Here is a 54093-nt window from a genome sequence, read left to right on the forward strand (position 1 = left end):
TGAGCTTGCAAGGTGTCTAGAGAATCCGGGGCGATTCACTTGGTACGTCTGTCCATGCTCACAATGGCAGGCGTCTACACGGACCTTTCGCTGGTGCTGACGGCTATCTATTTGTTGCCAGCCTTGGTCATTGGGCTTTGGATAGGCGGTCACATCAACCTTAGAATGTCTCGCGACGCCTTCACCAGACTGATTAACCTCATCATCTTGGTGAGTGGCATTACGCTTGTTTATCGAGCTTATTTGGGCAGTATTGAACTGTAAGTCTCACGGGGTGAAATCCCCGGCCAGGCACTCGGACTCTACACTCAGTTTTAGGCGTTTTAATCCTCACCAGTGGTTGTTTTCCGAAATACCTTGCAGGCCTTGATCTGTAAGGCTTTCAGAGGATTACCAGAATCTCCAAATCTAACTTCGGTCAACCTGGCCGGTGACCGATTTGAACCCGTATCTAACGGCCGGGCGAAAACCATTCGACATCGACCACAGCGGACATCTTCAATCAACGCAAAACGGACTGTAGGAGTCAGGTAGTTGGGCGGCTCTTGATCCATAAGCCAAATTGCTTCATCACCTCAACGACAGGCTCCAGGCGCCGGCCATCCTCTGTGAGTTCGTACTCCACCTTTACGGGCACTGTGGGATATACCGTGCGCTTAACAAGGCCGGCTTCTTCCAGGGCGCGCAGATCAAGCGTGAGCATCCGTTGCGATATCGCGGGGATATCGCGCCGCAAAACATTGAAGCGCTTCGGGCCATCAAGCAAATACGAAACCAGTAGTAGGCGCCAACGACCGCCCAACAAGCGCATCGCCTCTTCTACCGAGCAACCCGATATGTTGTCTTTCATGGTGAGGAAATCTCAAAGTTAATTAAGGTATATATTTTGTACCTACACCACAAAATAGTGCCTTCTTCCCATTTTATACCACGACTTTAAAATGCGCGGAGCTGCTTCCTCCGACTGGAAGCGAACATCTCCGCCACTTTCTGGAGTTCATAGATGAAGCTGTATTACATGCCAGCCGCATGCTCCCTCTCGCCCCACATTGTGCTGAACGAGCTTGGTATTGATGTCACGCTAATCAAGGTGGACAACAAAAAGCAGCTCACTGAACTTGGTGACAGCTATCACGACGTGAACGAATTGGGTTACGTCCCCGTTTTGGAGCTGGACGATGGCACACTCCTGCGTGAGGGAGCGGTGATCGTGCAGTATCTGGCTGACCAGCATCCGGAGATAGGTTTGGCACCAGCCAACGGCACCATGGATCGTTACCGACTGCAGGAATGGTTGAGCTTCCTGACTTCCGAGATCCACAAGGGTTTCATTCCGTTGCTGTACGCTGGCCTAGCCGGTAAGTACGTGAATACCGTCAAACCCAAGCTTGAAAAGCGTTTCGCGTGGATCAACGAACAATTGGCCGATAGGCAGTTCCTGATGGGCGATACCTTTACTGTGGTGGATGCTTATCTTTTCGCATTGATTGGATGGGGCCGAGCTTCCTGGTTGAAGAGCTATTACCAGGCCGACATTCATTTCGACGGTTTGAAAAATCTCCAAGCCTGGTATGAGCGAATGTATGAGCGCCCCTCCGTTCAGAGGGCTCTCCGGGCGGAAAAACTGGAATGAGTAGGTCCCGGGTTTGATTCCCTGATGCCGGCACCATACAAAACGAAGCCCCTGCAGCAATGCAGGGGCTTTGTTGTTTCCGGGGTTTGAAAAATCGCTTTCAGTGACCCGCGCTCTGACCACCGTCCACGTGCAGGATTTCGCCAGTGACGAACTTGGCGCCGTCCAGATACACGACCGCTTGCGCAATATCATCGATCTCGCCCATGTGCCCGACCGGGTGCAGATTGCCCAGTGCGGCGTGGGTTTCTTCGCCGTGCATCGGGGTCTTGATGATGCCGGGGCTGACCGCGTTCACCCGAATTCCGCGCTTGGCGTATTCGATGGCCAGGGATTTGGTTGCCGCGTTGAGGCCGCCCTTGGTCAGTGAAGCCAACACCGATGGCACGCCGTCGATGGCGTGGTCCACCAGGCTGGTGGTGATGTTGACGACGTGGCCGCTGCCCTGCTTTTCCATTTCGGCGATGGCGAGTTGGGTGATGTAGAAGAAGCCATTGAGGTTCACCGACAACACATTGGCGTAGTCTTCTGCGGTGTACGCGGTGAACGGCTTGGCGATGAAGATCCCGGCGTTGTTGACCAGGGTGTCGATGCGACCGAAACGGGAAATCGCTTCACGGATGACGCGTTGGGCGGTTTCCGGTTCGCCGATGTCACCGGCCACGGTGTGAATGTCCGGATCGGTGGACGGCTTGATCGAGCGCGAAGTGGCGACGATCCGGTAACCGAGTTCACGAAAGGCTTTGACCATACCGTCGCCGAGACCTTGGGATGCGCCGGTGATAACGATGACTTTTTTCGAAATGCTCATGATGAAGACCTCTGACAATAAAGAATGGGGTAGAAAATCTGTAATCAGGCTTCGGCCGGGGCCTTGGCCATTTCTCTCAACATCTGTTCGTAGTACTCGACCGATTGCGAACCGGACACCAGGTGGCGACCGTTCAGCACCATGGCCGGAACCGAGTTGATGCCACGCTGCTGGTAGTACGCTTCAAGTTCCCGCACCTCATCGGCGAACGCACCGGACGCCAGCACCTCTTGTGCGGTTGCCCCGTCCAGCCCCGCTTCAGTCGCCAGACTCACGAGCGCCTGGTGATCACTCGGGTTCTGGCCTTCGCTGAAATAGCCCCGAAGCAGGACCTTCTTCAGTTCGACTTGCCGGCCTTCCTGCAACGCCCACAACAACAAACGGTGCGCATCAAAGGTGTTGTAGAAGTGCGTGCGCTTCTCCAGATCGAACTTGAAGCCGATGGCCTCGCCGCGAGCAATCTGCATGGCCTTGCCGGCGGCGACGTCTTCAGCAGTGCGCCCGTATTTGCGCATCAGGTGCTCGACCGCTGGCTCACCTTCGGCCGGCATGTTCGGGTTCAGCTCGAACGGCTTGTAGGTCAGCTCGACCGAGACTTCCCCGGCAACGTTCTCGATCGCCTGCTCCAGCGCCGTCGCCCCCAGCGCGCACCAGGGGCACACCACATCGGAGATGAAATCGATGGTGACGGAGGACGTCATGACTGCCCCTCCGCCTCGGCCAGTTGCTTGCGGTACTGAGTGGTGGTGATGCCGGCGTAACCCCAGTTATCGGTGTCGACTTCCTCGATCACGATGTGGGTCAGGTCAGGGCGCTTGTTGAGAACGCGCTCCAGGGTTTCAGTGATTTCGGCGATCACCTGAGCTTTCTGCTCAGTGGTAACGCCATCGCGGGTGATGCGTACGCTTACGAAAGGCATGAGGGAAACTCCAGTGACCTTCCCGTCGGGATGATGGGAGAGGCGTTGGAGATGAATGTATGGGGTTGGCGGGAGGGGATAAAGGTGGGGGCGGGAACTTCATTCGTTACGTTGTGTAATGAATGAAGGAGAAGGCATGCAAAGTACTGGCGCCCATCGAGAGACCTGCCGACTTTCTCAATTTCGGCGATGTGTTGAGAAGGGAGTTTGCCTTCTTAGCTAAATCGCTTGAAGGTCACGCAATGCCTCAGGATGCTGACTCGCCACACGCAACAGTGTCTGCGCCGCTCCCGTCGGTTGCCGACGCCCCTGTTCCCAATCCTGCAACGTTCGCAAACTGACTCCAATCAACTTGGCGAATGCACTTTGAGATACACCGACTTTAGCCCGTGCTTCAGCTGCCGCAGACAACGGCACCTCTGTCACGCGAGCGGCTTTGCCTGCTTTCATTTGACGCACAGAGTCCAGCAAGTCCTGCTGGAATTGCTCCAGTTCATTGACCATTGCTGATTTCCTCCTTCAGTTGCTTAAGGAAGGCTACGGGTAAATTGTCAAATTTCGCCTTGGTGTAGGCGATTAGCAACCAGATAGAGCCTTCAGAAAGCGTGTTGTAGTAAATGACACGAGTACCGCCTCGTTTGCCCATTCCGCTACGGGACCAACGAACCTTGCGTAGGCCACCGCTACCAGGAACCACATCGCCAGCCAACGGATTAGTCGCCAGCCAGGTAATGAACTCATGACGTTCGCCATCGTCCCAGATGGACTCAGCATAACGCTTGAAAATTTCGGTTTCGATAATCGTGAACATGGGCGAACTATACGGCATTGCCGTATACACGAGCAATCGGTTCGAAGTGCTAAGACATGCCGCCGCGGACGACACGTTCGAAAGACGTGTTACCGAAATCGAGTTTTGACGACATGAGCATATCAACAATACAAAAAAGCCCCGAACCAGTCGGGGCCTTTCTTTTCTCAGCCTTGCATCAGGCCTCAATACCGCAACCCATCATCAGAAAATATTGATCGGGTAATCCACGAACACACGCACTTCGTTGCCGCTGACGTTGTACTCGCTCGACTTCTGCGACACGCGCAGGACCGAGCTGCGCAGTTTCACGCTGAGGTCTTTGGCCGGGCCGCTTTGGACGACGTATTTGATCTGGTTGAAGATCTCGCGCTCGGTGCCGCCTTCGCTGGTGGAGGTGGTGATGTTGTCACCGCGTACGTAGGCGAAGTTGTAGCTCAGGCCCGGTACACCGAAGGTGCTGAAATCCAGGCCGTAGCCCAGTTGCCAGCTGCGTTCGTCTTCGGCGTTGAAGTCAGACCAGTAGGAGTTCGCCAGGTAGATGGTGTTGCCACCGTCGCCGATGCGACCTTGATCTTTCTGGTAGCCGCCGTAGGCGTAGCCCAGGTTGCTGTCACCGGTGCTGCGCTGGTGCGCGAGGGTGAACGAGTGTGGGCCGGTGATAAAGGTGGCCGCCAGGCTCCAGATTTTGTTGTCATCGCCGGTGATAGCGTTTTCGCGAACGTAGGAATCTTCCAGCTTGGTGCGGTAGCCGTTGAAGTCCAGGGTCAGGGACTGATCCTTGTCGATCGGGAACACGTAGTTGGCGTTCACGTATTGTTTCTTCAGCACGTCTTCGACGTCGGAAGCGTACAGTGCGGCCTTGAATTGCTCGGTGAACTGGTAGCTACCGCCCAATACGTTGATCGACTTCAAGCCACCGCTGTCACGGCCTTCGGCGCTTTTACGCGATTCGGCAGTGAAGCGACCGGCGTCCAGTTGCAGGCCTTTGATCTCTTTGGAAGTGATCAGGGTGCCGGTGTAGCTTTCCGGCAGCAGGCGCGAGTTGTCGTAGTTCAGCACCGGCAGGGCCGGCATCTGGTCGCCGTAGGTCAGGGTGGTGCTGGACAGGCGGAACTTGATCGCTGCGCCGCCCTTGGACAGGTCGTCAGCCGGCTGGCCGCTGTCGCCCTTTTTGAAGAAATCGATACCTTGCGCGCCGCTACGGTCTTCACTGCGCTCCAGGTTCAGTGCGTACAGACCGAAAGCGTCCACACCCACACCCACGGTGCCTTGGGTGAAGCCGGACGAGAACGTGCCGATGGCTGCCTGGCCCTACTCGGATTTATCCGGGTTGCCGTCTTTGAAGTCACGATTGATGTAGGCGTTGCGCAGCAGCACTTTGAGGCTGCTGTCTTCAACAAAACCCTTGGATTCGGCCTGGTCGTTCGCCATGGCCTGTGTAGCGCTCAACATCCCCAGTGCGATCAGGCTGATTCGCTTGTTCAACATTTTGTTTTTTCCTTGATACGGTTGATACGCGCTGTGTCGAACGGCCGAAACGGCGCTATTGCGCTCTTATTTCAAGGCGAAAACAAAAAGGCCCGCCCACGATTTCTCGCGGCGGGCCTTTTATTGTTTTTGAGTCGTGGCGGTCGGCCACAGGCGTTGGGCCGAATCGTAGCTGCGCCCTCAACAATGTGTCAATTTCATGAATCTTCTAAAAACAGGTAAAAATCGTCTAAGAAACTGCTTTACGCGGCAGGAATATTCAATCAATGCAGCTATCAAGACCACAAGCGGCTACGGAATTGGATGAGCCCTGATCGGGCAGCGACTGACCCAGCCACTGCGCAAATGCCTGGGGCTTGCCCAGCCACGGCCCGATATCGATCAAAGTGAATTGCTCATTGTGCTCAAGTGCCAGGGTCGGAAAACCCTGCCCGCCCACCTTGGCCAGGAGCGCCCGGCTGTTCCTGATATGGCCTTCGGTGTCGGCCGCCATGAAGGCTTTTTCGAAAGTTTGACGGTCCAGCCCCATGCCCAGGGCCAGTTCGAACAGTACCGATTCGTCGGCGATGCGGCGCCCCTCCACGTAGTGAGCACTTTGCAAACGCCCCAACAACTCCAGCCCGCGACCTGCCATTTGCTCGGCAGCCAGTACCGCAGCGATGGGTGGAGCCGAGTCGAACAAGGCGGTGTGATCTCGCAGTAATCCTTCGAAATAGGCTTCACCGAACGGCTGCCCGCTGTATTCGGCGATGCGCCGGTCATGAGGTAAGACGTAACTGCGCAGTTGTGGCGAAACCTGTTGCCGATTGGCACCCGTCATCATGCCGCCGCCGTGGGCAATCACCGGCAGCACAGCCTGGGCGGCTTGCACCAGCGGTTTGGCGCCGTAGCACCAACCGCACAACGGGTCGTAGATGTAATGCAGAATCATGGGCAAGCTCCGACAGACATTCAGGAAAATTCGATGTCGGCAGATTAGTGCCTCAGCGCTCCCTGAAAAACGCCGGATTGGTTTTCAGTCTGTTGCTTGAATCGGTCGAATGGTTGCGTCACAAACCCCGTAGGAACGAGCTTGCTCCGGGCAGCGTTCCGACGATAGCGGTGGGGCAGTCGACATTTTTGTTGACTGGCCCACCGCTATCGCGAGCGAGCTCGCTCCCACAGGGGATCCTGGTGACAGCATGAATCTGCGGGCAAAAAAAAGCGCTGCCATCCCGGCAGCGCTTTTTCTTGCTCAATCCGTTGTTTTTCTTCTTATCCTTCCATCACATCCCACAACGCATCCAGTTCCGCCTCGCTGAATAAACCAGCAGGGTAACGCTCGATCATCGTCCGGCGCGGATCAGTTTCGCTGATCTGACGCATTCCATTGGACTTGAACCAGTGCGCCAGGATCTGGAGCGATTCGCTGTTTACTGCCAGGGGATGCAACGCCTTTTCGCCCACAACATTCACTTCGGCGTTCATTTCAGCGCTCTCTCCCGGTTTGTGAGCGGCTAACTTATCCAAGGTTTATGACAGAACATCGAAGTCCTCTCCCTCCCCGAGTTACAACAGCAGAGATACAAGAGCTGTGCCAAGGTGTCTGAAGTGAGGCCTGGCGGATACAAAAAAGCCCGCAACCCTGAAGGGCTGCGGGCTCCGTGCAATGATGGAGGCTGATTTACAGGTTGAGAAATTTCGCAATCAACTCAAGCTGTTACGACCGCACTCACTCCTTGTGCGGCGCGGGTTGCTGCTGGGTAAGGCAGTGAATGTTGCCGCCCCCCAGTAACAGTTCACGACCAGGCACCATTACCACTTCATGCTGCGGGAACAGGTTCTGCAGGATTTCCTTTGCCGGGCCATCCTGCGGGTCGTCAAAGCTCGGTGCGATGATGCCGCCGTTGACGATCAGGAAGTTCACGTAGGAACCGGCCAGACGAACGCTAGGGTTGCGCTCCTGCGTACCATCCACCGGGTCGACACCGGCGCACTCTTCCTCGGTCGCAAACAGCGGACCCGGGATCGGCATTTTGTGCACCTTGAACGGGCGGCCCTTGGCGTCGGTGCTGCTTTGCAGCACTTTCATCGCCGCCTGGCAGCGCAGGTAGTTCGGGTCCTGCGGATCATCAGTCCAGGCCAGCAGCACTTCACCCGGACGCACGTAGCAGCAGAAGTTATCCACATGGCCGTCGGTTTCATCGTTGAACAAGCCATCCGGCAGCCAGATGATTTTATCCACAGCCAGGTTCGCACTCAGGACCGCTTCGATTTCTTCGCGGTTCATGTGCGGGTTGCGATTGCGGTTGAGCAGGCATTCTTCGGTGGTGATCAGGGTGCCTTCGCCATCGACGTGAATCGAACCGCCTTCAAGCACGAAGCCTTCGGTGCGGTAACGCGGGCTGCGCTCGATCTCGAGGATCTTGCCACCGACCTGCGAATCACGGTTCCACGGCGAATACAGACCGCCGTCAAAACCGCCCCAGGCATTGAAGTCCCAGTTCACGCCACGGACTTCGCCACTGTTATTGATGACGAAAGTCGGACCGGAGTCGCGAACCCAGGCGTCGTCACTGGACATTTCCACTACGCGAATATTCGGCACGTCCAGACGGGCACGGGCGTTTTCGTACTGGCCGGCGGAAACCGCCACGGTGACCGGTTCGAATCGGGCGATGGCCTTGGCCACTGCCACGTGTGCGGCCTGTGCCGGTTTGCCACCCAGGCGCCAGTTGTCCGGGCGCTCGGGCCAGATCATCCAGGTCTGGGTTTGGGGTGCCCATTCGGCTGGCATGTAGAAGCCGTCGGCGCGAGGGGTGCTGTTCAAAGTGGTCATGGATCAGGACTCCAGGGTGGCGTTGATGCCTGACAGAAAAGAAAGCGCATGGGTACACGCCGTGGGCAATGGCGACTTTATATCCGATAAATATCGACTTTTGAAGCACCATCAATCCGCAGTTACAAAAATAATCGACAAAAAGTCGATATCAATCGAACTACACCCCCGCTCCCACATTGGGCCGCATTCATTCGTGGATCGGTTTACAGCCCTTCTGCAAGCACCTTCGACAGCATGTCCACGAAGAAATCCACACTCTGGCGCGAGGTGACCATCGGCGGTTTGATCTTGAGGATGTTCAGGTAATCGCCGGTCGGCTGCATGAAGATCCCCAGCTCACGCAAGCGATCGCACAGTGCCGTGGTTTCTTCGGTGGCCGGCTCCAGGGTTTCGCGGTTGCGGATCAACTCGACGCCCAGGTAGAAACCGGAACCGTGCACCGCGCCCACTAACGGATGAATATCGATCAACGCTTCGAGGCGCTGCTTGAAGTGGCCGCCAACGACCTGGGCGTTCTCCCAGAGCTTTTCCTCTTCCATCACATCCAGCACGGCCATGCCGACCTGGCAACTCACCGGGCTGCCGCCAGCGGAGGAGAAGAAGTAACCCTCGGCCTCGAGCGCCTCGGCGATTTCCCGGCGGGTGATGACCGCGCCCAGTGGCTGGCCGTTGCCCATGCCTTTGGCCATGGTGATGATGTCCGGCACCACGCCTTGCTCTTCGAAGCCCCAGAAGAAATCGCCCATGCGTCCGTAACCGACCTGCACTTCGTCGGCGATGCACACGCCGCCCCGGGCCCGGACCATGCCATAGACTTGTTTCAAATAGCCCGGTGGCAGCGAGATACCGCCGGCATTGCCGTACACCGGCTCGCAAATGAAACCGGCCAGTTGGCGTTCCTGCCCGGCGATTTTCGCCAGGTTGTGCTCGACGCTGCGCACATAATCCGGCGCACTGTCGGGGCCACGGAATTCACCGCGATAGGTGTTTGGCGCGGTCACCGGGTGCACCCAGTCCGGGCGGCTGCTCAAGGCCTTGGGGTTGTCGGCGATCGAGGTCGACACCGAGTCTGCGCCAACCGTCCAGCCGTGATAGGCCTCCAGCACGCTGAGCATGTCTCGGCCGCCGCTGTAGGCCCACGCCAGGCGAATCGCCAGGTCGTTGGCCTCGCTCCCGCTGTTGACCAGAAACACCCGATCCATGCCGTCCGGGGACAGCTTCAGCAAACGTTCGGAGAACTCGGCCACGGCTGCGTAGTTGAAGCGCGAGTTGGTGTTGAGCAATGACCACTGGCGGCTGGCGACGGCGGCCATGCGTGGATGGCCGTGACCCAATACCGCAACGTTGTTGAGCATGTCGAGGTAGGAGCGGCCCTGCATGTCGATCAGATGGTTGCGCCAGCCACGCTCGATGCGCGGCGGATCAACGTAATAGTGCTTTTGCGTACGGGCAAAGCTGGCATCGCGCCGGGCCAACAGGGTCGGTCCGTCAAGCTCGGCTTCGGCATCACAGGCCAGCCCCAGCAACGCGGCCGGCGAAGGGCACAACGCTTGCCAGGCCGCCGCGCGCGAAGGCGTACAGAACAGTGGTGCATCAATCGACGCGCCACGGCACAACTGCACGATCAAAGGGCCGCTGACCGAACCCAGTACCTGGCCTTTGACCAGTGCCGCGCCGCTGTGCAGCGACGGTGTGACGCCCCAAAGCCGCACACTCAATTGCGGGCCGTCCAGTTGCAGCACGCCCGTCGATGGGTAATGCACCACCCCGGCAAACGGCGCTTCGACCGCCGTACCCTGAGGCACACGCAACTCGACGTGCAACGGGCAAGTGTCCGGCTCAGTGGCGCTGTCCGGGCGGGTATGGGACAGGCGGTATTGCCCGTAACGGCTGGCCGCCAGGCCATGTGCCGCGGCCGCTTCATCCAGCAGGCGCTGATCGACACCCGCCTGCTCCCAGTTCCCGGCCTCGAAATGCGGACTGAGCACGCCCAGGTCGATCAAGGCGAACTCACGCCCCACCAGGCTCGGCAACAGTGGCGCGAAGCCTTCGCTGCCGATGGCTGGCAGGTTCTGGCCGACGGCCGTGAGGATTGCCGCTTCCATCAACGCCAACGGCACCGACGTGGCCACACGGAAGATTTCCCATTCATGGACCAAGTTGTCGCGGCTGTAGGCATTGCCCGGATCGATGCTGACCTGCTGTTCGCCGCTGAGTACCAACACCGCCGCACGGGCGACGATCAGCGGCCACAGAGCCAGCAACTCTTCGTGTTGCAACGGGTTGACCGCGTGGTAAGCCTGGATTGCCGGCAAAATGCACAACGGATCGCCTTCGCCATGATGCAGCAGCGCGGCGCAGGTGACCGACAGATCGGTAATGCGCCAGGTACGCACCAGGTCGCCGAAATCGATCACGCCTTGCAGCTGCCAATGGCGTTGCGCATCGCGCTGCCACACCACGTTGTCGTCGGTGATGTCCATATGAATGGCCTGCACCGGCAGTTTGTCTTCCAGTGGCTGCAAATGCCGCTCGGCTTGCCCGGACGCTTCGACGATCAGTTTGCGCTGGGTTTCATCCTTGATCACCGGCAGCAAGTGCGCGATCAAGGCGTGGGCATGGCGGGCGTCCCATTGCAGGGTTCGCTCCAGACCCGGATGGTCGAAATCCACCAGGGCCAGGTCCATCTCGCCGCACAGTCGGCCGAAACCGGCCACCACCGTACGACTGAAATGCCCGAGGCTCGTCAAGGGCTGGCCTTCGATGTAATCGAGCAGTCGCACATGCACCGCCTGGCCACCCACCTCCAGTGACAGCAGGTCTGCACCGTTTTTTGCCGGCATCACCCGCGGCACATGCACTTGCGGGTGTCCATCCAGATGCTTGAGGCCGGCGTGCTGGGCTTGAATCTCCAGCGCGGAATAATCGCCACGGCAGATTTTCAGGACGAAACGCCCCCGCTCGCTGTCGACGCGGTAATTCAGGTCTTGCTGGCTGCCGAGGGCCTGCAACCTGCCGCTGAACCCGTAATGTTCTTCCAGCAGTTCTAGCGCCTGCTCCGCAGACACCTGCGGGCTGGGCAAACTGGCGCGATGAATCAACGTGGCAAGCGGCATACAACGACCCCTGAAATTTTATTAGGCATCTATATCGCCACTGCTTCGGGCGATACGCAACCCCCCGCAAGCCGGTATGAGTGTTCTGCTACTCGCCTCGAATGGCACTTTGCGCAAGAATGGCGGCCATCAAACGCCTGTTACTGGAGAATCACCATGAATGTAGTGACCACCGACCTGCCCGGTGTTCTGATCCTTGAACCCAAGGTCTTTGGTGACGAACGTGGTTTCTTCTACGAAAGCTTCAACGCCAGGGCCTTCAAAGAGGCCACCGGACTCGACACTGATTTCGTTCAAGACAATCACTCCCGCTCGCAGAAGGGCGTGCTGCGCGGTCTGCATTACCAGCTGGAAAATACCCAGGGAAAACTGGTTCGCGTCACGGTCGGTGAAGTGCTGGACGTCGCCGTGGACATACGCCGCAGCTCGCCGCACTTCGGTAAATGGGTCGCCGTGCGCCTGTCTGCCGACAATCATCGCCAGCTCTGGGTCCCGGAAGGTTTCGCCCACGGGTTCGTGGTCTTGAGCGAATTTGCCGAGTTTCTTTACAAAACCACCGACTACTACACGCCATCGGCCGAGCGCAGTATTCGCTGGGACGACCCGGATCTGGCCATCGACTGGCAATTGAACGCAGCACCGCAGTTGTCGGCAAAAGATCAGGCCGGCGTATTTTTCAAGGACGCCGACGTCTTTGCCTGATAGGCCGGCTGAAGCTCGCCTATCAAGATGCACCTGACCCAAGGCGGGCAAGCCTAGGCATAATGCGCCTGTACCCACAGGCGCATGCTGCTTATGAAACCGACCCTCCCCCCCAGACCCCGCTGGCGCAGCCTGGCCCTGCTGGCACTGTGCCTGGCGCCATTGCTGTGGCCGCTGGAGCATCTTGCCGAGCGCTATTACCGCAGCGAACTGGCCAGTCAGAATCGTCAGACCCTCGACCTCTACGTCGCCAACCTGTTGGGTACCCTGCACCGCTATGAAGTGTTACCGCAGATCCTCGGCGACCTGCCGGCTCTACGCGCGGTTCTCGGCGCACCGGACGATGGCGTCACCCAGGGCAATGCCAATCGGCTGCTGAAAAACATCGCCACCCAGACCGGTGCCGAAGTCATGTACCTGATGGATGTCACCGGCAAGACCCTGGCCGCCTCCAACTGGGACAAGCACGACAGTTTTGTCGGGCGCAATTTTTCCTTCCGGCCATATTTCAGCGAAGCCATGGCCGGACAGCTCGGGCGCTTTTTCGGGCTGGGCACCACCTCCGCCAAGCGCGGTTACTTCTTCGCCGCCGGTGTGCGCGATGGCGAGAAAATCGTCGGCGTGCTGGTGGTCAAGGTCGACCTCGACCACACCGAAAGCCTGTGGGGCAAGACCCCGGAACAACTGCTGCTGACCGACCACAACGGCGTCGTCATTCTCACGTCGCGACCGGAGTGGCGATTCCGATCGACCCGCCCGTTGAACGAGGAAGAAAGCAAAGCCATCACCGCGATTCAACCCTACCCGACCCGCGAGCCAAAACCGCTGGAGCTCAATCCCAATGCCTGGCTGACCCAGACTCAGCAGATCGCCGAAACCGGCTGGAATGTCAGCATCCTCGCCCCGCGTACCTTGATCGACCGGCCGGTGCGCACGGTGGTGGCCATCGGTGGTGCAACGCTTCTGGTGTTGATGCTGCTGCTCGGCCTGATGATGCAGCGCCGCCGTCATTACCTGGAACGCATTGCCTTTGAAGCCAAGGCCCGACGCGAGCTGGAAGGCCGGGTCGCCGAACGCACCAGCGATCTCGAAGGCCTGAATCGGCGCCTTAAACAGGAAGTACTGGAACGCGAACAGGCCCAGCAGGAGCTGGTACGCGCCCAGGATGATCTGGTGCAGGCCGGCAAATTGTCGGCACTGGGCACGATGTCGGCGAGCATCAGCCACGAACTCAATCAGCCGCTGGCAGCGATTCGCAGCTACGCGGAAAACGCCGAGGTGCTGCTCGACCACCAGCGCACCGACGATGCCCGCGGCAACCTCAAGCTGATCAGCGAATTGACCGGTCGCATGGCCTCGATCATCGCCCACCTGCGCGCCTTCGCCCGACGCGACCGGCACGCCCCGGAAAGCGTCGCCCTGCAACCGGCGCTGGATGATGCCCTGGCCCTGCTGGCCAAGCGTCGACGCAGCATGGACGTCGAGCTGATCCGCGACTTGCCGGCCGCCACCCTGTGGGTCGAAGCCGGGGAAACCCGCTTGCGCCAGGTACTCGGCAATCTGCTGGCCAACGCCCTGGATGCCCTGACGGAGAAAGGCCCGCCACGTAAACTCTGGCTGAGTGCCCAATCCACGGCCGATGGCGTCAACCTGTACATTCGCGACAACGGCCCCGGCTTTTGCATGGAAGCCCTTGGGCGCGCCAGCGAGCCGTTCTACACCACCAAGACCCGAACCCAGGGCCTGGGTTTAGGGCTGGCAATTTGCGAAACCCTGATGCGCGCCTTCGGCGGTGAACTGTCGTTCGCCAACCACAAGGAGGGCGGCGCCCTGATTACCCTGAAGCTGCGCGCAGGCGCACCAGGCGTGAGCCTGCAACCGTCCGAGGACCGAAGTGCATGACCATCGACAACCGCATTCAGGTCGTGTTGATCGACGACGATCCCCACTTGCGCCAGGCCTTGAGCCAGACGCTGGATCTGGCGGGCCTGAAAATCCTGCCGCTGGCCGAAGCCAAGGGCCTGGCCGCGCAACTTCAACGTGATTGGCCAGGGGTGGTGGTCAGCGACATCCGCATGCCCGGCATGGACGGTCTCGAACTGTTGACCGAACTGCACACCCAGGACCCTGAGCTGCCGGTGCTGTTGATCACCGGCCACGGCGATGTGCCGCTGGCGGTGCAGGCCATGCGCGCCGGGGCTTATGACTTTCTGGAAAAGCCGTTTGCCAGCGACGCCCTGCTCGACAGCGTGCGCCGCGCGTTGGCCCTGCGCCGGCTGGTGCTGGACAACCGCAGCCTGCGGTTGGCCTTGAGTGACCGCAACGAGCTGAGCACACGACTGGTTGGCCAATCACCTTCGATGCTGCGCCTGCGCGAGCAGATCGGCGCCCTGGCGGCGACCAGGGCCGACGTGCTGATCCTCGGCGAAACCGGCGCGGGCAAAGAAGTCGTGGCCCGGGCGCTGCACGATTTATCAGGCCGTCGTAACGGACCGTTCGTGGCGATCAACGCCGGAGCCTTGGCCGAATCAGTGGTCGAAAGCGAACTGTTCGGCCACGAGCCCGGCGCCTTCACTGGTGCGCAGAAACGCCGCATCGGCAAGTTCGAATTCGCCAATGGCGGCACGTTGTTCCTCGACGAAATCGAAAGCATGGGCCTGGATGTACAGGTCAAATTGCTGCGCTTGCTGCAGGAGCGTGTAGTCGAACGCCTGGGCGGCAATCAACTGATCCCGCTGGATATCCGCATCATCGCCGCGACCAAGGAAGACCTGCGCCAGGCAGCGGATCAAGGGCGTTTCCGTGCCGACTTGTATTACCGCCTGAACGTCGCGCCGCTGCGGATTCCACCCTTGCGCGAACGGGGCGAAGACGCGCTGATGCTGTTCCAGCATTTCGCCGATGAAGCCAGTGCCCGCCACGGTTTGCCGCCCCATGAACTGCAACCGGGACAACGAGCCTTGCTGCTTCGCCACACCTGGCCCGGCAACGTGCGCGAGCTGCAAAACGCGGCCGAGCGTTTTGCCCTCGGGCTGGAACTGGCCCTCGACAACAGTACGCCGCAAGGCGGCGCTGGCAATATGGCCGAAGTCGTCAGCGGCGGTTTGAGCGAGCAAGTGGAGAACTTCGAAAAAACGCTCATCGCCGCCGAACTGGCACGCTCGCACAGCTCCGTGCGCAGCGTCGCCGAAGCCCTCGGCATTCCGCGCAAGACCCTGCACGACAAACTGCGCAAACACGGTCTGAGCTTCTCGGATAGTGGCGCTTCGGCCCACCCTGACGACCTCGACTGAGTTACCGTCCAATCATCCACTTCAAGCAAGAGGCCCCCTGAATGAGCCGCGACAGTCGACAACTGGAATCAGTCCTCCATCACGACATTCCCCTCACCCGGGACATGGGCCTCAAAGTGCTCGACTGGCATGACCAGCAACTGCGCCTGCACTTGCCGCTGGAAGCCAACGTCAACCACAAGAGCACCATGTTCGGCGGCAGCCTGTATTGCGGCGCGGTCCTGGCCGGTTGGGGCTGGCTGCATTTGCGGCTCAAGGAAGAAGGCATTACAGACGGGCACATCGTGATTCAGGAAGGGCAGATCAGCTATCCGCTGCCGGTGACGGGCGATGCCAACGCCATTTGCCAGGCGCCGGATCCGGTGATCTGGAAGAAATTCCTGACCACGTTCCAGCGATACAGCCGAGCGCGGTTGACCCTGCATACGCGGGTCGTCAATGAAGGCCGTGATGAGGATGCGGTGAGGTTTGTCGGGCAGTACGTGTTGCACCGCTGAATGTGAGGGTGTTGTACAACCTGTGGCGAGGGGGCTTGCCCCCGTTGGAGTGCGCAGCACTCCCAAGTCCAGCGTCCGCAGCGTGTCAGACACAATGAGATTGCATGTTTTAGGGGCAGCTACGCTGCCCAACGGGGCGATGCGGCGTACCGACAAGCCCCCTCGCCACAAAGTAAGGTGAGCTCAGGACCGGGCCAATTCCAGCAACTTCTCCCGCCACGCCGCCTTCGCCGGCAACGCCAGAAAGAATCCATTCAACAGCGACTCCCGCGCCGGATAACTGAACGGCTCACCGTTCAGATCCAGCACTTCACCGCCGGCACCTTCCAGCACACCTTGCGCCGCCGCCGTGTCCCACTGCGAAGTCGGTGCAAGGCGCGGATAGCAATCCGCCGCCCCTTCCGCCAGCAGGCAAAACTTCAGCGAACTGCCGATATTGGCCAGTTGCAGCTCGCCAAGGCTGGCGCTCAACCCGGCCAGCAACCGCTCCTGCTCCGGGCTCGAATGGCGACGGCTGGCCACCACGGTGAACGACTCGCCTGGCGACGGGACGTCTCGCACCTGAATCGCCATCGGCGTGCCGCCCTTATCGCCACGCCACGCGCCGAGCCCGGCACCACCGACATAGAAACGCCCGTTGGTCGGCATCGACACCACGCCGAACACCACTCGACCGTTTTCGATCAGGGCGATGTTGACGGTGAACTCCTCGCTGCCGCTGATGAACTCCTTGGTGCCATCCAGCGGATCGACCAGCCACCAGCGCTGCCATCCGGCCCGCACGCTTTGGGGAATATTGGCGTCCTCTTCGGAGAGCACCGGGATGCCCGGATCGAGCGCCGTCAGCCCGGCCAGAATCAGGTGGTGCGCGGCCAGGTCAGCAGCCGTCACCGGTGAATCATCAGCCTTCGCCGTGACGGCGGTGCCTGTGCGCCAGAACGGCAGGATCGCCTCGCCAGCCTGCAAGGCCAGTTCGATGACCGGTGCCATCAATGGATGCGGGAAATTCATGGCTGGAACGCTCCGCGCTGGGTCAACAGGTCTCGGGCCAGGTACAGCGCCGCCAAGGCACGGCCTTCGGTAAATTGCGGGTTTTGTGCCAACGCCGAGAGCTCACGCAGATTGACCTTGTCCACCCGCATCGGCTCTGGCTCATCGCCCTCCAGGCGCTCTTCGTAGAGGTCGGAGGCCAGTACCACTTGAATCTTCTGGCTCATGTAACCGGGGGACAGCGACAGCTCGGTCAGGTGCTCCAGCTGCCGCGCGCCGAAACCAGCCTCTTCCTTGAGCTCACGCTCGGCCGCCGCCAACACGTCTTCGCCCGGCTCGATCAAGCCCTTGGGCAACGACATTTCATATTCATCCGTGCCGCCGCAATACTCCTCGACCAGCACCGCGTGCTCGGCATCGAGCATCGCCACGATCATCACCGCGCCGTACCCGGCACCCTTGCCGACCAGCCGTTCATACGTGCGCTCCACGCCATTGGAAAAACGCAGCTTCAGCTCCTCCACGCAGAACAATCGACTGGTGGCGACAATTTCGCGGGCGAGTATGGTGGGTTTCTGGCGCATGCAAAGCTCCTTGGCGTGAACGCGCTACTATAACGCGGCTTACCCGATTGTTTATGCCAGATATCTTTCTACCGCCCGAGACTTTGCCATGCCTTCATTACCCTGGTCCGACATCGATACCGTTCTGCTGGACATGGACGGTACGCTGCTGGACCTGCATTTCGACAACCACTTCTGGATGGAGCATCTGCCCCAGCGTTACGCCGAACTGCACGGGGTCAGCCGGGCCATGGCCGAGATGGAGTTGCAGCCGTTGTTCGAGCGCAATGCCGGCCAGTTGCAGTGGTACTGCCTGGATTTCTGGAGCGCCGAATTGAAGCTGTCGGTGCGCGACCTGAAACTGGAAACCGCTCACCTGATCGCCCTGCGCCCGGATGCCGATACCTTTCTGGCGGCGATCAAACAGGCCGGCAAGCGCGTGGTACTGATCACCAATGCCCATCGGGATGCGCTGTCGTTGAAGCTGGAAAAAATCCAACTGGCGCCCTACTTCGAACGTTTGATCAGCTCCCATGACTACGGTTTCCCCAAGGAAAACCCGCAGTTCTGGGATGCGCTGCAAGCCGATATCGATTTCGATCCGGCGCGCAGCCTTTTCATCGACGACACCTTGCCGATCCTGCGCAGTGCACGGGATTTCGGTGTAGCGCATTTGCTGGCCGTGCGCGAGCCAGACAGCCGCAAGGGGCCGAAGGACACCGCGGAGTTTGCAGCGGTCGGGGATTATCGGGATTTGATTGCGGGGCTCTAGACCGAGTTGCCTGCAATCGCGAGCAAGCTCGCTCCCACATTGGAATTTCGGTGAACACAATATTTGCTCACGACGGAATTCAGTGTGGGAGCGAGCTTGCTCGCGATAGCGGTCTTGAAGATTACTCAGGAATCCGCAACGACTGCCCCGGATAGATCTTGTCCGGGTGCGACAGCATCGGTTTGTTGGCCTCGAAGATTTTGTTGTACTTGTTGGCATTGCCATATACAGCCAAGGATATCGCGCTGAGGGTGTCGCCCTTTTTCACGACCACAAAACACGCCGCAGCAACGACAGGCCCGGTCACGGTAATCTGATCATCCACGCTGCCAACCCCGGCGATGTTGCCCACCGCCAGCAGGATCTTCTCCTTCTCTTCCTGGCTCGCCACTTCGCCGGTCACCGTGACCTTGTCACCATCGACCGTCGCCTGCACATTCGGGTTGCCCAGGCCGACCTTTTTGATGTGCTCCTTCAACTGCTCACTGGCATTGGCGTTGCCGGGTGTCAGCAAATCCAGCAGCTTTTCGCCTGCTTCTTTCACAAAGCTAAAAAGACTCATGGTGCACTCTCCTTGGGTTTCGGGTTCCGGACGCCAAAGCCTAGACCACGACCGTCACCTGCGATTCCAACCCGACCAATGACCCCGCTTGCGATAGAATCGGCCCCCTTCCCGCACCCAGGAGCGAAGATGGACATCAAGCAGCTGAAATTCCTCATCGCGCTCGACGAAACCCGCCATTTCGGCCAGGCCGCCGCACGCTGCCACATCACCCAGCCAACCCTGTCCATGCGCCTGCGCAGCCTTGAAGAGGAACTCGACCTGCCGCTGGTCAATCGTGGTCAGCGCTTCGAAGGTTTTACGGCGCCGGGCGAGCGGGTGCTGGCCTGGGCGCGCACGGTGCTGGCGGCCTACGACGGCCTGTACGCCGAGGCGGCCGCCTGTCGCGGCAACCTGGTCGGGACCTTGCGTCTGGGTATGGTGCCGCTGTCGAGCTTCGATCCGCTGCCGCTGCTGCAACGCCTGCACGGGGAACATCCGAACCTGCGCTTCGAACTCTCGGCACTGAGCTCCGAGCAGATTCTCGAACAACTGGCGAATAATCGCCTGGACCTCGGCGTTTCCTACCTGGAGCGCCTGGACGCCGAACATTTCGACTCCCTGGCTTTCAGCGAAACCCGCATGGGCCTGCTCTACGACCAACGCTTTTTCACCTTTGGCGAGGCGCCGCTGAGCTGGGAATCATTGATCGAACTGCCACTGGGCATGCTCACCAGCGGCATGCACTTTCGCCAGTCCATCGACCACAACTTCCACAGCCGCGGCCTCACCCCACAACCCTTGTTGCAGACCGATGCCGTCCATCAACTGTTACAAGCTGTGCACGGCGGCCTGTGTTGCGCCGTGATGCCATTGGACGGTGGCCTCGAAGGGCTGACCGAACACTTGCGCCTGCAACCCATCGAAAGCGCCCAGACCCTTGGTCGGCTGGGACTGATAATGCGTCGTAGCGCACCGCGATCGGCGCTGGCAGAGGCGTGCTTCGCGATTTATCAACAATCGCTGACGCGCGCCTGATCGACGGCATCTATCGGCAGATCAGTACTAACGATTAGACGTGACAAGTTGTCACGCCTAGTCTTAAAGCTGATCAAACCCTCGGTGATGCCATGAACACCAAGCGCCCTGCCTGCGCGGCGCCTGCCCTCGAAACGCCCGCGCCCGCCGCCAGCCAGACGTACAGTTACAGCAACCTTGAAGACACGAAATCGACCAGCACCGCGCTGGCCGAGGAAGTCGCGTTGGCGATTGCTTACAACGGCATCAGCCAGGCGGTCATGCTGGTGACACCGACGGACCTCGAAGACTTCATCGTCGGCTTCAGCCTGGGCAGCGGCATCATCCAGGACGCCACGGACATCTATGACCTGCAACTCAGCGGCTCGGGGGCGGCGCAATACGCGCAAGTGACCATTGCCAACCGCGCCTTCTGGAACCTCAAGCAACAGCGTCGGCAACTGGCCGGTACCAGCGGTTGCGGGCTGTGCGGCGTGGAAGCGGTCGAGCAGGCGTTGCCGGACCTTCAGGTATTGCCCGGCGCCCCGCTGCCGCCAGTCGAATGGCTGGATGGTCTGCGCGAGCGCATCGGCGCCTTCCAGCCCTTGGGCCAGCATTGCGGTGCGGTGCACGCAGCAGTGTTCATGAACGATCAGGGCGAGTTGCTGATGGGCCGCGAAGACATAGGCCGGCACAACGCCCTCGACAAGCTGATCGGTGGACTTGTCCGCCAGAACATCCCGACCGCGGGCGGCCTGGCGATTGTCACCAGCCGTTGCAGCCTCGAGTTGATCCAGAAAGTCTTGCGCGCCGGCATCCAGACCCTGGTCAGCCTGTCGTCGCCCACGGGCCTTGCCGTGCAATGGGCCCGTCGGCACAACCTCAATCTCATCCATCTGCCACAGAAGAATGCGCCGCGGGTCTACAGCCCAACGTTGGAGAAACAAGCGTGAGTCAACACCGTCAAGCCGACCAGAAACCCGTCCCTCGCTACAAGCCCTACAAAGGCCCGGCCGGTGGCTGGGGCGCATTGATCAGCGTCGCCCAGGCCTGGTTGACCAGCGACAACGCGCTGAAAAACCTGCGCATGATGCTCAAGACCAACAAGAACGGCGGCTTCGACTGTCCCGGTTGCGCCTGGGGCGATTCTCAGGAAGGCGGCATGGTGATGTTCTGCGAGAACGGCGCCAAGGCGGTGAACTGGGAAGCGACCAAACGCCGTGTCGATGCCAAATTCTTCGCCAGACACAGCGTCACTTCGCTGCTGGAGCAAAGCGACTATTGGCTCGAATATCAGGGCCGCCTGACTGAGCCAATGAGCTACAACGCCGAAACCGATCGCTACCAACCGATCAGTTGGGACGACGCGTTCGCGCTGATCGCCAAACACCTGAACGGCTTGTCGAGCCCGGATCAGGCCGAGTTCTACACCTCGGGGCGGGCCAGCAACGAAGCGGCTTTTCTCTATCAGCTGTTCGTGCGCGCCTATGGCACCAACAACTTCCCTGACTGCTCGAACATGTGTCACGAGGCCAGCGGTGTCGCGTTGTCGCAAAGCGTCGGTGTCGGCAAAGGCACCGTGACGTTCGACGACTTCGAACACGCCGATGCGATTTTCGTCTGGGGCCAGAACCCCGGCACCAACCACCCACGGATGCTCGAACCGCTGCGCGAAGCGGTGAAGCGCGGCGCTCAAGTGGTGTGCATCAACCCACTGAAAGAGCGCGGCCTGGAGCGCTTCCAGCATCCGCAGCACGCGATCGAAATGCTCACCAACGGCGACAAGCCGACCAACACCGCGTTCTTCCGCCCGGCCCTGGGTGGCGACATGGCGATCATGCGCGGCATGGCGAAATTCCTCCTGCTGTGGGAGCGCGACGCGCAGAAAACCGGTGCCCCGGCGGTGTTCGACCACGACTTCCTCAATGAGCACAGCGCCAACGTGCTGGAGTACCTGGCGACTATCGACGAGACGCCGTGGGAGCAGATCGTTGAGCAGTCGGGCCTGCCCCTGGTAGAGATCGAACAAGCGGCACGCATGTATGCCAAGAGCAAGAACGTCATCATGTGCTGGGCCATGGGCATCACCCAACACCGCCATTCGGTGGCGACCATCCAGGAAATCGCCAACCTGATGTTGCTGCGCGGCAACATTGGCCGGCCGGGTGCCGGGCTGTGCCCGGTGCGTGGCCACAGCAACGTGCAGGGCGACCGGACCATGGGCATCAACGAGCGCCCGCCCGTGGCATTCCTCGACTCCCTGGAGCGTCGTTTCCAGTTCAAGGTACCGCGCCACAATGGCCACAACGTGGTCGAGGCCATTCACGCCATGGCTGAAGGCCGGGCAAAAGTCTTCATTGGTCTGGGCGGCAACTTCGCCCAGGCCACTCCAGACAGCCCGCGCACGTTTCAGGCCCTGCAAAACTGCGACCTGACCGTGCAGATCAGCACCAAGCTCAACCGCAGCCATCTGACCCACGGCAAGGACGCGCTGATCCTGCCGTGCCTGGGCCGCACCGACATCGATATCCAGACCGAAGGCCCGCAAGCGGTGACCGTCGAAGACTCGTTCAGCATGGTCCACGCCTCCAACGGTCAGTTGCAGCGGCTGTCGAACCAGATGCGTTCGGAACCGGCGATCCTGGCCGGCATCGCTGCCGCGACCTTGGGCAGCCACCCGGTGGACTGGAACTGGCTGGTGGCCGACTACGGCCGCATCCGCGACCTGATCGCCGAGACCATTCCGGGCTTCAAGGACTTCAATGAGAAGGTCAGGAATCCGGGCGGCTTCTACTTGGGCAACAGTGCCGGCGCACGCAAGTGGAACACCGCCTCGGGCCGGGCCAATTTCCGCCCGAACGCACTGCCCAAAGACCTGGTGCACGAACGCACCCGCGCTACCGGTGTGCTACCGGACCTGATCATGCAATCGATGCGCTCCCACGATCAGTACAACACCACGATCTATGGCCTCAACGACCGTTATCGCGGCGTGAAGGGACAACGGGATGTGTTGTTCGTCAACGAAGCCGACATCATTCGCCTGGGCTTCAGGCCGGGGCAGAAGGCTGACATCGTTTCGCTCTGGGACGATGGCGTGGAACGTCGGGTAAAAGGCTTCGCGCTGCTGGCGTTTGATATCCCGGCCGGGCAAGCGGCCGCCTACTACCCGGAAGTGAACCCGCTGGTGCCGCTGGAAAGCACCGGCGATGGCAGCCATACGCCGACTTCGAAGTTCGTGGCGATCCGGTTGGAAGCGGCGAGCGAGACCGGGTTGATCATGGCCAGGTCTGCGTAACACTTCGTCTGAACTGGCCCCATCGCGAGCAAGCTCGCTCCCACAGTGGAATTCTGTCGTACACATAATCCGTGCACACTGAAGAGCAAATGTGGGAGCGAGCTTGCTCGCGATGAGGCCAGATCACTCAACGAGACTTCCGGATCCAGCACTTTCCAATCGCCCACAAAAAAGGCCGTTTCCTCATGAAAACGGCCTTTGCGAAGTAGTAAAAGACCGGCAAAAAAACGTTAAGTTCCGTCCAAAAAACAGTAACTTGCAATATTGTATACAGGTCGTGTTATTCGTCGGATTTCGATTGTCACGCCCATTCCAGAGCCTCAGGATCGCGCCGTCATCCCCTTGAGGTTCCTCCATGAAGTTCTCCTCGATTCTCTTGTTGTCCCTTGGCCTGGTCAGCGGTATCGCGTCTGCTGGCGGCACCACCGAAGCCGGTGTAGGCGGCGCATTGGGCGGGGTTCTGGGCTCTGTCGTCGGCCAGTCGTTAGGCGGCAATACAGGTTCCACCATCGGCGCGGCCCTGGGTGGCGCGGGTGGTAGTGCCGTCGGCGCAAACAAACACAGCCGTGGCGAAGCAGCCCTTGGCGGTGCGTTGGGCGCAGCAGGCGGTAACGTGGTCGGTCGCAGCATGGGCGGCACCAGCGGCAGCCTGATCGGCGCCGCAGCAGGCGGCGGCGCCGGTGGCGCGCTGGGTAACTACATGGGCAAAGAGTACGATGATGAAGACGACGATCGTCGTTCGTATCGCGGCCATGGTGATCGTCGTTACTACCGTGACGGCCATCCGGGCCGCGGCCATGCCTATGGCCATCGCAAGCACCACCACAGGTATTACCGCGACTAAGGCCCCGAGCGCCTCGCCGGTGAGTACATCAAAAATCGCAGCCCAAGGGCTGCGATTTTTTTTGCCTTACTGAACCACCAGACGCTGCAGCGCCCCGCGCAACCCTGCCGGAATCGCCACGGGTTGATTCGACACCCGATCGACAAACACATGCACGAAGCGCCCTGCCGCACAGGCTTCATCCTCGCCTTGCTTGAACACGGCCAGTTCGTATTGCACCGAACTGTTGCCCAACTTGCCCACCCGCAGACCGATCTCGATGCGATCCGGGAAGGCAATGGAAGCAAAGTAATCACAGGAGGAACTCACCACGAACCCCACCACCTCACCGTCATGGATATCCAGGCCACCGACTTCGATCAGGTAAGTGTTCACCGCCGTATCGAAGAAGCTGTAGTAGGTAACATTGTTGACGTGACCGTAGGCGTCGTTGTCGTGCCAGCGGGTGGTGATGGGCTGGAAGTGGGGGTAGTCGGTGCGTTGGGGCATCAGCGTTGGTTCCTGGAGTTGGTTCGCCAAGTCTAAGACGAAAACCGCGTTATCGTTCTTCGCGAACAAGCCCGCTCCCACAGTGAATCTCTGCCGTACACAAAATTTGTGCTCGCTGGAGATCCACTGTGGGAGCGGGCTTGCTCCGGGCGGCGATCCGACGAAGGCACCCTTGCAGGCGCCACATCAATCACTTGTCAGCAAAGCCCTTGCCCGCCGCCGCCAATTCACCAATCAACCGCGCCGGGTTCCAGTGATCGCCCTGACGTGTCTCAAGGTCGATCAGGCGCCGATGGATATCCGCCAGCCCTTGTTGATCCGCCCAGGCCATCGGCCCGCCCTTGTCCGCCGGGAAACCGTAACCATTGAGGTAGACCAGATCGATATCGTGAGCCGATCCGGCAATGCCCTCCTGAAGAATCTTCGCGCCTTCATTGACCAGTGCCAGCAAGCAGCGCTCGAGAATTTCTTGCGGGCCGATCTCGCGACGCTGGAACCCCAGCCCTTCACTGACTTCCAGCACCAGCGCGTCCACCTGTGGATCATGTTCGGCTTGACGGCTGCCCAGTTCATAGTGGTAGTAACCATTGCCACTCTTCTGGCCAAAACGCTCCATTTCGCACAGTCGGTTATCCACCTGAACTTCCGGCGCATCCTGCCCGACACCCGACAGTTGCCGGGCGCGCCACTGCAGGTCGACACCCACCACATCGAACATGCGGAACGGCCCCATGGCGAAACCGAAGCCTTGTAGCGCTGCGTCAACCTGGTAGGGATAAGCGCCTTCCAACAGCATTTTTCGTGCTTCGAGCACATAGGTATTGAGCATGCGGTTGCCGATGAAACCGTCGCAATTACCCGCCACCACACTGACTTTGCCCATGCGCTGGCCGAGCGCCAGTGCCGCATCGAGGACTGTCGGTGCCGTCTGCGCGCCACGGACGATTTCCAGCAGTTTCATGATGTGCGCCGGGCTGAAGAAGTGCAGGCCCAGGACCTGCTGCGGGCGCCCTGTAACCGCAGCAATGGCGTCGATGTCCAGCGCCGAGGTATTGCTGGCCAGAATCGCTTCGGGTTTGAGCAGGCCGTCCAGTTCGCGGAAGATTTTCTGCTTGAGCTCAAGGTTTTCGTACACCGCTTCGATGACCAGGTCGACATCGCGGATGGCCACATAACCTTCTGCCGCCGTTACGCGCGCGACACGAGCATCCGCTTCGCCCTGATCAATCCGGCCCTGGCGCACGTTGTGGGCGTAGGTGTCCGCCACAGTGGCCAGCGCTTGCTGCAGCATTTGGGGATTGTTGTCGACCCACTGCACGGCCACCCCGGCGTTGGCCAGGCACATGACAATGCCACGGCCCATGGTGCCCGCTCCGATGACGGCAGCGCGCTGAATATTCGTCGGTGTCTGGCTCATGTTTTGTTCTCTTGTTGGCGATCCGAAGACAGCCCTCACCATAGTCAGCCACTGCGATTTTTTGAAATTTATTCCTGTGATGAGCAACATTCAGCGGATGGATGTGCCCTTTGAGTACACCGTATATCCCTGTGGGAGCGAGCTTGCTCGCGATGGCGATTTGTCAGTCACCATCACTGTTGAATGTGCCGGCCTCATCGCGAGCAAGCTCGCTCCCACAGGGGTTGTGGTTCAGCCTGCCAGATGCCGCTCGGCCCACTCCCGCACCCCGGCATACGGATAATCCTCCAGCGCCGCAAAACCGGGAATCGACCGCGCCTTGAGTTTGGTGAACAGCGGCACGCCGATTCCGCACAGAAACCGTGTCACGCGTTCAGCCGAGGGCACGTTGCCCGTGTGCTGCACGTGCCTGTGGATAAAGTCGCCACACAGCGTCTCGAAATTTTTATCCACAAGCGCCGGCAACTCCGGTGGTGCGGGCAACCGCGCCACTTGCCCGTGACACACCGAACAATGGCCACATTGCTGCGGGGCATTGTGGTCGCCGAAGTACTCAGCCAGGCGGTAACCCAGGCAACGGTCGGTGGCGAACAGGTCCAGCATCGCGTGAATCCGCGCGATCTCGGTGTGCTCATGCCGAGTGAAATAGCCATGCAGTTCCTCGCTCAATGCGGCGCTGTCGAAACCGCTTTGCAGCACACTGTAGACCTCGGTCATCTGCTTGCTTTCCAGCTCCACCCAGCCCTTCTCCTGGAAGTAATCCAGCGCCTTGACCACCCGACTGCGCTCGGCCCGGTGCTGCTCGTACAACGCCTCGAAATTCACCGTGGCCCAGGTCCGGGCGCGGCTGGAGGTCTGGATGATCGCTGCGACAAAATCCCTGCGCTCGCCTTCGAAACGCGCCAATAGCGCCTCGGGCTCTTGCACATACTTGAAACGGTACTCGGCGTAGTAGGCATAGCGCGGGGCGATCAACCCGCGCAATTCGAGTTGCACCAGCAAGGTCTTGAGCGGCAACTGACGAATGTTGCTTTGATCGGCCAACGGCCCCAACAGAAACTCCCACTGCCCTTCGGGCGCTGCGGCAAGCATCTCGTCCAGCACGCAACGGATGCCATCCAGCTCGGGCGTGTCGCCGTAGACGAAGTTCTCCAGCACGTTGAGGCTGTCGCGGTTGGCCAACACCAGGCAGTCCGACGGTTGCCCGTCACGCCCGGCACGGCCGATTTCCTGACTGTAGTTTTCGATGGATTTGGGCAGGTCGAAGTGCACTACGTTGCGGATGTCGCTCTTGTCGATACCCATGCCAAAGGCGATGGTGGCGACGATGCAATTGGACTGCCCACCCATGAAGCGACGCTGGATCGCCTCCCGTTGCTCATGGGGCAACCCGGCGTGATAGGCCTCGGCCTGAATGCCGTTGCGGTTCAGGTGTTCGGCGATGTGCTCCGCCGTTTTCTGCAGGGTGACGTAGACGATGCTCGGCTGCTCCGGACGCAGGCTCATCCACTCGACGAGGCGCCTGCGTTTGTCCGCTCCGCGAACCGGCTCCACCAGCAAATTCAGGTTCGGGCGATAGAAACCGGTGGTCACTACATCCTCGGTGGCGATGGCGAATTTCGCCTGCATGTCGGCGATGACCTTCGGCGTTGCCGTTGCAGTAAGCAGCAGAACCTGAGGGATATTGAACTGGCGTTGATAATCGGGAAGCTTGAGGTAGTCCGGGCGAAAGTTATGCCCCCATTCGGAGATGCAGTGCGCCTCGTCCACCACCAGCAGCGAGATCGGTACTTGCTGCAGAAAATGCCGGAAGCGTTCGTTCTTCAGGCGTTCCACCGAGATCATCAAAATCTTCAATTCGCCGGACTTGGCCCGGACCATGACGTCACTGGCGTCATCGCGGCTCTGGGCCGAATCGATACTGCCCGCCGAGATGCCGTGGCGCTGCAGGAACGACAGCTGATCCTGCATCAACGCCAGCAAGGGTGAGACCACCAGCGTCAGGTGCGGCAGCAACAGCGCCGGCAATTGGTAGCAAAGGGACTTGCCCGAACCGGTGGGGAAAATCGCCGCCGCCGAACGCCCGGCCAACACAGCACTGACGGCCGTCTCCTGACCGGGTCGAAACTGTGGATAACCGAAAACCTGTTCCAGGGTGTTGTGCATAAGCTGTCACTCCATTGACCGCTGGGGAGTCAAAAGCCTGGCCGGCGATTGCAGCGAGTCAAGAAAAGGTCGGGGGCGAAAACGATAGGGGATGATACAGCGGATGGCTGCAAGGGCTTGAGGAATCGGCCAACACACCCACCGCAAAACTCGAAACACCCGACATCGTCCGAGGCGCCCTCTACCGAGATTTACCGCGAAGCGACTGAAAACGCTGTAAGCATTTTTACCTCTCGCCATTTCGCGTTGAAAACCCACCACCAACCTGTAGTCCCCTTCCTCCAAATATGACAAAACCCTTACAAAGCCTGTCGATCTCAGCCGTCTTGTCCCCCAACGCCATACCCTCCTATAGTTTCCTGCGCGGCTGAAAACAGTGTCTCGGCCTGCCGGGAACACTTGCCGATTTCGCACAGGACCCACTTAATGAAAAACCCCGACTCACTGACAGCCCGCTACCACCCGCTCAAGACCCGCTACAGCGAAACCCCGGTGCTGGTCATCGATACCGAGGCCGACCCCTTCGAAATCCTCGACGCCGCCCGACAACGCATCCGCGCCGCCAGCGACCTGCTCGAAACCCTTTATTGCACCTGTTTCAAACAGGCCGAAGCGAGCGACATTCCCAAGATCGTCAGCGCCCTGTACCTGCTGACCCAGGACGGCAACGACCTGCTCGACATCGCCCGGCAACGCTTGCCGAAACACGTTGCTTGCCCCACTACAACTCCCTGTGGGAGCGGGCTTGCTCGCGAAGAACGATAACGCGATCCACTGTGGATAACTCCGTCAGCAACGACCTATGAAAGCTTCGGCAAGGTCCTACAAAACAAGACACCTTGTCGGCTATCGATGACCATTCACTCAATCCTATAGTCCGGGCTGTCGCTGCCAAATCAGCGACTCGGGCTTGGTCACCCGAATTAGATCTACGTACTCACCCGTTGTATGCTGCCGACGCTTTTTTGTGTCTGCACGCTATATGGTGGCTGTGTTTGGGATGCCTTCGGGCATGCCGGTTCTGTGCGTAGATCTCACCGGTTGACCAACCCGAACACAGTCGCCTCCCATCGTTTGGTCACGATGATGGCGGTCCTTTCTGGCACATCTGAGATTGCACATCATGAATAAATGGAATCCGTTCACCAACGAACGCTATCTACCGCTCCACACCAACCTCACCGATTCCCCGCCCCTGATCATCGACACAGAAGCCAACCCCCAAGACATCCTCGAAGCCGCCCTCCAACGCATCCGGGCTTCCAGCGACCTGCTGCAAACCCTGCACTGCCAATGCTTCAAACACGGCGACCTCGAAGACATCCCGCACATCACCCATGCGCTCTACCTGCTGACCCAGGACGGCTGCGACCTGCTCAAAGTCGCCCAGCAACGAATGCTCAACTGGAAAGCCCCGATCTGACGTTGCGTGAAGATCAGTTCCCATGTTCCGCATGGGAACGATCAAAACAATAAAATCTGATCCAACGGACAAAAAGCATGGAAAGCCGCCATCGAGCGCAGTAGATAACCATGAGCAAGTTTTTTAATGAGCTAATGGAAAGCGTGAAACAGATGAACGAGATCCTGCGGGATGAACGTCAGCCTTCCCCGCGCCCTGAAAACATTGAGCCCGGAAACGATCAAGTCAGTCGCTCCTTCCTCTCGCGATCGGCAACCAATAAGATCCGACCAAGCCCAACCGGACACCCCACAATGAACCTCGCCCCCAACTTCCCGGACGACCACGCCATGCAACTGCTCATGCAGTTGCTGCACGAAGAACTCGGTCTGCCCGAACGCAAAACTATTAGCCTCAACACCTCGATCAACTTTGATCTGGGCTGCGAAGGCGCTGATGCTCAGCGCTTGATGGAAGCACTGGAAGAACAGTTCGCCATCGACTTCGTCGACTACGATGCCTATCGCTACTTCCAGCCTGAAGGCTTTGATGTGTTTCTCAAGCGACGGGCGAAGGGGCGTGGCGATAAGGTTCCACTGACTATCGAAATGCTTTACCAAGCGATAAAAGCGCAACGCTGGGATACGCGAAAACTGGAAGGGATCAGTTGAGCGCGTAAATGCCATTATTCTGGCCGTTTGAAGCCTTTTCAGTTGAAATAATGCTAGCTGCGCCTCTCATCGTCCGAATCGCACCCACAAAAAAGCCGCCCCGAAGGGCGGCTTTTTCGTTAGCTCAATCCAGCACTTACAACTTTGGACCCGCAGCCTTGATCGCGTCGCTCACTTCGAACTTCTTGAAGTTCTCGATGAACAGGCCGGCCAGTGCTTTGGCGGCTTCGTCGTAGGCGGCTTTGTCGGCCCAGGTGTTGCGTGGGTTCAGCAGGCCAGTCTCAACGCCCGGTACGGCCAGTGGCACGTCGAGGTTGACGGTGTCCAGGTGCTCGGTCTCGGTACCGATCAGCGCGCCGCTCTGGATCGCTGCGATCACGGCACGGGTGGTCGGGATGTTGAAGCGTTTGCCGACGCCGTAGCCACCGCCGGTCCAGCCGGTGTTGACCAGGTAGACCTTGGAGCCGAAACCGCGGATGCGCTTGATCAGCAGCTCAGCATACTCGCCAGCAGGACGCGGGAAGAACGGTGCGCCGAAGCAGGTGGAGAAGGTCGACTTGATGCCGCTGCCCGAACCCATTTCAGTCGAGCCCACCAGTGCGGTGTAGCCGGACAGGAAGTGGTAGGCCGCTTGTTCTTCGTTGAGGATCGACACTGGCGGCAGCACGCCGGTCAGGTCGCAGGTCAGAAAGATCACAGCGTTCGGCTCGCCACCGAGGTTCTTCTCGGAGCGCTTGGCAACGTGCTCCAGCGGGTAGGCGGCGCGGCTGTTCTGGGTCAGGCTGACATCGGCGTAGTCGGCGTGCTTGGCGTCGTCGATAACGACGTTTTCCAGGACTGCGCCGTGCTTGATGGCTTTCCAGATAACCGGCTCGTTCTTCTCGGACAGGTCGATGCACTTGGCATAGCAACCGCCTTCGATGTTGAACACAACGCCTTCGCCCCAGCCGTGCTCGTCGTCACCGATCAGGTAACGGCTTTCGTCAGCGGAAAGGGTGGTTTTACCAGTGCCGGACAGACCGAAGAACAGGGTCACGTCGCCCTCTTCGCCGATGTTGGCGGCGCAGTGCATTGGCAGCACGTCGGCGGCCGGCAGCAGGAAGTTCTGCACCGAGAACATGGCTTTCTTCATTTCACCGGCGTAACGCATGCCGGCGATCAGCACTTTCTTCTGTGCGAAGTTGATGATCACGCAGCCGTCGGAGTTGGTGCCGTCACGCTCTGGCACGCATTCGAAGTTGGCAACGTTGAGAACCTGCCACTCTTCACGACCGGCCGGGTTGTACTGGGCCGGGTTGATGAACAGGCAACGGCCGAACAGGTTCTGCCAGGCGGTCTGGGTGGTCATCTTCACGGCCAGGTAGTGCTCGGAAGCCGCACCTACATGCACGTGGGAAACGAAATGCTCTTGCGCGTTGTTGAATGCCTCAACGCGAGCCCACAGGGCGTCGAACTTGTCGGCCGGGAACTTGCGGTTGATCGGGCCCCAGGCGATGGCGGCCTGGGTGCTTGGCTCTTCAACGATGAAACGGTCGACTGGCGAACGGCCGGTACGGTGACCGGTACGAACAACCAGTGCGCCGGTATCGGCAAGCTCGCCTTCACCGCGGTTGAGGGCTTCTTTAACCAGATCATCAACACTCAGATCGGTGTACACGGCATTATTGGCTTGCGTCATGAGGTTCCCCGTCGGCCAGTGGCCGAGTGCTCCAAACGTTTTTGTAGTAGAAAGTCGTGCACTACTACCGCGAAAAAAGTGGGCCGGATTATGCCAGAAAAGCCCAAAAAAAGTAGGCCCCTCCTGTCGTAACGGCATTAATCCGGCGGTAGCCAGTGAATTTACCTGCGCTGAACCGTTTTAGTGACGAGTATCTGACGGCGTATCGATACCCGCACCGGCGAACAGTTGAGTGACATCGGCCGCGTCGAACAGGTAGCGCTGATTGCAGAACTGGCAATCGATCTCGATATTGCCACCGTGTTCGACCACCAAATGCTGCGCGTCTTCCATCCCCAGACTGACCAGCGCATTGGCCGAACGTTCGCGCGAGCAGCTGCAACGAAAGCGCATCTTCTGCACATCGAACAGACGCACCTGCTCTTCGTGGTACAGGCGATGCAGCACGGTTTCGTTGTTCAGGCCCAGCAGCTCATCGGCGGTCAGAGTGGTGGCCAGCGCGGTAAGGTGCTGCCAACTGGCGGCGCGCTCTTCCTCGTCTTTCAAGCGGTCGGCAGGCAATTGCTGCAACAACAGGCCGCGGGCGCGACGGCCATCGGCGCAGAGCTTGATACGAGTGCCAATCTGCTGGGACATGACGAAGTAGTTGGTGAAGCAGTCGGACAACGTTTCGCCATCCAGATCGACGACGCCCTGATAGCGTTGGCCCTGTTTCGGGTCGACGGTCAATGTCAGCGAGCCATCCGGCATCAGGTCAGCCAGGGTTGCGTCGGGGGCAATCCGGTCGGCCTCGTAACGGGCCAGGCCCCGGATATCGCGCTCGCTGGAGCACTCGATCATCAACAGTGGGATCGGGCCTTCGGAGCGGGCCTGCAATATCAGCAAGCCATCGAACTTCAGCGTGCCAACCAGCAATGATGCGGCTGCCATCAACTCGCCGAGCAGTTGTGCGACCGGCTGCGGGTAGGCGTGTTTGGCCAGGACTTCGGCGTAGCTGAGCTCCAACGAGACCAGCTCGCCACGGGTGTCGCTGTCATCGAAGATGAAGCGTTGGGTGAAGTCGTTATCCGGTAGGTCAGTCATAAGTCTGGGTATCTGAAGTGGTGACAAAAGTGATTACAGAATTCGAGGTTGCGCCTTGACCATAGCGTCTTGGCTATAGCGCCTTGCTGTCTGGTTATGGCTTACAGGCCAGCCACTGTGTGCGCTTTACGACGAATGGCACTGCCAATGGCTCATAAAGGGTAGGCGAATTACCCCATATGGCTACGCGCAAGCACAATTACAAGTCTTTGCCTGTTTGAGTGATCGACGGCCCCGGTCAATCATTCGTTGCTGCTACCACGAAACTTGAACAGATCCCGCCGCTGTTTCTTGCTCGGTTTGCCATCGGTGCTCACGCCCAGAGCGCCTGCTTTGCGCTCGGCGGCGGCGTTTTCGCGCTTGGCAATGCTGGCTTCGGTTTCGGCGTACAGCATCTGCGCCTCCGGTGCGCCACGGCGAACGATCGACAACGCCTGGACCACTACCGTGCGCTCATCGAAACCGGCGCGAATTACAAACTCGTCGCCGACCCGTGGCTCTTTACCCGGCTTGCAGCGTTCGCCCCGGCAATGCACCTTACCGCTTTCAATCGCCGCCTTGGCCAGGGCACGGGTTTTGTAAAATCGTGCAGCCCACAACCATTTATCGAGGCGGACTTTGTCGTCCTCTTCGTTTTTTTGTGCCATGGAATTTCCTCATTCTGAAATATTGGTGAACTGTACTACCGTTTCTGACGTACCAAGAATTTCACCGGCTCGGATTACAATGCTGACATTCCATAACCTCCTTGCGAGGCTGGAAATCCGGGCCGTAGATATCTGTCGCCTTTTAACCATTATTCTGCGTGAATACCGCGAATTCGGCCGCATGCGGCCCGAGCGGTTTCTACCGGTTGAGCACTTTTGAAGACATTTGACCATTTGACCGTTGTCGGTCTGCGCGAGTGGGTGGCGCTCCCGGATTTGGGAGTCGCGGGCCTTCGGGCAAAAATCGACACCGGTGCCAGCACCTCAAGCCTCCACGCCACCGAAATCGAGCTGTTCGAGCGCGATGGTGAGCAGTGGGTGCGTTTTACCGCCCACCTGGGTTCCGTCGTACAACTGCGCCACCGGCGCTGCGAAGCACCGTTGGTGACGATGAAAACCATTAAAAGCTCAAACGGTCACGCGCAGGTGCGATACGTGATCAGCACCACCCTGGCCCTTGGTGATCGGGTCTGGCGGGTCGAGTTCACGCTCGCCTGCCGCAAGTCCATGCGTTATCGCCTGCTGCTCGGCTCCAAAGCCCTGATCCATGGCCAGTTGGTGGTCAATCCGGGCATCAAGTATGTACAAGACAAGCCGGTGTTCCCGGTATCTACCTCTTCCACAGGTGTTGCATGAAGATCGCTGTGCTGTCGCGGAACCCGCGTCTGTATTCCACCCGCCGCCTGGTTGAAGCCGGTACTGAACGCGGCCATGAAATGGTGGTGGTCGATACCCTGCGCGCCTACATGAACATCGCCAGCCACAAGCCGCAGATCCACTACCGCGGCAAACCGCTGGAGGGTTTCGATGCGGTGATTCCACGGATCGGTGCGTCCGTGACCTTTTATGGCTGCGCAGTGCTGCGCCAGTTCGAAATGATGGGGGTATTTCCGCTCAACGAATCGGTAGCCATTGCCCGTTCACGGGACAAGCTGCGTTCGCTGCAATTGCTGTCCCGTCGCGGGATCGGCTTGCCGGTGACCGGGTTTGCCCACTCCCCCGATGACATTCCCGACCTGATCGAAATGGTCAACGGCGCGCCGCTGGTGATCAAGGTGCTGGAAGGCACCCAAGGCATCGGCGTGGTGCTGTGCGAAACCGCTACAGCCGCAGAATCGGTGATCGAGGCGTTCATGGGCCTCAAGCAGAACATCATGGTTCAGGAGTACATCAAGGAAGCCGGTGGCGCGGACATTCGCTGCTTCGTCGTCGGGGACAAGGTGATTGCCGCGATGAAGCGCCAGGCCAAACCCGGCGAGTTTCGCTCCAACCTGCATCGCGGTGGCAGCGCGAGCCTGATCAAGATCACGCCGGAAGAGCGCATGACGGCGTTGCGCGCAGCCAAGGTCATGGGGCTGGCGGTAGCGGGTGTGGACATCCTGCGCTCCAATCACGGGCCGCTGGTGATGGAAGTGAACTCGTCGCCGGGGCTGGAAGGGATCGAGACCACCACTGGCAAGAATGTCGCGGGGATCATCATCGAGCATCTGGAGAAGAATGGCGGGCCGAATATGACGCGGACCAAGGGCAAGGGTTGATTCTGAATTTTGTGGCGGCAAGGATGCCGCCATCGCGAGCAAGCTCGCTCCCACAGTGATCTTCAGTGGACATACAATTTGTGTTCAACACGATCACTGTGGGAGCGGGCTTGCTCCGGGCGGCGTTCCGACGAAGGGGCCTTCAGCCCCTCAGCAAGATCCTGTTTTTAAACAGCATCCCGCGGCAACATCAACCCCAACGGCAAGCGCACCCGCGCTTCAAGCCCACCACCCGAGCGGTTACGCAACTCAACATTCCCGCCATGCATCGAAGCAATCCGCTTCACGATCGCCAACCCTAAACCGGTGCCCTTCCCGCCCCGGGCACGATCACCGCGGGTGAACGGGTTGAAAATCGCTTCCAGTTCCGACGGATCAATTCCGGCACCACGGTCCATGACACTCAGCACCACATACGGCGCGCTGGTGTCTCCGGACACATACGCCGCCACCTCTACACCGCTGCCGGCATGATGCAGCGCATTGCCGATCAGGTTGTTCAGCAATCGCTTCATCGACACACGACGCAACGGAAACGGCTGAATCGGCTCCAGGCGCAGCCGCACTTTCTCTTCATTCTGGTTGTAGGGCGCAGCGACTTCGCGGACCAGGTCGCTCAGGTCAACTTCTTCCACCGACTCGTCGCGCCCGTCACGAATGAACGCCAGGAACTGATCGAGAATCGCGTCCATGTCTTCGATATCGCGCACCATGTCGTCGGTCAGGTCGGTGCGATCACCCATCAATTCCAGGGACAGGCGCAAGCGGGTCAACGGCGTGCGCAAATCATGGGAAACCCCGGCCAGCATCAGCTCACGCTCGCGACCGGCCTGCTCGACGTCTTCGGCCATCTGGTTGAAAGCGCGGTAAACCTCGGTCATCTCACTCGGCGTATCGCTGATCGGCAGGCGCACGCTGCGCCCCTGGCCCAGTTGCCGCGCGGCATACACCAGACGTTTCAGAGGTTGATTGAGCTGGCTGACGAAGATCCAGGCTGAAGCGGTGGAAAGCAGACCAATCGCGAGGAACCAGCCCAGTACATTCCAGATTTTCTGGCCGCGCAACGGATGGGGATACAGGGGTACTTTCAGCCAGCCATCCCCCAGGCTTGGTGCCCGAACCCACAGCGCCGGTGGCGAATGCATGCGCAGCCGGACTTCAGTGTCGGCACCCAGCTCCGCCTGCATCTGCCGCTGGTAGATCTCGCTGTAAGGCCAGTGTTGTTCGCCTTCCGGCACGCCGGCACCCACCACCCGGATCAGGGTCGCGGCCTCGGCGATCTTGCCGCGGCTTTCTTCATCGGCGGCCCAATAGGCGCGCAGCGTCAGGGCGACACCGTGGCTGTACTGGCGGTCCACCAGCACGTCTTCGTTCATCAGCAGATAAACCAGGGTCAGCGCCTTGGAGAAGAGTACGACGATGAGCACCAGCCAAAGGGTGCGGGAGAAGAAGCTCTGAGGGAACCAAACGGGGGTTTTCATGAATAACCGTTAAACACTTGCAGGAGAGAGCGATGCTCGCATATTGCGGTTTGCGAGTCTGCGGACAGGATCGATTGATCCGGTGTCCGCATGACCCGCTCCTACAAATCGCCAATCACTTGGTGGCGGTACCATCCGGAACAAACACGTAACCCACGCCCCAGACAGTCTGGATGTAACGCGGTTTGGAGGGGTCGGGTTCAATCATCCGGCGCAGACGGGAAATCTGCACATCGATGGAACGCTCCAGGGCATCCCACTCGCGGCCACGGGCCAGGTTCATCAATTTATCGCGGGTCAGCGGTTGACGCGCGTTCATCACCAGGGCCTTGAGCACCGCGAATTCACCGGTGGTGAGCATGTGCACTTCTTCGCCGCGCTTGAGCTCGCGGGTGGCCAGGGACAACTCGTAGTCACCGAAGGTCACGCTTTCGTCTTCGCTGCCCGGGGCGCCAGGCACCGGAGCCGACTGGCGACGCAATACCGCTTTGACGCGGGCCATCAGCTCATCCGGGTTGAACGGCTTGGCCAGGTAATCGTCGGCGCCCAGTTCCAGGCCCTTGATGCGGCTCAACTCGTCGCCCTTGGCGGTGAGCATGATGATCGGAATCTGGTTGTTCGCGTTGCGCAGACGGCGGCAGGCGGTCAGGCCGTCTTCGCCGGGCAACATCAGGTCGAGGACAACCAGGTTGAACACTTCGCGCGCCAGCAGGCGATCCATTTGCTCAGTGTTCGGTACGGCGCGGGCGCGATAGCCCTTGCTGACGAAAAAACGTTCCAACAGGCTGCTGAGGCCCGGATCGTCGTCAACAATAAGAATTTTTTCGCCTTCAGCAATGTTTGCAGTGCTGCTCATTGGATGCTCCTTTGATCTCGGCGCGCATTATGGCGTAGCTGCCGTTATACGCACCGTGTGCATTGTTAGCAGATTTTTCCTTTAGCGCCAGAAAACCGGCCGTTGTGCCTGCTGCCTGCGATGCCCCCGAACGACAGAACGCTGGTTATAATGCGCGGCCTTTTGTGTCAGGCAACATCAGACAGGTACTACAGACAGGCGCCATTTATTTTCATGGTGTCGGCAGTAATTGTTCGATTTCACGGGTCAACGGGATACCTTTTGATCCAGGTAGCGGCGCAGGCCAGGCCGCTCAACCAGACTCGCCGAGCCCTTATCCTTGCGCCTGCGAGCCTGCTTTCACAATTTGTCAGGTGGTTTTATGGACAGCATCAACAGCCGCATCGCCGAGGAACTCGGTGTACGCCCACAACAGGTCGAAGCGGCCGTCGCGCTACTCGATGAAGGCTCTACCGTTCCCTTCATCGCCCGTTACCGGAAAGAAGTGACCGGCAGCCTCGACGATACGCAATTGCGTCATCTGGAAGAGCGCCTGCGCTACCTGCGAGAACTCGACGAACGGCGCATCAGCATCCTTGCCAGCATCGAAGAGCAAGGCAAGCTGACGCCGCAACTTGAACGCGACATCAAGCTCGCCGACACCAAGACCCGTCTCGAAGACTTGTACCTGCCGTACAAGCAGAAGCGCCGCACCAAGGGCCAGATCGCCCTGGAAGCCGGCCTCGGCGAACTGGCCGACGGTTTGTTCAACGACCCGTCCCTGAGCCCGGAAACCGAAGCCGCACGTTTCATCGACGCAGAAAAAGGCGTGGCCGATGTGAAGGCTGCCCTCGAAGGCGCCAAGTACATCCTCATGGAGCGCTTCGCCGAAGACGCCGGTCTGCTGGACAAACTGCGCAGCTACCTCAAGCAGGAGGCCACCCTCAGTGCCCGCGTGATTGCCGGCAAGGAGGAAGAAGGCGCCAAGTTCCGCGACTACTTCGAACACGACGAACCGCTCAAAAGCATGCCGTCGCACCGTGCGCTGGCAATTTTCCGTGGCCGCAACGAAGGCATCCTCAGCTCCGCGCTGAAAGTCGGCGACGAACTGCCGGGCACCATGCACCCGTGCGAAGGCATGATTGGCCAGCAATTCGGTATCCAGAACCAGAACCGCACCGCCGACAAATGGCTGGGCGAAGTGGTGCGCTGGACCTGGAAGGTCAAGCTCTACACCCATCTGGAAACCGACCTGCTGGGCGAGCTGCGCGATGGCGCGGAAACCGAAGCGATCAACGTGTTCGCCCACAACTTGCACGACCTGCTGCTGTCGGCCCCGGCCGGCCCGCGCGCCACTTTGGGCCTCGACCCTGGCCTGCGTACTGGGTGCAAAGTGGCCGTGGTTGATGCCACCGGCAAGCTGCTGGATCACGCCACGGTTTACCCGCACGTGCCGCACAACAAGTGGGACCAGACCATCGCGGTGCTCGCCGCCCTGTGCGCCAAGCACTCGGTGGACCTGATCGCCATCGGCAACGGTACCGCCAGCCGTGAAACCGATAAGCTGGCCGCCGAGCTGATCAAAAAATATCCAGCGATGAAGATGACCAAGGTCATGGTTTCCGAGGCCGGTGCATCGGTTTACTCGGCGTCGGAACTGGCCTCCAAGGAATTCCCGGACCTCGACGTGTCGATCCGTGGCGCCGTGTCGATTGCCCGTCGCCTGCAAGATCCGCTGGCTGAGCTGGTGAAGATCGATCCGAAATCCATCGGCGTTGGCCAGTACCAGCACGACGTGTCGCAGCTGAAACTGGCCCGTGGCCTGGATGCAGTGGTCGAGGACTGCGTGAACGCCGTCGGCGTGGACGTGAACACCGCTTCCGTGGCGTTGCTGGCACGGATTTCCGGCCTCAACACAACCCTGGCGCAGAACATCGTCAGCCACCGCGACGAGCATGGCGCGTTCAAGACCCGCGCCGCATTGAAGAAAGTCGCGCGCCTGGGCGAAAAAACCTTCGAACAGGCCGCCGGATTCCTGCGCGTGATGAACGGCGACAACCCGCTGGACGCCTCCGCGGTACACCCGGAAGCCTATCCGCTGGTGCAACGCATCGCCGCCGAGACCGACCGCGACATTCGCTCACTGATCGGCGACAGCGGTTTCCTCAAGCGCCTTGATCCGAAGAAATTCACCGACGAAACCTTCGGTCTTCCGACCGTTACCGACATTCTCCAGGAGCTGGACAAGCCAGGACGCGACCCGCGCCCCGAGTTCAAGACGGCCGAGTTCCAGGAAGGCGTCGAAGACCTCAAGGACCTGCAGCTGGGCATGATCCTCGAAGGCGTGGTGACCAACGTGACCAACTTCGGTGCCTTCGTCGATATCGGCGTGCATCAGGACGGTTTGGTACATATCTCCGCGCTTTCGGAGAAATTCATCAAGGATCCACGGGAAGCGGTCAAGGCCGGTGACGTGGTGAAAGTGAAGGTCATGGAAGTCGACATCCCGCGCAAACGCGTGGGCCTGTCGATGCGCATGAGCGACACCCCGGGCGAGAAAATCGACGGCGCTCGCGGCGCGCGTCCGGGATCGGCGCCACGCCAATCCCAGAACACGGCACCGCGCAAGGAAACCACGGCAGCAGCACCGAGCAACAATGCCATGGCTTCGCTGTTCGCCAATGCCAAGCAGTTGAAGAAACGCTGATGGACATTCCCGCCGGGCTGACCGAAAGCGCGTTTTTCAAGCTGTTGGGTTGCCGCTTGCACAGCCTGGAAACCGGGGTGGCGCAAGTCGCCCTGGCGCTTGAACCCGAGCTGCGCAATCGCGGTGGCAAGCTCCACGGCGGGGCCTTGTTCAGCCTGGTGGACATTGCCATGGGGCTGGCCTGTTCCAGCACCCACGGCTTTGACCAGCAGAGCGCAACCATCGAGTGCAAGATCAATTACATCCGCGCCGTATCCGAAGGCGAGGTGATGTGCACGGCGCGGGTGATCCACCCGGGCCGCCGCACACTGGTGGTCGAGGCCGATGTGATGCAGGGCGACAAACTGGTCGCAAAAGCACAAGGCACGTTCGCTGTCCTGTAGCTAGATGTCATCGATTTGAGTTAATTTCGACGCTGTGATCGCAGCGTCGAGCTTTTCTGTGGGAGCGGGCTTGCCCGCGAAGAGGGAGTGTCAGTCAACCTCAAGTCGTCTGACACACCGCCTTCGCGGGCAAGCCCGCTCCCACAGGGATTGCGTTTCCTTCGCGTGCATTTGCCAGATTCAAGGATTGAAGTCGGCGGTTCCAAAGGGGCTTTGAGAGCCCGAAAAACCAGGCGAAAACGCCAGTTTTAACTTCACCCTTGTAGACCGTCTTGCCCACCCCCATATTGGGGCGACTGACGCGTGAAGGAATCCAACTTGAGCGAACTTCTCAACCGCCGCCTGGCCCTGCTCGGCGAGCGCGCTAACCTCTCTCTGCTCGAACAGTGCCTTCACGGCATCGAACGTGAATGCCTGCGCGTGAACGGCGAAGGTCGCCTGGCGCAAACGCCGCACCCGGAAGAATTGGGTTCCGCGCTGACCAACGAACAGATCACCACCGACTACTCCGAATCGCTGCTGGAGTTCATCACTCCGGCCCTGCCTGACCCGGCGGATACGTTGGCGAGCCTGGACAGGATTCACCGTTTTGCCTACAGCAAGCTTGGCAACGAGTATCTGTGGAGCCCATCGATGCCGTGCCCGTTGCCGGCCGAGGAAGACATCCCGATCGCCTATTACGGCACGTCCAATATCGGGCAGCTCAAGTACGTCTACCGCAAGGGCCTGGCCCTGCGCTACGGCAAGACCATGCAATGCATTGCCGGCATCCACTACAACTTTTCCCTGCCGGAAAAGCTCTGGCCGCTGCTCAGGCAGGCCGAAGGTTTTGTCGGCACCGACCGCGACTTTCAGTCGTCGTCCTACATCGCGCTGATCCGCAACTTCCGCCGCTACAGCTGGCTGCTGATGTACCTGTTCGGTGCTTCACCAGCACTGGACGCCGGGTTCCTGCGCGGTCGTTTGCACCAGTTGGAACAACTGGACCCGCAGACTTTGTACCTGCCGTACGCCACCAGCCTGCGCATGAGCGACCTGGGTTACCAGAGCAATGCCCAGGCCGGCCTGACGCCGTGCTACAACGATCTGAACAGCTACACCGACAGCCTGCGCAAAGCGGTGGCCACGCCGTATGCGCCGTACGTCGAAGTCGGCACCCACCAGGATGGCGAGTGGGTGCAGCTCAACACCAACATCCTGCAGATCGAAAACGAGTACTACTCCAACATCCGCCCGAAACGCGTGACCTACACCGGCGAGCGTCCTATCCAGGCGCTGATGGCCCGCGGCATCCAGTACGTCGAAGTGCGTTGCCTGGACATCAACCCGTTCCTGCCGATGGGCATCGACCTCACCGAGGCGCGTTTCCTCGATGCATTCCTGCTGTACTGCGCGCTCAACGACAGCCCTCTGCTGACCAACACCAGTTGCGGCAACGCGACCTCGAACTTCCTCAGCGTGGTCAAGGAAGGTCGTCGTCCGGGTCTGCAACTGCAACGCGACGGGCAGCCGGTTGATCTGAAGGAGTGGGCCGGCGAACTGCTGGAAAAAATCGCTCCGCTGGCAGCGATGCTCGACCAGAGCCATGGCGGCGATGCCCACAGCAAGGCACTGGATGCCCAGATGGCCAAGGTCCTGGACCCGTCTCTGACGCCGTCGGCCCAGGTATTGGCGGCGATGGCCGAGCACAAGGAGAGCTTTGCCCAGTTCTCCCTGCGCCAGAGCCAGGCCCATGCCGAATTCTTCCGCAGCGAGCCATTGGCGGCTGAAGAACAAAGCAGGTTTGAAGAACTGGCGCGTTCATCGCTGGCTCAACAGGCTGAGCTGGAGCAGAACGAAGTCGGTGATTTCGATGTGTTTGTCGGGGCGTACCAGGCGAGCATTCTGGCAATCAGCAACTGAAGGTCCTTCGGACCTTATCGCGAGCAAGCTCGCTCCCACCGGGTTCAATGGTGTTTGCACGATTGTGCTCACACCGAAGATCCACTGTGGGAGCGAGCTTGCTCGCGATGACCGCGTAGCGGTCGCTCCTCAAGTTTTCCTCTCATAAGCTCATTCGAAAAAGTTATTTATTTTCGAATTCTTAGATCATTTAGTCTCTTTCTCATGCCGACACTCGGTCGCCTGACAAGGAGCTTTCTGATGAAACTGACTTTCCCTCTACGCTTGCTGGCGGCCGCTTCCTTGGCTACCGCAAGTTTCTTTGCCCAGGCAGCCGGTGTCACCGTCGCCTACCAGACCACCGTTGACCCGGCGAAAGTCGCCCAGGCCGACGGCGCCTACGAAAAAGCCACCAAGGCCGATATCAGCTGGCGCAAATTCGACAACGGTGCCGATATCATCGCCGCCATTGCCTCCGGCGACGTGCAGATCGGCTACCTCGGCTCCAGCCCCCTGACCGCTGCAATCACTCGCAAAGTCCCGGTAGAAACTTTCCTTATCGCCACCCAGATCGGTGCCGCTGAAGCCTTGGTCGCCCGCGATGGTTCCGGGATCAAGACCCCGCAAGACCTGATCGGCAAGAAAATCGCCGTGCCGTTTGTATCCACCGGCCACTACAGCCTGCTCGCTGCACTGAAGCACTGGAACATCGACCCGTCGAAAGTCACCGTTCTCAACCTAGCGCCACCCGCGATCATTGCCGCCTGGAAACGCGGTGACATCGACGCCACTTACGTCTGGGACCCGGCCCTCGGTGTAGCCAAGGAAAACGGCAAAGTGTTGATCACCTCTGGCGAGCTGGCCAAGTTCGGCGCACCGACATTCGATGCCTGGATCGTGCGCAAGGATTTCGCCGAGAAGCACCCGGAGATCGTCACCGCATTCGCCAAAGTGACTCTCGATGCCTACGCCGATTACCGCAAAGACCCGCAAGCCTGGCTCGCCAATCAGGGCAACGTCGACAAGCTTGTAAAACTGTCTGGTGCCAAGGCCAGCGATATTCCATTGCTGCTGCAAGGCAACGTCTACCCGCTGGCGGCTGACCAGGTGATCACTCTCGGCGCGCCAACCACCAAAGCCATCACCGACACCGCGGCGTTCCTCAAGGAACAAGGCAAGGTCGAGGCTGTGCTGCCGGACTACGCGCCGTATGTCAGCGCCAAGTTCATCACCAACTGATCGGGAGTCAATGCGATGGCCTTGCTACAGCTGGAGCGTATCAGCGCACAGTACCCCGGCAACCCGGAACCGGTGTTGGCGGATATCTCTCTGAGCCTCGGCCCCCGGCAATTGCTGGTCGCCCTCGGCCCGTCCGGCAGTGGCAAGACTTCGCTGTTGAACCTGATTGCCGGTTTCGTCGAGCCCAGCACCGGGCGCATCACCCTCGATGGCGTGCCAGTCAAAGGCCCGAGCGCCGAGCGCGGCGTAGTGTTCCAGGACGACGCGCTGTTGCCATGGCAGGACGTGTTGGCCAACGTCGGTTTCGGTCTTGAGCTGGCCGGCGTCGCCCGGGACAAACGCGAAGCTCGCGCCAGGGAAATGCTCGCCCTGGTCGATCTTTCCGGTTTTGAACAGCGCCGCATCTGGCAGCTCTCGGGCGGCCAGAAGCAGCGTGTCGGTCTGGCCCGTGCCCTCGCCGCCGACCCGCGCGTGTTGCTGATGGACGAACCTTTCGGCGCCCTCGACGCCTTCACTCGCGAGCAGATGCAGGAACTGTTGCTGCAAGTCTGGCGACGCACCGCCAAACCGGTGTTCCTGATTACCCACGACATTGAAGAAGCAGTGTTCCTCGCCACCGACCTGATTCTGTTGGCGCCGAACCCGGGGCAAATCGTCGAGCGCCTGAGCCTCGATTTCGGTCAGCGTTACGCCGCTGGTGAGTCGGCTCGTTCGATCAAATCCGATCCGCGTTTTATCGAAACCCGCGAACACGTACTCGCCAAAGTGTTCTCCCAACGCAGCGCCGCCCAGCGGCAGGAGCGCGCATGAGCAGTTATGAAATCCCCGTCGCGGCGATAAAACCGGGCACTGCCGTGCCTGCGGTACGACGCAGCTTGAGCACTCGCTGGATCAGCGTGCTGACACTGGCCGCGCTCGTTGCCATTTGGTGGGTCATTACGGCGACCGGTTTGATCGAGCCGCTGTTCCTGCCGCCACCTTCCGCCGTGCTGCAAAAAGGCTGGCTGCTGGCAACCTCGGGTTATATGGATTCAACCCTGTGGCAGCACCTCGGTGCGAGTCTGGGCCGCATCGGCCTGGGCCTCGGTTTTGCGATTCTCACCGCCGTGCCGGTGGGGATAGCCATTGGCGCCAACCGTATCGCTCGTGGTGTACTCGATCCGCTGATCGAGTTCTACCGGCCAATTCCACCGCTGGCCTACCTGCCACTGATCGTGATCTGGTGCGGCATCGGCGAATTGTCGAAAGTGCTGCTGATCTACCTGGCGATCTTCGCCCCGATTGCCATTGCCACCGCCACCGGTGTGCGCACGGTCGATCCGGCCAAATTGCGTGCCGCGCAGTCCTTGGGTGCCACTCGCGCGCAGTTGATTCGCCACGTGATTTTGCCGAGTGCCTTGCCGGACATTCTGACCGGTGTACGCATTGGCCTCGGCGTGGGTTGGTCGACCCTGGTCGCCGCCGAATTGATCGCCGCCACCAGCGGTTTGGGCTTCATGGTGCAATCGGCCGCACAGTTCCTGGTCACTGATGTGGTGGTGCTGGGGATTCTGGTGATCGCGCTGATCGCCTTTGCGATGGAAATGGGCCTGCGTGCCCTGCAACGCAAACTGGTGCCGTGGCACGGCCAGGCCCACTGAATAATTGCCCTGTGAGTACCCCTGTGGGAGCGAGCTTGCTCGCGATGGCGGCTGCACGTTCAACACTTGTGTCGCCTGACAGTCCGCTATCGCGAGCAAGCTCGCTCCCACAAAAGCTCGACACCCCGGATCAATGAGAACCACCATGAGCCACCCAACCATTGTCCCCTTAAGCTCGGCCCTCGGCGCGCAAATCAGCGGCATCGACATCAGCCAGCCGCTGAGCGCAGAACAACGCGATGCCATTGAGCAGGCCCTGCTCAAGCATCAAGTCCTGTTCTTTCGCGACCAGCCGATCACACCGCAGCAACAAGCACGATTCGCCGCCTATTTCGGCGACCTGCACATTCATCCGATCTACCCCAATGTGCCGGAACAACCGCAAGTGCTGATCCTCGATACCGCCGTCACCGACGTGCGCGATAACGCGATCTGGCACACCGACGTGACCTTCCTGCCGACCCCGGCAATGGGCGCGGTGCTCAGTGCCAAGCTGCTGCCAGAGTTTGGCGGCGACACATTGTGGGCCAGCGGCATCGCGGCGTATGAAGCCTTGTCGGCACCGATGAAAACCTTGCTCGAAGGCCTGACCGCCACCCACGATTTCACCCGTTCGTTCCCGCTGGAGCGCTATGGCAACACGCCCGAGGCGCTGGCCCAGTGGGAAGAAGCACGGCGCAAGAATCCGCCACTGTCGCATCCGGTGATCCGCACGCATCCGGTGAGCGGACGGCGCTCGCTGTTCGTCAACGAAGGCTTCACCTCGAAGATCAACGAGTTGTCGGAAACCGAGAGCGAGGCGATTCTGAAGTTTCTGTTTGCCCACGCCACGCGGCCGGAATTCACCATTCGCTGGCGCTGGCAGCAGGACGACATTGCGTTCTGGGATAACCGCGTGACCCAGCATTACGCGGTAGACGATTACCGCCCGGCGCGGCGGGTGATGCAGCGGGCGACGGTGTTGGGGGATGTGCCGTTTTTTAAGTGAACCCCTGACATCTTCATTGCCTGTTCAGGCCTCATCGCGAGCAAGCTCGCTCCCACATTGGATTTGTGTCGACCACCAACCTGTGGGAGCGAGCTTGGTCGCGATGAGGCCGGGACAGGCACCAGAAGACCCGGCGCCTGACTCTTACTCAGCCATCGAAGGCTTCTCCCAAAGATTGATCCCGCCCTCCTGGGCAAATCGGTCAATCTCCGCCAGTTCTTCCATGCTGAAGCTCAAATTCTTCAATGCCCCGACGTTCTCGATGATCTGCTCCGGCCGGCTCGCACCGATCAGCGCCGAAGTTACCCGAGGGTCGCGCAGGGTCCACGCCAGCGCCAGTTGCGCCAGACTCTGACCGCGACGCCTGGCAATTTCGTTGAGCGCGCGAACCTGAGCGATGTTGGCGTCAGACAAGTGCGACGCCTGCAACGAGCCTCCACCCGGACGATTGACCCGCGCATCCGCCGGCACGCCGTTGAGGTATTTGTCGGTCAGCAAGCCCTGGGCCAGTGGCGTGAAGGCAATCACGCCAGTGCCGAGTTCGTCGGTGGTATCCAGCAGGTCTTTTTCAACCCAGCGATTGAGCAGGTTGTACGCCGGTTGATGGATCAGCAACGGGACTTTCCATTCTTTGAGCAACGCGGCCATTTCACGGGTTTTCACCCCGGAATAAGACGAGATGCCGATGTACAGCGCCTTACCCTGTTGCACTGCTGTCGCGAGTGCGCTGGCGGTTTCTTCCAGTGGGGTGTCCGGGTCGAAACGGTGGGAATAGAAGATGTCGACATAGTCCACGCCCAGACGTTGAAGGCTCTGGTCGAGGCTGGCCAGCACGTACTTGCGCGAACCGCCGCCCTGACCGTAAGGGCCGGGCCACATGTCCCAACCGGCCTTGCTGGAAATGATCAGTTCGTCACGGTACTGCTTGAAGTCTTCACGCAGCAAACGACCGAAGTTGATCTCGGCGCTCCCATACGGCGGGCCATAGTTGTTGGCCAGGTCGAAATGGTTGATGCCCAGGTCGAATGCCGTGCGCAACAACGCGCGCTGGGTATCGATCGGCGTGCTGTCGCCGAAGTTATGCCACAGGCCCAGCGACAGCGCCGGCAACACCAGACCGCTGCGGCCTACGCGGCGGTAAGGGATGGCGTCATAGCGGTTTTCGGCAGCGGTGTAAGTCATCGAATCCTCTCTTGTCGGTCTTGAATCTGGTATCGACTGCTTCGCCAGTCGCCCAGCATACGCCCGGATCAACGGCAAAAAACCTGAGACTCGATGAATTGCTGAAACGTTTCACAGAAAATTGATTTGCCCGGAGAATTGAACAAAACAGCGACAGGCTTGCGTGATCAGGGTCGACAGGAACAAAGTCGCCAAAGCAATGAAGAGGCAATACCTATCACCAGGACGGAACCAGTCATGCACACCACAATCATCATCACCTTCGGCCTGGCCTTGCTCGCCCTGATGCTGTTCATCGGCGAGAAACTCGGCTTCAACCGCCAGACACTCACCTACAGTTTCGTGATCCTGTGGCTGGCGCTGACAGTGATCAACGGCGCCGTCGGCGTGGTGACCGCCGGCCAGTCGTTGAGTACAGAACTGGGGATCGGCACGATGGTGTTCAGCATTCCGGTGGCGGCGCTGGTGTTGTTCATGGTGCTGAGCGCCGAGAGCTGAAAAGCCCCGGCGCCCTGCCTGCGATCAACGCACCAGGTGCAGGAACTGCATGTGCCGTTCGTACTGGTCGAGGATGTCGTTGATGATCTGCTCCTTGGTGTACCCCATCAGATCGTAGTCCTGACTGCCCTCGCTCAGATGTACTTCGGCCCGATAGTAACGGCGATTGTTGAGCTGCTTGGAACCCATGCCGCCGCGGGCAAAAGACGGCGTGAAATAGCCGCGCATCTGCACTTGATAAACAAACGGATGCTGATCGCCATGGCCGATCTCCAGGCTGACGCTGTCATTGGCCGGGTCCGGGTGGGTCGCTACGTGCAAACCCTTTTCGATGAACACGGCAGACACTTCTTCAATCGCCGGACGCACCGTCGTATCGAGGAAGCGATAGACCTCGTCCCGTGACGGAAAATGTACCGCCTGACTCAGGCGCTGACGCCAGCCGCCCTTGCCACGCAGGGAACCCGAGACCGGCGCCAGTGAATGCATCTGCGCAATCTTTTTCTGCGATTCCAGATAAAACGCCTTGTGCAGCCCCCACATCATCAACAGCAAGATCAACGAGAACGGCAGCGAGGTCAGGACCACCGCCGACTTCAACGCATCGATGCTGCCCGAGAACAGTAATGCACTGGTCACCAATGCGGTCATCGCACCCCAGAACACCCGCAGCCATTTCGGCCCGTCTTCATCGGGACTACCGCCCTTGGCGGACAGCGTCGACAGCACCACGGTGCCAGAGTCGGCGGAAGTGACGAAGAACACGAAACTGATGAACACCGTCACCGCGATGACGGTTTTGCTCCACGGGTAGGTTTCCAGCAGCAGATAGAGCGTCATCGACGGATTGTCGATGGCCGACATGCCGAGCGCACTCATGCCGTGGTTGAGCACTTGATCGATGGCGCTATTACCGAAAATCGACATCCACGCCAGGGTGAACCCGAGCGGAATCAGCAGCACGCCGAAGACGAATTCGCGGATGGTGCGGCCACGGGAAATCCGCGCAATGAACAAGCCCACGAACGGCGACCACGCGATCCACCAGGCCCAGTAGAACACTGTCCAGCCGCCCAGCCAGTCGCTGGGTTTGTCGTAGGCGTAGAGGTCGAAACTCTTCATCGGCAAGGCGCCGAGGTAATCGCCGAGGTTCTGGATCAGGGTATTGAGCAAATGCTGCGTGGGGCCGGCGAACAACACGAACAGCAACAGCGCACAGGCCAGCAGCATGTTGATGTCGGACATGACCCGCACGCCCTTGTCGACGCCGGATACGGCGACGATGATCGCCGCGCCCATCATCAGGGTGATCAGGCCGACCTGAATCCATTGGGTGTGGGCGATGCCGAACAGGTAGTCCAGGCCCGAGTTGAGGTGCAACACACCAAAGCCCATGTCGGCGCCAAGGCCAAACACCGTGGCGATGATGCCGAAGCCATCCACCGCATAGCCGATGGGGCCATTGATGCGCTTGCCGATCAGCGGATACAGCGCCGAGCGCAGGGCCAGCGGCAGGTTATGCCGGTAGGCGAAATAGGCCAGCGCCATGCCGACAAAGGCGAACACGCCCCAGCCATGCAGGCCCCAGTGCAGAAACAATATCTGCATCGCCTGACGCGCCGCATCCGCTGTGCCGGCCTCGCCCTGGGGCGGTTGCAACATGTGGGTCAGCGGCTCGGACACGCAGAAGAAAAACAGGGTGATGCTGATCCCCGCGGCGAACAGCATGCCGGCCCAGGACAGATAACTGAATTCGGGTTCGTCGTGGTCGGCACCGAGCTTGATCTTGCCGTAGCCGGACAAGGCGGTGACCACCACGAAGACCAGATACAGGGTCATCGCCAGCAGGTAATACCAGCCAACCGTGTTGGCCGCCCAGTTTTGCGCCGCCAGCAACCAGGCACCGGCCTGTTCGGGCATGGCGATGACAACGACACCAAACAACAGAATGAAACTCGCCGAGAACCAGAACACCGGCGGATTCATGCGGATCAGGCCGCTTGGAGGGATGGACGATGCACTCATGTTCGGTGCACCTCGAAGGGGTAAAACGTGGCTGTAGAAATCGGACTCAGCAAAGGCAAGCCTCCTGTTGTGAGCGGGCAGCGAACCGCCGGTTTAACTTGAATGAACGTTCAAGTTAAACATGGATAGGGGGCTAAGGACTAATCGCAGGGCTCGGCGGTACTGGTTGTACGCTAGCTCAAGGGAGGATCTGGTGCGGGATTGGCGACTCGATTCGGCTTGAAATCCAATCGCGAGCAAGCTCGCTCCCACAGGATTCAATGCCGGTCACAACCGTTGTGTTCAGCAGAGATCCACTGTGGGAGCGAGCTTGCTCCGGGCGGCGTTCCGACGATGAGGCCAGACCAGTCAAAGAAGATTCAGGAGCCTACTTCTGCGCCCCATCATCATGCTGCAGATTCGCCTGGGTCAGGTTGCTGCCCGCCGGCACGCTGCGGGTCAGCCAGACGTTGCCGCCAATGGTCGAGCCCTGGCCGATGGTGATCCGCCCGAGAATCGTCGCCCCGGCATAAATCACCACGTCATCCTCGACAATCGGATGCCGCGGCTGGCCTTTCTGCAACTGACCGTCTTCGTCTGCCGGGAAGCGCTTGGCGCCCAACGTCACGGCCTGATAAATCCGCACGCGCTCGCCGATGATCGCCGTCTCGCCAATCACCACGCCAGTGCCATGGTCGATGAAGAAACTGCGGCCGATCTGCGCGCCGGGGTGAATGTCGATACCCGTGGCCGAGTGGGCGATTTCCGCGCTGATACGCGCCAGCAACGGCAGCCCGGCACGGTACAAATGGTGAGCCAGACGATGATGAATCACCGCCAGAATCCCCGGGTAGCACAACAACACTTCATCGACACTGCGCGCGGCCGGGTCGCCGTGATAGGCCGCCAGCACGTCGGTGTCCAACAGGCTGCGCAACCCCGGCAGGGCGAGGGCGAAGTCCTGAATGATCTGGATGGTTTTGGCTTCGACTTCGGTATCGGCCTGGGCACTGTGGCGAGCGGCGTAGCGCAATTCGAGCCGCGCCTGGGCCAACAGCGCATTCAACGCCACATCCAGCGTGTGACCGACATAGAAGTCTTCGCTCTCTTCACGCAGGTCCACCGGCCCCAGGCGCATCGGGAACAGCGCACCGCACAGGGCTTCGAGAATCTCTGCCATGGCCGCACGGGAGGGCAGCTCGCGACCGCCCTGCTCGGTACTGGCCCGGCCATTTTGCGCTCGCCATTGCTCACGCGCGGTGCGCAGCTGGCTGACGATGGTCTGCAATTGCCAATGGCTGGAACGCTCACTCACGGTAAAAACTCCTCACGGGCGACCGGACTGTCTGGCCGCACTGACGGCAATTACTTTACGGCAAGGGTTGCAAGGCAAATTAAGAACCAATAGTGCTGTGCTCAGTACGATTGGCTATAAGCGATTGGCGGTTGCCCAGGCTTTTGGGCGTGCCTATAGTCCTGAGACCTTCAACGGCCAGTACGGACCCATGATCAAACAACAGCTCGCCCGCTTTAACCGCCTCGACCTGCTCGGTCAACCCACCGCCCTGGAAAAACTCGAACGCCTGTCGACCTGGCTGGGTCGCGACGTGTACGTCAAACGCGATGACCTGACGCCGCTGGCGATGGGCGGCAACAAGCTGCGCAAACTCGAATACCTGGCCGCCGATGCCTTGGCCCAGGGCGCCGACACTTTGATCACGGCGGGGGCGCTGCAATCGAACCACGTGCGCCAGACCGCCGCCATTGCCGCCAAGTTGGGCCTGGGCTGCGTAGCTCTTCTGGAAAACCCCCTCGGCACCGATGACAGCAATTACACCGGCAATGGCAACCGACTGCTGCTCGACCTGTTCGATGCCAAGGTCGAACTGGTGGAAAACCTCGACAACGCCGACGAACAACTGCAAGCCCTGGCCGTCCGACTGCGCAGCAACGGCAAGAAGCCGTATCTGGTGCCGATCGGTGGTTCCAATGCACTGGGCGCCCTGGGCTACGTGCGCGCCGGGCTGGAACTGGCCGAACAGATCAAGGACACCGGCCTGACCTTCTCCGCCGTGGTTCTGGCTTCGGGCAGCGCCGGTACTCACAGCGGTCTGGCACTGGCCTTGAGTGAAGCACTGCCGGATCTGCCAGTGATCGGCGTGACGGTTTCGCGCAGCGACGAAGACCAGCGGCCGAAGGTTCAAGGTTTGGCTGAACGCACTGCGGAGTTGTTGGGGGTGAGTCTGCCGGCGGCATTCAACGTCGAGCTATGGGACGAATATTTCGCCCCGCGTTATGGCGAGCCGAATGCCGGCACACTGGCGGCGGTGAAGCTGCTGGCGAGTCAGGAAGGCCTGCTGCTGGACCCGGTCTACACTGGCAAGGCCATGGCCGGGTTGCTCGACGGGATTGGTCGTCAGCGTTTCGACGACGGCCCGATTATCTTCCTGCACACCGGCGGGGCTCCGGCGCTGTTTGCCTACAAGGATTTTCTGTAGGAGCGAGCTTGCTCGCGATGGACGACAGGGCACCGCGGGGTGTCAGGTTGCCAGCGTTATCGTTGAGGACCATCGCGAGCAAGCTCGCTCCTACAGTAAAAACGCAAACTATTCCAAAATGGAATAACCAGAAGAAGAATTATTATTTTCCAATCTAAAAACGCCATCATATAGTCATGCTACAGGCGAATTTCCCGAGAGACGCATACGCTGCTTTAAGGCAGGATAGCGCTGTCGCTTAACTCCCGATTTCGCCAAATTTTCGCAAAAGCGTCTTCCATAAGAAAACACAGGGGCTTGTCATGAATTTTTCCGCACTACGTCGCAATCTGCTGGTGGGCTCGCTGGGCCTGGCTCTGAGCGCTGGCCTGATTGGCCAAGCCGTTGCCGGTGAGCAACTGCAAAAAATCAAAGACGCCGGCGTGATCAACGTTGGCCTGGAAGGCACTTACCCACCGTTCAGTTTCGTCGACGCCGACGGCAAACTGGCCGGCTTCGAAGTCGAGTTCTCCGAAGCCCTGGCCAAAGAGCTGGGTGTCAAAGTCAAACTGCAACCGACCAAATGGGACGGCATCCTCGCGGCGCTGGAATCCAAGCGTCTGGACGCGGTGATCAACCAGGTGACCATCTCCGAAGAGCGCAAGAAGAAGTATGACTTCTCCGAGCCTTACACCGTTTCCGGTATTCAGGCGCTGGTGCTGACGAAAAAGGCCGCCGATCTGCACATCAAGTCCGCCGCTGACCTGTCTGGCAAGAAAGTCGGCGTAGGCCTGGGCACCAACTACGAAGAGTGGGTGAAAGCCAACGTGCCGACCGCTGACATCCGCACCTACGAAGATGATCCGACCAAGTTCCAGGACCTGCGTGTCGGCCGTATCGACGCCATTCTGATCGACCGCCTGGCCGCACTGGAATACGCCAAGAAGGCTAAGGACACCACCGCCGCCGGTGACGCGTTCTCCCGTCAGGAAGCCGGCATTGCCCTGCGCAAAGGCGAGCCTGAACTGCTGGCCGCGGTGAACAAGGCAATCGACAAGCTGCGCGCCGATGGCACCCTGAAAAAGCTCTCGGAAAAATACTTCAACGCTGACGTCACTCAATAATGGAAGAAGCTTTCCAACTCGCACTGGACTCCGTGCCCTTCCTGCTCAAGGGCGCGTACTACACGGTGATCCTCAGCCTGGGCGGGATGTTCTTCGGCCTGGTGATGGGATTCGGCCTGGCGCTGATGCGTCTGTCGCGCTTCAAACTGGTGAGCTGGATCGCCCGCATCTACGTGTCGTTCTTTCGCGGCACGCCGTTGCTGGTGCAACTGTTCGTGATCTATTACGGCTTGCCGCAATTGGGTCTGGAGCTTGATCCACTGCCGGCAGCCCTGATCGGCTTCTCGCTGAACATGGCCGCCTACGCCTGCGAAATCCTGCGTGCCGCGATCAGCTCCATCGAGCGCGGCCAGTGGGAAGCGGCTGCCAGTATCGGCATGACCC

At 59.9% G+C, this 54093-nt stretch carries 50 protein-coding genes and 1 pseudogene; 26 read left to right on the plus strand and 25 right to left on the minus strand.

Annotated elements, in window-relative coordinates; genetic code table 11:
* Positions 1-526 precede the first annotated feature (526 nt).
* Positions 527-850 (minus strand): winged helix-turn-helix transcriptional regulator, encoded by a 324-nt coding sequence (locus PMI29_RS03655; RefSeq protein ID WP_008003162.1) that lies wholly within the window; start codon positions 848-850, stop codon positions 527-529.
* 153 nt (positions 851-1003) lie between these two features.
* Here PMI29_RS03655 and gstA point away from each other — a divergent pair, with 153 nt between their 5' ends.
* Complete coding sequence (gene gstA / locus PMI29_RS03650; RefSeq protein WP_008003163.1) at positions 1004-1633, plus strand: glutathione transferase GstA; 630 nt, start codon at positions 1004-1006, stop codon at positions 1631-1633.
* A gap of 100 nt (positions 1634-1733) precedes the next feature.
* Here the strand turns inward: gstA and PMI29_RS03645 are convergent, their stop codons facing one another.
* The 10 genes and pseudogenes from PMI29_RS03645 to PMI29_RS03600 all read right to left on the minus strand — a co-directional run bounded on the left by PMI29_RS03645 (position 1734) and on the right by PMI29_RS03600 (position 11602).
* A complete protein-coding gene (locus PMI29_RS03645) occupies positions 1734-2444 on the minus strand; it encodes an SDR family NAD(P)-dependent oxidoreductase (protein WP_007983225.1) in 711 nt (236 codons plus the stop codon).
* Positions 2445-2488: 44 nt separating this feature from the next.
* A complete protein-coding gene (locus tag PMI29_RS03640; RefSeq protein WP_008003164.1) occupies positions 2489-3145 on the minus strand; it encodes a DsbA family oxidoreductase in 657 nt (218 codons plus the stop codon).
* Positions 3142-3363, minus strand: coding sequence for a tautomerase family protein (locus PMI29_RS03635; RefSeq protein WP_008003165.1), 222 nt, complete (start codon positions 3361-3363; stop codon positions 3142-3144). Before PMI29_RS03635 ends, PMI29_RS03640 begins: the two co-directional genes overlap by 4 nt.
* Positions 3364-3582: 219 nt before the next feature.
* Entirely contained in the window at positions 3583-3867 is a 285-nt protein-coding gene (locus tag PMI29_RS03630; RefSeq protein ID WP_008003166.1) for a helix-turn-helix domain-containing protein, read from the minus strand.
* Entirely contained in the window at positions 3857-4174 is a 318-nt protein-coding gene (locus tag PMI29_RS03625; protein ID WP_008003167.1) for a hypothetical protein, read from the minus strand. The genes PMI29_RS03630 and PMI29_RS03625 overlap by 11 nt, the downstream gene beginning before the upstream one ends.
* A 204-nt stretch (positions 4175-4378) precedes the next feature.
* A pseudogene (locus tag PMI29_RS03620) lies at positions 4379-5665 on the minus strand (OprD family porin).
* A 259-nt stretch (positions 5666-5924) separates the two neighbouring features.
* Positions 5925-6596: a DsbA family protein gene (locus PMI29_RS03615; protein ID WP_008003170.1), complete on the minus strand. Its 672-nt coding sequence runs from the start codon at positions 6594-6596 to the stop codon at positions 5925-5927.
* A 323-nt stretch (positions 6597-6919) separates the two neighbouring features.
* On the minus strand, positions 6920-7132 hold the full coding sequence (locus tag PMI29_RS03610; RefSeq protein WP_008003171.1) for a hypothetical protein: 213 nt from the start codon (positions 7130-7132) through the stop codon (positions 6920-6922).
* A gap of 244 nt (positions 7133-7376) precedes the next feature.
* The gene (gene aguA, locus PMI29_RS03605) at positions 7377-8483 is read right to left on the minus strand and encodes an agmatine deiminase (protein WP_008003172.1); all 1107 of its coding nucleotides are present in this window, start codon (positions 8481-8483) and stop codon (positions 7377-7379) included.
* A 206-nt stretch (positions 8484-8689) separates the two neighbouring features.
* Positions 8690-11602 carry an aminotransferase gene (locus tag PMI29_RS03600; RefSeq protein ID WP_008003174.1) on the minus strand — a complete coding sequence of 971 codons (2913 nt, stop codon included), beginning with the start codon at positions 11600-11602 and terminating at the stop codon, positions 8690-8692.
* A 156-nt stretch (positions 11603-11758) separates the two neighbouring features.
* On the opposite strand from PMI29_RS03600, the gene rfbC reads away from it, so the two are divergent.
* The 4 genes from rfbC to PMI29_RS03580 all read left to right on the plus strand — a co-directional run bounded on the left by rfbC (position 11759) and on the right by PMI29_RS03580 (position 16094).
* Positions 11759-12304 carry a dTDP-4-dehydrorhamnose 3,5-epimerase gene (gene rfbC, locus PMI29_RS03595; protein WP_008003176.1) on the plus strand — a complete coding sequence of 182 codons (546 nt, stop codon included), beginning with the start codon at positions 11759-11761 and terminating at the stop codon, positions 12302-12304.
* A 93-nt stretch (positions 12305-12397) separates the two neighbouring features.
* Complete coding sequence (locus tag PMI29_RS03590) at positions 12398-14206, plus strand: sensor histidine kinase (protein WP_008003178.1); 1809 nt, start codon at positions 12398-12400, stop codon at positions 14204-14206.
* Positions 14203-15597, plus strand: coding sequence for a sigma-54-dependent transcriptional regulator (locus PMI29_RS03585; RefSeq protein ID WP_008003179.1), 1395 nt, complete (start codon positions 14203-14205; stop codon positions 15595-15597). The genes PMI29_RS03590 and PMI29_RS03585 overlap by 4 nt, the downstream gene beginning before the upstream one ends.
* 41 nt (positions 15598-15638) lie before the next feature.
* Complete coding sequence (locus PMI29_RS03580) at positions 15639-16094, plus strand: YiiD C-terminal domain-containing protein (protein ID WP_008003181.1); 456 nt, start codon at positions 15639-15641, stop codon at positions 16092-16094.
* A gap of 183 nt (positions 16095-16277) precedes the next feature.
* Here the strand turns inward: PMI29_RS03580 and cysQ are convergent, their stop codons facing one another.
* Together cysQ and nudE are read right to left on the minus strand one after the other, a co-directional pair.
* Complete coding sequence (gene cysQ / locus PMI29_RS03575) at positions 16278-17105, minus strand: 3'(2'),5'-bisphosphate nucleotidase CysQ (RefSeq protein ID WP_008003183.1); 828 nt, start codon at positions 17103-17105, stop codon at positions 16278-16280.
* Positions 17102-17668, minus strand: coding sequence for an ADP compounds hydrolase NudE (nudE, locus tag PMI29_RS03570; protein ID WP_008003185.1), 567 nt, complete (start codon positions 17666-17668; stop codon positions 17102-17104). The genes cysQ and nudE overlap by 4 nt, the downstream gene beginning before the upstream one ends.
* Positions 17669-17756: 88 nt before the next feature.
* Between nudE and yrfG the strand changes: the two genes are divergently transcribed.
* Positions 17757-18419, plus strand: coding sequence for a GMP/IMP nucleotidase (gene yrfG, locus PMI29_RS03565; protein ID WP_008003188.1), 663 nt, complete (start codon positions 17757-17759; stop codon positions 18417-18419).
* Positions 18420-18540: 121 nt separating this feature from the next.
* Here yrfG and lysM read toward each other — a convergent pair whose 3' ends face one another.
* Entirely contained in the window at positions 18541-18981 is a 441-nt protein-coding gene (gene lysM, locus PMI29_RS03560) for a peptidoglycan-binding protein LysM (RefSeq protein WP_008003189.1), read from the minus strand.
* Positions 18982-19110: 129 nt separating this feature from the next.
* Between lysM and PMI29_RS03555 the strand changes: the two genes are divergently transcribed.
* The 4 genes from PMI29_RS03555 (at position 19111) to PMI29_RS03540 (ending at position 24119) form a co-directional block, all read left to right on the plus strand.
* Positions 19111-19998 (plus strand): LysR family transcriptional regulator, encoded by an 888-nt coding sequence (locus PMI29_RS03555; protein WP_008003191.1) that lies wholly within the window; start codon positions 19111-19113, stop codon positions 19996-19998.
* 92 nt (positions 19999-20090) lie between these two features.
* The gene (fdhD, locus tag PMI29_RS03550; protein WP_008003194.1) at positions 20091-20930 is read left to right on the plus strand and encodes a formate dehydrogenase accessory sulfurtransferase FdhD; all 840 of its coding nucleotides are present in this window, start codon (positions 20091-20093) and stop codon (positions 20928-20930) included.
* Complete coding sequence (locus PMI29_RS03545) at positions 20927-23275, plus strand: FdhF/YdeP family oxidoreductase (protein WP_008003197.1); 2349 nt, start codon at positions 20927-20929, stop codon at positions 23273-23275. The genes fdhD and PMI29_RS03545 overlap by 4 nt, the downstream gene beginning before the upstream one ends.
* Before the next feature lie 355 nt (positions 23276-23630).
* The gene (locus tag PMI29_RS03540; protein WP_008003199.1) at positions 23631-24119 is read left to right on the plus strand and encodes a glycine zipper domain-containing protein; all 489 of its coding nucleotides are present in this window, start codon (positions 23631-23633) and stop codon (positions 24117-24119) included.
* Positions 24120-24185: 66 nt separating this feature from the next.
* Here the strand turns inward: PMI29_RS03540 and PMI29_RS03535 are convergent, their stop codons facing one another.
* From PMI29_RS03535 to PMI29_RS03525, 3 genes are all read right to left on the minus strand, one after another.
* Positions 24186-24608, minus strand: a complete 423-nt coding sequence (locus PMI29_RS03535; protein WP_033052706.1) for an acyl-CoA thioesterase — start codon at positions 24606-24608, stop codon at positions 24186-24188.
* Positions 24609-24798: 190 nt separating this feature from the next.
* The gene (locus PMI29_RS03530) at positions 24799-26025 is read right to left on the minus strand and encodes a 3-hydroxyacyl-CoA dehydrogenase (protein ID WP_033052707.1); all 1227 of its coding nucleotides are present in this window, start codon (positions 26023-26025) and stop codon (positions 24799-24801) included.
* Between the two features lie 231 nt (positions 26026-26256).
* A complete protein-coding gene (locus PMI29_RS03525) occupies positions 26257-28191 on the minus strand; it encodes a RecQ family ATP-dependent DNA helicase (protein ID WP_008003206.1) in 1935 nt (644 codons plus the stop codon).
* A gap of 426 nt (positions 28192-28617) precedes the next feature.
* On the opposite strand from PMI29_RS03525, the gene PMI29_RS03520 reads away from it, so the two are divergent.
* The 3 genes from PMI29_RS03520 (at position 28618) to PMI29_RS0130465 (ending at position 30264) form a co-directional block, all read left to right on the plus strand.
* Positions 28618-28956, plus strand: coding sequence for a hypothetical protein (locus PMI29_RS03520; protein ID WP_008003208.1), 339 nt, complete (start codon positions 28618-28620; stop codon positions 28954-28956).
* Positions 28957-29314: 358 nt separating this feature from the next.
* Positions 29315-29614, plus strand: coding sequence for a hypothetical protein (locus tag PMI29_RS03515; protein ID WP_008003211.1), 300 nt, complete (start codon positions 29315-29317; stop codon positions 29612-29614).
* 293 nt (positions 29615-29907) lie between these two features.
* Positions 29908-30264 carry a DUF1493 family protein gene (locus PMI29_RS0130465; protein ID WP_033052708.1) on the plus strand — a complete coding sequence of 119 codons (357 nt, stop codon included), beginning with the start codon at positions 29908-29910 and terminating at the stop codon, positions 30262-30264.
* A 136-nt stretch (positions 30265-30400) separates the two neighbouring features.
* Here the strand turns inward: PMI29_RS0130465 and PMI29_RS03510 are convergent, their stop codons facing one another.
* From PMI29_RS03510 to PMI29_RS03500, 3 genes are all read right to left on the minus strand, one after another.
* Complete coding sequence (locus tag PMI29_RS03510; RefSeq protein ID WP_008003216.1) at positions 30401-31942, minus strand: phosphoenolpyruvate carboxykinase; 1542 nt, start codon at positions 31940-31942, stop codon at positions 30401-30403.
* A gap of 180 nt (positions 31943-32122) precedes the next feature.
* Positions 32123-33025, minus strand: a complete 903-nt coding sequence (gene hslO / locus PMI29_RS03505; protein WP_008003219.1) for an Hsp33 family molecular chaperone HslO — start codon at positions 33023-33025, stop codon at positions 32123-32125.
* Between the two features lie 242 nt (positions 33026-33267).
* Complete coding sequence (locus PMI29_RS03500; protein ID WP_008003220.1) at positions 33268-33672, minus strand: RNA-binding S4 domain-containing protein; 405 nt, start codon at positions 33670-33672, stop codon at positions 33268-33270.
* Between the two features lie 216 nt (positions 33673-33888).
* Between PMI29_RS03500 and rimB the strand changes: the two genes are divergently transcribed.
* Together rimB and rimK are read left to right on the plus strand one after the other, a co-directional pair.
* Positions 33889-34368: a retropepsin-like aspartic endopeptidase RimB gene (gene rimB / locus PMI29_RS03495; protein ID WP_008003225.1), complete on the plus strand. Its 480-nt coding sequence runs from the start codon at positions 33889-33891 to the stop codon at positions 34366-34368.
* The gene (rimK, locus tag PMI29_RS03490) at positions 34365-35270 is read left to right on the plus strand and encodes a 30S ribosomal protein S6--L-glutamate ligase (protein WP_007972871.1); all 906 of its coding nucleotides are present in this window, start codon (positions 34365-34367) and stop codon (positions 35268-35270) included. The genes rimB and rimK overlap by 4 nt, the downstream gene beginning before the upstream one ends.
* A gap of 167 nt (positions 35271-35437) precedes the next feature.
* Here the strand turns inward: rimK and PMI29_RS03485 are convergent, their stop codons facing one another.
* Together PMI29_RS03485 and ompR are read right to left on the minus strand one after the other, a co-directional pair.
* Positions 35438-36751 (minus strand): ATP-binding protein, encoded by a 1314-nt coding sequence (locus tag PMI29_RS03485; protein ID WP_008003227.1) that lies wholly within the window; start codon positions 36749-36751, stop codon positions 35438-35440.
* A 115-nt stretch (positions 36752-36866) separates the two neighbouring features.
* Positions 36867-37607, minus strand: coding sequence for an osmolarity response regulator transcription factor OmpR (gene ompR / locus PMI29_RS03480; protein ID WP_008003231.1), 741 nt, complete (start codon positions 37605-37607; stop codon positions 36867-36869).
* A 361-nt stretch (positions 37608-37968) separates the two neighbouring features.
* Here ompR and PMI29_RS03475 point away from each other — a divergent pair, with 361 nt between their 5' ends.
* The 7 genes from PMI29_RS03475 to tauD all read left to right on the plus strand — a co-directional run bounded on the left by PMI29_RS03475 (position 37969) and on the right by tauD (position 46424).
* Positions 37969-40293, plus strand: coding sequence for a Tex family protein (locus PMI29_RS03475; RefSeq protein ID WP_008003233.1), 2325 nt, complete (start codon positions 37969-37971; stop codon positions 40291-40293).
* Positions 40293-40676 (plus strand): PaaI family thioesterase, encoded by a 384-nt coding sequence (locus tag PMI29_RS0130470; RefSeq protein ID WP_008003235.1) that lies wholly within the window; start codon positions 40293-40295, stop codon positions 40674-40676. Before PMI29_RS03475 ends, PMI29_RS0130470 begins: the two co-directional genes overlap by 1 nt.
* A gap of 318 nt (positions 40677-40994) precedes the next feature.
* A complete protein-coding gene (gene gshA, locus PMI29_RS03470) occupies positions 40995-42578 on the plus strand; it encodes a glutamate--cysteine ligase (RefSeq protein ID WP_008003237.1) in 1584 nt (527 codons plus the stop codon).
* A gap of 240 nt (positions 42579-42818) precedes the next feature.
* Positions 42819-43796, plus strand: coding sequence for a taurine ABC transporter substrate-binding protein (tauA, locus tag PMI29_RS03465; RefSeq protein ID WP_008003239.1), 978 nt, complete (start codon positions 42819-42821; stop codon positions 43794-43796).
* Between the two features lie 15 nt (positions 43797-43811).
* Positions 43812-44606 (plus strand): taurine ABC transporter ATP-binding subunit, encoded by a 795-nt coding sequence (gene tauB, locus PMI29_RS03460; RefSeq protein WP_008003241.1) that lies wholly within the window; start codon positions 43812-43814, stop codon positions 44604-44606.
* Positions 44603-45436, plus strand: a complete 834-nt coding sequence (gene tauC / locus PMI29_RS03455; protein ID WP_008003243.1) for a taurine ABC transporter permease TauC — start codon at positions 44603-44605, stop codon at positions 45434-45436. The genes tauB and tauC overlap by 4 nt, the downstream gene beginning before the upstream one ends.
* A 145-nt stretch (positions 45437-45581) precedes the next feature.
* Complete coding sequence (tauD, locus tag PMI29_RS03450) at positions 45582-46424, plus strand: taurine dioxygenase (RefSeq protein WP_008003245.1); 843 nt, start codon at positions 45582-45584, stop codon at positions 46422-46424.
* 144 nt (positions 46425-46568) lie between these two features.
* Here tauD and mgrA read toward each other — a convergent pair whose 3' ends face one another.
* Positions 46569-47606 (minus strand): L-glyceraldehyde 3-phosphate reductase, encoded by a 1038-nt coding sequence (gene mgrA / locus PMI29_RS03445; RefSeq protein WP_008003247.1) that lies wholly within the window; start codon positions 47604-47606, stop codon positions 46569-46571.
* Positions 47607-47843: 237 nt separating this feature from the next.
* Here mgrA and PMI29_RS03440 point away from each other — a divergent pair, with 237 nt between their 5' ends.
* The gene (locus PMI29_RS03440) at positions 47844-48104 is read left to right on the plus strand and encodes a hypothetical protein (RefSeq protein WP_008003249.1); all 261 of its coding nucleotides are present in this window, start codon (positions 47844-47846) and stop codon (positions 48102-48104) included.
* Positions 48105-48128: 24 nt separating this feature from the next.
* Here PMI29_RS03440 and betT read toward each other — a convergent pair whose 3' ends face one another.
* Together betT and epsC are read right to left on the minus strand one after the other, a co-directional pair.
* Positions 48129-50090 (minus strand): choline transporter BetT, encoded by a 1962-nt coding sequence (gene betT, locus PMI29_RS03435; protein WP_162130689.1) that lies wholly within the window; start codon positions 50088-50090, stop codon positions 48129-48131.
* A 406-nt stretch (positions 50091-50496) separates the two neighbouring features.
* A complete protein-coding gene (epsC, locus tag PMI29_RS03430; RefSeq protein WP_007983137.1) occupies positions 50497-51423 on the minus strand; it encodes a serine O-acetyltransferase EpsC in 927 nt (308 codons plus the stop codon).
* Positions 51424-51613: 190 nt separating this feature from the next.
* On the opposite strand from epsC, the gene PMI29_RS03425 reads away from it, so the two are divergent.
* From PMI29_RS03425 to PMI29_RS03415, 3 genes are all read left to right on the plus strand, one after another.
* Positions 51614-52606, plus strand: coding sequence for a D-cysteine desulfhydrase (locus PMI29_RS03425; RefSeq protein ID WP_008003253.1), 993 nt, complete (start codon positions 51614-51616; stop codon positions 52604-52606).
* A gap of 302 nt (positions 52607-52908) precedes the next feature.
* Positions 52909-53709: a cystine ABC transporter substrate-binding protein gene (tcyJ, locus tag PMI29_RS03420; protein ID WP_008003254.1), complete on the plus strand. Its 801-nt coding sequence runs from the start codon at positions 52909-52911 to the stop codon at positions 53707-53709.
* On the plus strand, positions 53709-54093 hold a 385-nt coding region (locus PMI29_RS03415; RefSeq protein WP_008003255.1), incomplete at its 3' end, for an ABC transporter permease subunit. The genes tcyJ and PMI29_RS03415, both read left to right, overlap by 1 nt.

Origin of the sequence: Pseudomonas sp. GM49 (genome assembly GCF_000282355.1) — a bacterium.
In the GTDB taxonomy this organism is placed as follows: Bacteria; Pseudomonadota; Gammaproteobacteria; order Pseudomonadales; family Pseudomonadaceae; genus Aquipseudomonas.

Coding starts and splice junctions, on each gene's coding strand:
- PMI29_RS03580 (WP_008003181.1), top strand. CDS start 15,639: ATGAGCCGCGACAGTCGACAACTGGAATCAGTCCTCCATCACGACATT.
- PMI29_RS03485 (WP_008003227.1), bottom strand. CDS start 36,751: ATGAAAACCCCCGTTTGGTTCCCTCAGAGCTTCTTCTCCCGCACCCTT.
- PMI29_RS03625 (WP_008003167.1), bottom strand. CDS start 4,174: ATGTTCACGATTATCGAAACCGAAATTTTCAAGCGTTATGCTGAGTCC.
- betT (WP_162130689.1), bottom strand. CDS start 50,090: ATGAATCCGCCGGTGTTCTGGTTCTCGGCGAGTTTCATTCTGTTGTTT.
- PMI29_RS03475 (WP_008003233.1), top strand. CDS start 37,969: ATGGACAGCATCAACAGCCGCATCGCCGAGGAACTCGGTGTACGCCCA.
- PMI29_RS03585 (WP_008003179.1), top strand. CDS start 14,203: ATGACCATCGACAACCGCATTCAGGTCGTGTTGATCGACGACGATCCC.
- PMI29_RS03525 (WP_008003206.1), bottom strand. CDS start 28,191: ATGCACAACACCCTGGAACAGGTTTTCGGTTATCCACAGTTTCGACCC.
- PMI29_RS03635 (WP_008003165.1), bottom strand. CDS start 3,363: ATGCCTTTCGTAAGCGTACGCATCACCCGCGATGGCGTTACCACTGAG.
- fdhD (WP_008003194.1), top strand. CDS start 20,091: ATGAACACCAAGCGCCCTGCCTGCGCGGCGCCTGCCCTCGAAACGCCC.
- tauD (WP_008003245.1), top strand. CDS start 45,582: ATGAGCCACCCAACCATTGTCCCCTTAAGCTCGGCCCTCGGCGCGCAA.
- aguA (WP_008003172.1), bottom strand. CDS start 8,483: ATGACCACTTTGAACAGCACCCCTCGCGCCGACGGCTTCTACATGCCA.
- PMI29_RS03540 (WP_008003199.1), top strand. CDS start 23,631: ATGAAGTTCTCCTCGATTCTCTTGTTGTCCCTTGGCCTGGTCAGCGGT.
- PMI29_RS03555 (WP_008003191.1), top strand. CDS start 19,111: ATGGACATCAAGCAGCTGAAATTCCTCATCGCGCTCGACGAAACCCGC.
- hslO (WP_008003219.1), bottom strand. CDS start 33,025: ATGACTGACCTACCGGATAACGACTTCACCCAACGCTTCATCTTCGAT.
- PMI29_RS03510 (WP_008003216.1), bottom strand. CDS start 31,942: ATGACGCAAGCCAATAATGCCGTGTACACCGATCTGAGTGTTGATGAT.
- PMI29_RS03655 (WP_008003162.1), bottom strand. CDS start 850: ATGAAAGACAACATATCGGGTTGCTCGGTAGAAGAGGCGATGCGCTTG.
- PMI29_RS03590 (WP_008003178.1), top strand. CDS start 12,398: ATGAAACCGACCCTCCCCCCCAGACCCCGCTGGCGCAGCCTGGCCCTG.
- PMI29_RS03535 (WP_033052706.1), bottom strand. CDS start 24,608: ATGCCCCAACGCACCGACTACCCCCACTTCCAGCCCATCACCACCCGC.
- PMI29_RS03630 (WP_008003166.1), bottom strand. CDS start 3,867: ATGGTCAATGAACTGGAGCAATTCCAGCAGGACTTGCTGGACTCTGTG.
- PMI29_RS0130465 (WP_033052708.1), top strand. CDS start 29,908: ATGAACCTCGCCCCCAACTTCCCGGACGACCACGCCATGCAACTGCTC.
- PMI29_RS03600 (WP_008003174.1), bottom strand. CDS start 11,602: ATGCCGCTTGCCACGTTGATTCATCGCGCCAGTTTGCCCAGCCCGCAG.
- PMI29_RS03615 (WP_008003170.1), bottom strand. CDS start 6,596: ATGATTCTGCATTACATCTACGACCCGTTGTGCGGTTGGTGCTACGGC.
- nudE (WP_008003185.1), bottom strand. CDS start 17,668: ATGCGCCAGAAACCCACCATACTCGCCCGCGAAATTGTCGCCACCAGT.
- cysQ (WP_008003183.1), bottom strand. CDS start 17,105: ATGAATTTCCCGCATCCATTGATGGCACCGGTCATCGAACTGGCCTTG.
- PMI29_RS03530 (WP_033052707.1), bottom strand. CDS start 26,025: ATGAGCCAGACACCGACGAATATTCAGCGCGCTGCCGTCATCGGAGCG.
- PMI29_RS03520 (WP_008003208.1), top strand. CDS start 28,618: ATGAAAAACCCCGACTCACTGACAGCCCGCTACCACCCGCTCAAGACC.
- tcyJ (WP_008003254.1), top strand. CDS start 52,909: ATGAATTTTTCCGCACTACGTCGCAATCTGCTGGTGGGCTCGCTGGGC.
- mgrA (WP_008003247.1), bottom strand. CDS start 47,606: ATGACTTACACCGCTGCCGAAAACCGCTATGACGCCATCCCTTACCGC.
- PMI29_RS03500 (WP_008003220.1), bottom strand. CDS start 33,672: ATGGCACAAAAAAACGAAGAGGACGACAAAGTCCGCCTCGATAAATGG.
- tauB (WP_008003241.1), top strand. CDS start 43,812: ATGGCCTTGCTACAGCTGGAGCGTATCAGCGCACAGTACCCCGGCAAC.
- ompR (WP_008003231.1), bottom strand. CDS start 37,607: ATGAGCAGCACTGCAAACATTGCTGAAGGCGAAAAAATTCTTATTGTT.
- rfbC (WP_008003176.1), top strand. CDS start 11,759: ATGAATGTAGTGACCACCGACCTGCCCGGTGTTCTGATCCTTGAACCC.
- lysM (WP_008003189.1), bottom strand. CDS start 18,981: ATGAGTCTTTTTAGCTTTGTGAAAGAAGCAGGCGAAAAGCTGCTGGAT.
- PMI29_RS03515 (WP_008003211.1), top strand. CDS start 29,315: ATGAATAAATGGAATCCGTTCACCAACGAACGCTATCTACCGCTCCAC.
- PMI29_RS03440 (WP_008003249.1), top strand. CDS start 47,844: ATGCACACCACAATCATCATCACCTTCGGCCTGGCCTTGCTCGCCCTG.
- PMI29_RS0130470 (WP_008003235.1), top strand. CDS start 40,293: ATGGACATTCCCGCCGGGCTGACCGAAAGCGCGTTTTTCAAGCTGTTG.
- tauC (WP_008003243.1), top strand. CDS start 44,603: ATGAGCAGTTATGAAATCCCCGTCGCGGCGATAAAACCGGGCACTGCC.
- PMI29_RS03425 (WP_008003253.1), top strand. CDS start 51,614: ATGATCAAACAACAGCTCGCCCGCTTTAACCGCCTCGACCTGCTCGGT.
- gstA (WP_008003163.1), top strand. CDS start 1,004: ATGAAGCTGTATTACATGCCAGCCGCATGCTCCCTCTCGCCCCACATT.
- tauA (WP_008003239.1), top strand. CDS start 42,819: ATGAAACTGACTTTCCCTCTACGCTTGCTGGCGGCCGCTTCCTTGGCT.
- yrfG (WP_008003188.1), top strand. CDS start 17,757: ATGCCTTCATTACCCTGGTCCGACATCGATACCGTTCTGCTGGACATG.
- PMI29_RS03640 (WP_008003164.1), bottom strand. CDS start 3,145: ATGACGTCCTCCGTCACCATCGATTTCATCTCCGATGTGGTGTGCCCC.
- PMI29_RS03610 (WP_008003171.1), bottom strand. CDS start 7,132: ATGAACGCCGAAGTGAATGTTGTGGGCGAAAAGGCGTTGCATCCCCTG.
- PMI29_RS03645 (WP_007983225.1), bottom strand. CDS start 2,444: ATGAGCATTTCGAAAAAAGTCATCGTTATCACCGGCGCATCCCAAGGT.
- rimK (WP_007972871.1), top strand. CDS start 34,365: ATGAAGATCGCTGTGCTGTCGCGGAACCCGCGTCTGTATTCCACCCGC.